Source organism: Bacillus cereus group sp. BfR-BA-01381 (assembly GCF_022663555.1).
Classification (GTDB): Bacteria; Bacillota; Bacilli; order Bacillales; family Bacillaceae_G; genus Bacillus_A; species Bacillus_A pacificus.
Map to the genome: position 1 here is coordinate 1 of NZ_JAKUFR010000001.1, position 57,671 is coordinate 57,671.

The window sequence follows — 57,671 nt, forward strand, 5'->3', positions numbered from 1 at the left end:
TAGGCTTTACTACTTCTTGTACTTTCTCTTCTTCCTTAGGTTTTGCTACTTCTTGTACTTTCTCTTCTTCCTTAGGTTTTGCTACTTCTTGTACTTTTGCTTCTTCCTTAGGTTTTGCTACTTCTTGTACTTTTGCTTCTTCTTGTACTTTTACTACTTCTTGTACTTTTACTACTTCTTGTACTTTTACTACTTCTTGTACTTTTACTACTTCTTGTACTTTCTCTTCTTCCTTAGGTTTAATTGTTTCTTTTGCCTTTGTTACCTTCTGTGTTTTCGCTTCTTCCTTAGCTTTAACCATTTTTTGCACTTTCGCTACTTGCTTCGTTTTCTCGTCAGCCTTTTTTTCAACTGGTGCTGTACTAGATAAGAAAGAAACATTTACATAAGCTGTTTTTCCTTTATACTCAAATTGTAGCCATCCATCTTTTACTTGGTTCGTTGATTCAATTACATCATCTTTTTTCAGTCTGCCAAGAATTTTTGATTCTGTGTTTGCTTCCGTACGAACATTTAATAAATTTGCTGTTACATGGTAAATATCTTTTGTAAACTCCGAGCTTACAAATACTTCTTTACCATTCAACTCAATTTTTGTCCAGCCATCTTCAGTATTGATGACTTTTAATTCTTGCCCATTTTTTACCTTTTCGACTACTTTTGATTCCGTAGTCGGTTTTTCACGTACGTTGAGTACATCTGCTGTTACGATTGTTTCTGCGGTAGCAGTTGTAGTAAATGCTCCCAATCCGAAAACAGTTGCTGTTGCTGCGCCAATTACTTTTTTCATATGAGCCTCCATTATATTTTTTTGAATTCTATCAAATGCTTCCATAAATTCATGGAAGTATTTGCAACAATATATTAGTACCACTTAATATACTGCTATTAAAACTCCTTACTCCAATACTATCAAATTCTTATTTCTAATTCTATATATTATAAGTTTCCTTATTTTCTATAAACGTTTTATGCCCTTCTTCATACTTAATAGTTTTCTTTCAATTACTAAAACATATATAAAACCAACCTATCCTCAATATAGCCAAAAATACATATATGACATGTTACGACTTAGTAATGAGCGTACCAATGAACTTTTAATACATTACAACATTCAGGGAATCTTACATTAGATGGAGCGTGTTTTACTGAAAACAACGGTTATGGTAGTGTAAGTAATAGTATTAAAGACAATCTTTTCTGACGAACAATAAAAATTTTAGTTTGGAGCAATACTATGCCAAAACTATATTGTAATTATTGATCCGAACAACCTCCCCTCGCGCAAAATTTTACTAAATATCGGTTTTACATCCAAGAAAGTTTGTGAGATTGATGGATTATCTGGGTTTTGATTAAATACATATCACTATAAAAAGGCTGTGCTCTATATGACGCACAGCCTTTTTCTTTATTCAAACGATCCTCTTCTTTTCTTCTCTAATAAGACTCTTCCTATATTAAAAATAAATGCGATAAAAAATATAGTTGCGCCCATTAAAAATGCTAAATTATAACTACGAATTACTCCTTGCTGATATTCCTCCTTTACTTGTTTGTAAATTTTTCGCTCTCCATCAGATTTTAAGATGATTTGCTGTTTTTTATTTATCGCTTGCAATACTTCCCCCCTTTCTAAATTTGACAAATCACTTTTTTTAATCATAGTTACTACTTCCCTATTTACCTTCTCTTTTTCAACTAACAATTGATGATTCAGAAACATCACAAGTATCGCAACCCCAACAATACTTCCAACTGTTCTTGAAATATTACAAATACTTGCAGCAACACCTGACTTTTCAATAGGCACACTTAAAACTGCCGTTGTTGTATATGGTGCTAATGTGCACCCAGTTCCAATTCCAACGATTATTAGCCTCCAAATATAATCCCATGTAGTAAAGTTTGAATCTATTTGACTAAATAAATATGACGCTACGATAAATGTTAATAGCCCTATACTACCTATTAATGAACTTCCCCGCTTTGCTGCAAGTGGTGTTACTATTGCTGTAACAAGCATCGAAACAATCGCTAGCGTGCTAATTATTAAACCTGACTGTAATTCAGACATACCTTCTACTTGAACAAAATAAAAAGCAAGTATAAATAAAAAGTTCATTAGTCCCATTCCAACAAAGAATAAAGAAAAATTCGAGATTGAGAACTCTTTATTTGTGAATATTCTTAATGGCAACATTGGATTTTCACTTTTCTTTTCAATGATAAAAAATAATATAAAACCTATGAATGAGAGCATAAAAAGAAGTATTAAGCTTATCGTGCTTAAATGATTTGTATTTACTTGTATGAGTGCATATACGAGTAAGCATAGTGCAGATGCAGAAGTAATCATACCTGCCCAATCTATTTTAGAGCTTGTAGCATGATCATACGATTCCTTAATACAAAGAATCACGAAGATGAAAGATAATATACTCACTGGTATATTAATAAAAAACACCCAACTCCAATTTAATTTGTCAGTTAAAACGCCTCCAAGTGAAGGGCCAATCGCCGCTGCTAATCCCCCAAAAGCTCCCATGACGCCTCCTATCATACCTTGTTTTTCTTTCGGTACTAAATTAAGGCCTAATGGCATAGCAACTGGTACGATAACTGCGGCGGAAACTCCTTGTATTACCCTAAAAGCAACTAATGTATGAAAAGAAGTGGCTATACCGCACATAAATGAACTAATAGAAAAAAACAATAAACCAATAATATACAGTTTCTTGCGACCAAACTGATCCGCCAGGCGTGCTGCAATTAATAAACACGATACAAAGGCAACATTATAACTATTAGCAACCCAAGAAATTGTATCAATTGAAGTATGAAATGTCTTTGTCATTTCTGGTAATGCAATATTCACAATATTCGAATCTAAAATTGCCATAAAAAAACCTGCAATTAAAGCTATTAATGCTAATATATTCCTCATTTCTGCCACCCTTATTCTTTTTATTTATTTAAAATCCCATTCATAAATAAATTTACACATGTCTCTATATACTCTTCTAACTGAATTTCTTCTTCCGATATACTTACATTCATAATGTATAAAAACAGTTGTCCATAAAACATATTCGCTATCAAACAGTAATTACAGGTGGAAATGTGTCCCTTCTCACCAAGTTGCTTTAAATATTGTTCTAAGTGATTCACTAGATGTGAATTCAACTCATGTAGTAATGCTTTCATTTCACTATTTTGTCTTGATTCTATTAACGCAGCCCAAATATAATTTAGCTTTGGTAAATTGGTTTGAATATATGTTTCCGCCACTTTCGTAAGGTCCTTATGTAAATCACCAGTAAATTGCTCTTCTATTTCCTCTAGCAAAGCAACTGGTGTCGTCCGTAAAATAATACTCTCCCTAAAAAGATTTTCCTTATTTTTAAAATTACGAAATATCGTTAATTCGCTTACACCTGCTTTTTCTGCCACTTCACGAATGGTTGTCGCTGTATACCCCTTTTCCCCGAATAATAAAGTAGCAGCTTCCATAACTTTTTCTCGTGCTGTTAATTTCCCCATCTATATTCCTCCATTCAATATGTAAGTAAGTAATTACTAACATATTATCACAAAAGAAAAATGAAAGTAACTAGTTACTTTCATTTTCTGGAATTTCATTACATCTTCAACTACTACTAGGAATATTCCCTCAAATTCTTCTATGGATAAATAACGTTTGCAAAAGCTTTTCACAGCTATTATTAATGTTGACAATCCAGTGCCTACTATAATTATTTTCTTGTAGTTGGGAAAGAAATTGCTAATCGAGCGGGATATTTCAAGTATTTTTATAAGGATAAATGAATCAGTAAACTACATTACTTTACATTGTGATATACCTGTTATCAAAGGGGAAAATAGGATTTGTTGCAATGGATGTGAAAAAATGCATTGTTGCAACAAGTAAATTTACCGAATTTATTATTTTAACAGGGAAGCCCTACTCATCTTAACCAAGTAAAGTTGGGGATATTTCAACCTAAATCTACAATTTGAGTTTTTTATGAAATTCATTGAAAACATACAAACAACCATCGTCTCATAGAAAGATAGCTGTTTGTATTTAACACTATTCATTATCTAGCATTATGAATGCGTTAACCACCCTACTATACAATAGAAAACGCCAAATACACTCCAACAACGAAGAATACGGCAAGTGTCTTAATTATCGTAATACCAAAAATCTCTTTATAAGCTTCCCGGTGCGTTAATCCTGTAACTGCAAGTAAGGTTATAACAGCTCCATTATGAGGGAGAGTATCCATACCTCCCGCCGCCATTGCAATGACACGATGCAGCACATCTAACGGAATGTCAAAGTTCGCTGCCACTTCAATATATTTTTCAGCCATTAAACCTAATGTAATACTCATTCCACCCGAACCCGAGCCCGTCAGCCCGCATAATATATTCGTCATGACTGCTCCGCTAATTAAAGGATTTGCGAAAGTCCCCGTCAAATAATTTTGAATCATGACAAATCCAGGTAAAGCTGCTATAACAGCACCAAATCCATACTCAGCTGCAGTGTTCATGGCAGCTAAGATTGAACCACTTACGCCCACGCTTGTAATAGATTGAAAATGTTCTTTTACCGCTTGAAAATTTAATATTATAGCAGACAGTATTCCAATAAGAAGTGCTATTTCCACTGACCAAATACCTATAACTTGTCCCATATCAATCGTTCCATACTCCTTCAAGCCTATAGATGCAAAATCAAATCCCTTTGTATACCAAACGGGGATGAATACTGTAAAGATTTTATTCATCGCTCCAACCAGTACAAGTGGAAGAAAAGCTACCCAGTAACTAGCTGGAATAACATCGCTAGAAGCAATTGGCGTTTGCACCAGCTGTGCACTTGTTGTGGCAGCAAGTTCAGAAGTAGCACCGTCTTTTCCAAAGTACCCCTCTCCTTTAGCAGCAGCCTTCTTCCTACACCTTTCCAAATACAACATGCCGCATGTAAAGATAAACAATGCTCCGATAATTCCTAATGTAGGAGCTGCATAAATATCTGTTTTAAAGAAAGTAGTTGGAATGACATTTTGGATTTGAGGCGATCCAGGAAGCGAATCCATCGAAAACGTGAATGCGCTAAATGCGATTGTCGCTGGAATGAGTCGTTTCGGAATATTCGCCTCGCGAAATAATTGCGCCGCAAATGGATAAATCGCAAATACCGCCACAAATAAACTAACACCACTGTATGTAAGAATCGCTCCCATTAATACAATGGAAAGAATCGCTCTTTTCACACCAATAAAACGGATAATAATTTTCGCGATTTTTTCTGCTATTCCAGTAATTTCTACAACCTTACCGAAAATCGCTCCAAGCAAAAATACAGGAAAATATAATTTTATAAATCCGACCATCTTCGCCATAAAGACATTAGAAAAGAACGGTAAAACATACGACGGTTCTGTTAAAAACACAGCGAGCAACGCACATAACGGAGCGAATAAAATGACTGAGAATCCTCGGTAAGCTACAAATATAAGCAAGCCAAGCGATAACAATACAATCAATAAATCCATAACCCCAATCCCCCTCAATAATATGGATTTTTTTAACTTTGTATATATTGTTGTAATGCCTGCCTCTGGCAGGCATTACTTTTTGCATATTATAGTCATAGCTTTTTATTTATTATGAAAAAATGGTGTTCGCTTTTCTATAAAGGCCTCTACTCCCTCTCTTACATCAATCGTTTGAAATACATGTCCGAAATTCTCAGCTTCTATTTTTAATCCTTCCTCAAGAGAAGAAGATAACCCTTTATCGATAGATTGTTTCATCAAAGATAAAGCAGGAAGAGAAAATCGAGACATCTTTGCGGCTAATTCCTTCGCCTTATTCAGCGATTCGCCACGCGGAACAACATGATTCACCAAACCAACTCGCCAAGCTACTTCAGCAGTGAGTGCTTCACCAGTAAACATCATTTCCTTCGCACTTGCAGTTCCTATTAACCTCGGCAAACGTTGCGTTCCTCCCGCACCTGGAAATAAACCTAATTTCACTTCCGGAAGCCCAATTTGGGCGTGTTCTTCTATAATCCGCAAATCACATGATAAAGCTAATTCACACCCGCCCCCAAGTGCTAATCCGTTAATAGCAGCTATAACTGGCTTTAGCAATCTTTCTATTTTATTTAATGGATTCTGAAGCCACAATGATTTTCCCTCTGCATATTCGCTCCCTTTCCCAATCCATTCCGGAAATGATTTAATGTCCCCTCCTGCAACGAAGGCCTTTTCTCCCGCGCCAGTTAGAAGTACAACAATTACTTCATCATCCCGTTCGATTTCATCGACTGCTACCGTCAATTGTTCCACCACAGCACCACTCAGTACATTGACAGGAGGATTATCAATGATAATTGTCGCAATTCCATTTTCTTTGGACCATGTAACAACCCGTTTATTTTCCAATCCAATCCCCTCTTTCCAATATGTAATAAGGTAAAATCAGCGCATCAACTTGTTCTTTTAATTACATAGCCAACCTTTTCACGATCCCAAGCACTTCCGATTCCTTCCCCCTTCAGCTTGAACTTTTGAATCCGTTCCGTCGCAGTTTTTGGGAAAGTTTCACTGAATTGAACATATCGCGGTACCATAAAGTAAGCCATACGATCTTGACACCAATCTATAATCTCTTCATAGGACATCGTTTCTCCCTTTTTCACAATCACATATAATTTGACATCCTCTTCCCCCACTTCTGATGGGACACCGATAGCTGCTGATTCAAGTACTTTTGGGTGATTATTCACAACTTTTTCGATTTCCCAAGAAGAGATATTTTCTCCACGTCTTCGTATGCACTGTTTAATTCGATCGCAAAAGTATAAGTAACCTTCCTCATCTAGATAACCGCGATCTCCTGTATGGAACCATCCCTCCTTCATCGCCTCCTTTGTTTTATCAAGCATTTTATAATAACCTTCCATGAATGCTTGTCCTTGTAATGAACGAATAAAAATTTCTCCAATTTCACCAGTCCGCGCTTCATTTCCATCCTCATTTACAATCTTCGTCTCTACGTATGAATATGGTTTTCCTATAGAAGGTGGTTTATTAGCATAGAGTGGATTCGTTACACAAAAACCCGTTGTTTCTGTTAATCCGTAACCTTCCACAATCTGAACGCCAAACCTCTCCTCAAACGGCTTCCAAAATTCCTTAGGTGTAGCAGCACAAGCCGTCACTCTTACTAAATTTTCATTATCGTCTTCCTTTTCTGGCTGCTTGCAGAGAATAGGAATCATAGATCCTAAAGAATTAAAAATTGTTGCGCCATGACTACGAATTTCATCCCAAAATCTAGAAGCACTAAATCGCTTACCAAGAGCAATCGTCGCATTGGAAGAAATGGCCCCAAGTACTGTATGTGCCTGGGCATTTATATGAAATAACGGAAGCGCTGTAAATAAGACATCTTTTGAACTTGCGCCAACCATATAGTTAGCAAATGACTGCGCAGAATTTACATAGGCTAAATGACTTAACATGACCCCTTTAGGTAATCCAGTCGTTCCAGAGGTATAAAGGATACTGTTAATAAAAGTGGAGGAAACAAATTCAGTTGGAAGGTGATGATTATTTGTAAGTAGTACATCTTTCAATTCGATTACTAACCGCTCTTTACCATCGCCCATAATGACTGCGCTTTCATTTTTTCCGTAAGCAACAATTTGAATGTCCCTTTGTATAAATGACAAACAAGAAACAATTTGAGGAACAAATTCCTTATCAACGATGATTAACTTACAATCAGAGTGAGATACAATATACTGCAAACCTTCTCCTTTTAAATGCACATTCAGAGGCACCGCAATTGCTCCCATAAAAGATAAAGCAAACCATACATCCAGATATTCAGGCGTGTTATGAAGCATAATACAAACTTTATCTCCTTTTTGAATACCGAGTTCACAAAATCCCGCTATGGCTCTTGTAATTCGATGATATAGCTCCTCATATGTAACCCTTTGTTCTTCAAATTGTAAATACACTTTACTTGGTGTTTTTTCGATACTTTGCATGATAAAATACGGTAAGCTATGATTTTCCAGCACTGCATTCCATCCCCTTCCTGCTAAAGTCTTTTTTATTTATATAGCAAGAAACATGCCAAAAATCGACTCATTCCCTATTCCCTTATTCCTTCGTAATCACCCTAACATGTCCACCTTTACATGTCGCATTTACGCAACAAATATTAGCAAACATGTCGCATCTATAAGAATACGTCGCAAAATAGAGACAGTATTTATTACTACAAACAAAAAAAGGGCCTGTTTGCCCTTTACTTTCCTTCATGACATTTCATATTTTTCTATTTTTCGATATAAGCTGGCCCGATGAATTCCTAAAAGCCCGGCTGCCTCTTTTATATTTCCAGCAGTTTTATCTAAGGCTCTCGTAATCGCACGTTTTTCAGCGGATTCCACTTCTGCCTGCAGTAAATAACTCATCTCTTGCTTCTCCATGTCCAACGTAAATATTTCATGGTATAACGTTTCTTCCAAGTCTTTTTTCCTTAAATAGATAGGGAGATGATGCACTTGAATAATCATTCCTTCTATAACATTCATCGCTCGTTCTAACACATTCTCTAGCTCCCTAATATTCCCTGGCCAACCATGCTCCATGAATATATCTCTAACTCTCTCATCTAATGAAATAACGTTGCTACCTAGCTCACCATTCAATTTCTTAATTAAAAATTCCGTTATATGTATCATATCTTCTTTTCTCTCTCGTAACGGAGGAATATCAATCTCGAACACATTCAACCTATAATATAAATCCTCCCTGAACTCCCCTCTTTGCACCATTTCATGGAGATTCCGATGTGTCGCCGCAATGAAACGAACATCAACCTTTTGAATTTTCGTGCCGCCAATTCTTTCAATCTCTTTCTCTTGCAATACACGAAGCAACTTTACCTGCATGTCCAAAGACATATCACCAATTTCATCTAAAAATAACGTTCCCTTATCAGCCAATTCAATTTTCCCAGGCTTACCGCCTTTTTTCGCCCCTGTAAAAGCCCCTTCTTCGTATCCAAATAATTCAGCCTCCAAAAGATCCCTTGGAATCGCAGCACAATTCAGGCGAATAAATGTGCCACTAGCACGCGGACTTGCACGATGTACCGCATGCGCAAAAAGCTCCTTTCCTGTACCGCTTTCTCCTCTTATCAAAACAGTAGACCGACTTTTAGAAACCTTTAAAGCCATCGTTTTTACTTCTTTCATTTTCGCACTCTCTCCTATAATACTTTGAAAGGACAGCCTCCCTTCTTGCAGCCGCTGTAATTCAGTTTGATAGTAAGTTATCTTTGATTCCATTTCACTAATTTGATCTCCCAAAGCTTTAAACTGCTGTATATCATGAAACATAATTTTACCAATTGCCCCAATAATCTTACCTTCCTTAACGATAGGTATGCGCGTTGCGATTATATTCCGATTACTTATACGCTGGATATGTCCAATTTCCACCTGCCCTGTCTTTACGATAATATGCATCCTCGTATTCTCAACGACCTCCGTACAATGTTTTCCAATCGCTTCCTTTGGATCATCAATCCCTAAAAATTTTGCATAAGAGCCGCTTAAAAAATTGATAATTCCTTGTTCATTTACCCCTAAAATACATTCCGAAAGTAAATTTAAGGCATTTTCATACCGACTGATAGTATTTTCCAAAGACTGTATACTTTTTTCCTTGTTTGCCAGAATGACAATCGTTCCACCTTCTTTTCCACTTTGATATACACGGGATTCATTCACAATAAATTCTTGGTTGCCAATCTTACACTCGTACTTGTACAAACTTTCACTTTGATTCACTACTAAATTTTTACGATCAGGAATAATCGTTGATATATGCTCACCTATGATTTCATTTTCTTTTTTATGTAACATGCTACAGAATAGTTGGTTGCTGAATGTGATGATTCCATCATGATTTACAACAACAATTCCATTATTCATTACCTGAAGAGCCTGACTAGTTAACTGCAAATTCAATCGTTCGTCCATATGCATTTGGAATCCCCCCTATCAAATGGTCCTCTTTCTCGTATGTATTATATATTCATGTTAAATATTTACTTTCCTTTGATTTTTCCATTTGAAATAATAATTTCTTGAACTAGTAATATAGCTGATTAACTGTTGGTTTCTCGCTTGAAACTAGGAAGAATCTAACAATCCACTATCTTTAACTTCTTTTGGGAAAAGATTATATCGTGGTTTTTTTAAAACTTACAGCATGAAAACATTTAAGGCTTACATTGGATACATAATAAGCTTAATAAATAGAAAAACAGTCAACGGATTCGCTTACGTCAACTGCTTTCATTCCGAATATTAGTGATGAAATCCATAATAATGAGGCCTTCGTTAGCATAAAGTCTCCTTCCCAAGCTTCCAACTAAACCATCTCCCATGCCCTTCTGTTTCTCCAACTGTTTCACGATATTCGTTTCCGTTAATATAATAATCAATATGAAGATCCCGGTCCCACATGTTGTTATATAGGTGGAATACATCACGTTTTGCACCTATTTCTTGGATTTGTTTTTCCAGCTTACGTTTTATTTGTTCAGGTATTTGATTTGCGACATGTGTATGAAAAATGCAGATAACAGCGTCGCTACTTATTCGTTCAATAATAGATGGTAATAGCTCTACACCGTCTCCTTCTATTAATTGAACAGATTTATTTTTTACTAAAGATGCAGCTTGTTCAAACAGTTCAAGCCTTTCTTTATGTTCTGGCCAAATGAGTGCATGTAGCCATAAATAATCTTCATCACTATGTAAATCATTTACATGTAAATCTAGTCCGATTCTTTCTACGACAGGTGGACTTTCTTTTAATAAATGAGGCACATTCTCTCCTCTTATTTCAGAAGTTACATGTACATTCGAATTTATATTTCCGTATGTTTCATCTGTACCGTACGAATAGCTATATTGGTCCCAAAATAGTTGTAATCCAGAACTTGTCCCAATTTCTATTAACGCTAACGGTTTATTCACTTTGCTAAATATGTAACTGAAACTTGGATATAAGTACGCACATCTTCTTACTTCATTCGTTTGAACAAGTTTCGTTTGTAATAAAGTAATGATTTCCTCTCTGTATATTTTACAGAAATCTTTAAAATGAGCAAAAGCTTTATCTAAATTTGTATTCTTATTTTCAACTAAACTACTGTAATACGTTTTTAAAGGATGTTCTTTCCCTGTTAGTAATAAATAATGTACGGCACCTAATAATAAGTTTGGGACTGGTTGACCTACCTGAGCATAGGACGATAGTGTAAGTACTTCCTCATCTTCAGCAATTTTCATTGATAAATATTCATATAAGTCACTTGACCCTTTACATTCCTTTATTGAAAAATTTCGAAATAAGTTTGCGATTTGTTCTTGTGTACGCATGTGTATCCCTCCTTTTAATATTCAGAATAATCATACAATAATTAGAGCAAAAATCCCATAAAAAGGTATCCTTTCTACCCACTTTTGGATATGTAAGCTTTTTCGAGATAATTTCAAACTGTAATTTTTTTCTATTTATCACCTTAAAAGAGCTTGTTAAATAAGATTTTTGGCGAATAAAACGTTAAATAGTTTAAAATTATCAGATAACACTAGATATTTTAGTCTATTAATTATTATAATAGAGTATGAGATGGTTATATAATTGAGACAAAAAAGGTAAATACCTAGGTGGGGCCTAGGCGGTGTTTCTCTTTTACGGCTTAGACATAGAAAACACCTACTCTTTTTTGCCAATATAGGGGATGGAGAGATTATCATGAGCAACATGCAGCAAAAAACAGACGTTATCTTAATTGGTGCAGGAATTATGAGTGCAACGTTGGGCTCATTACTAAAAGAATTAGCACCTGAATGGGAAATTAAAGTTTTTGAAAAACTTGCAAGTGCCGGGGAAGAAAGCTCTAACGAATGGAATAATGCAGGTACAGGGCATTCTGCACTATGCGAACTGAACTATACTTCCGAAAAATCTGACGGATCTATAGATATTAGTAAGGCTGTAAAAGTGAATGAGCAATTCCAGCTTTCAAGACAATTTTGGGCATATCTTGTAAAAAGCAAATTAATTCGTAATCCACAAGATTTCATTATGCCTCTACCTCATATGAGTTTAGTACAAGGTGAAAAAAATGTTCAGTTTCTAAAAAACCGTTTTGAAGCGCTTTCAAAAAATCCACTGTTTCAAGGAATGGAATTTTCCGATGCTCCTGAAACATTAAAAAAATGGCTTCCACTCATTATGGAAGGTCGTACATCTAATGAACCGATGGCTGCAACGAAGATTGACTCTGGAACTGATGTTAACTTCGGTGCATTAACACGTATGCTGTTTGATTACTTAAAAACGAAAGATGTCGAGCTAAACTACAAACATAGTGTCGAAAATATTAAACGCACGAAGAATGGTTTGTGGGAAGTAAAAGTACACGATATGAATAGTGGTAAAATCGAGCATCATACTGCAAAATTCGTCTTTATCGGCGGCGGCGGCGGTAGTCTACCTCTACTACAAAAGACTGGTATTCCTGAATCAAAACATATCGGTGGATTCCCAGTAAGTGGACTATTTATGGTATGTAAAAACCAAAAAGTTGTAGAGCAACATCATGCAAAAGTATACGGTAAAGCTAAAGTTGGCGCTCCGCCAATGTCTGTACCTCACCTTGATACGAGATATATAGACAATAAAAAAGCTTTACTATTTGGACCGTTCGCAGGGTTCTCTCCTAAGTTCTTAAAAACTGGATCAAACCTTGACTTAATCGGTTCTGTAAAACCGAATAACGTCTTAACGATGTTAGCTGCTGGTGTAAAAGAAATGGGATTAACAAAATACTTAATTCAGCAAGTTATGTTATCACATGAAAAACGTATGGAAGAATTACGCGAATTCATTCCGAACGCAAAAAGTGAAGATTGGGATGTTGTAGTTGCTGGTCAACGTGTACAAGTAATTAAAGATACTGACGCTGGCGGTAAAGGAACACTTCAATTCGGTACTGAAGTTGTTAGTGCGGCTGATGGATCAATCGCGGCGTTACTAGGTGCATCACCGGGTGCTTCTACTGCCGTTCATGTTATGCTTGAAGTATTAGAAAAATGTTTCCCAAGCCGAATGGTAGAATGGGAAGGAAAAATAAAAGAAATGATTCCTTCTTACGGCATTTCACTAACTGAAAATCCAAGATTGTTCCAAGACCTTCACACTTCTACAGGTCGTACGCTTGGATTAAATGAAAAAGAAACGGTTCATAATTAATGAAGAAATAAAAACGTCCGATACATTCGGACGTTTTTTCGTTACTAGAAATTATATTTATCAATATTATCCTTTGTAAATACGACTCGTTCTGGTAGTACGATAATTCCGTTCCCTTCTGCCTCATAGTCATATCCTTGAATGGAGTTTGGCTCTACTTTTACTTTTCCAATTCCTTTTACTTCGAAGCTATCCCCCACTTTTAACTTCTTCCCTTTTACAACAATTTCATTTGCTACATACGTTGCGAGTGCACCTTGTTGTTTGACATCCCATAAACCAAATTGCGCTACTGTTCCTCGTTTTACGTAATCACGCATCACGTTTGGTGTAGAGAAGCCAGTTACGACTACTTTTTTATCCATTTTTAAATTTTCAGCTGCTTGTGCCATTGCTGGAAGTGCCGTTGCATCCGGGCAAATGACTGCATTAATATCTGGATACGTTTTTAAAATATTCTCCCCTACCGACAAAGACTTTTGTGCATTATTTTCACCGTACTGCGTCGTTACAATTTCCCAGTTCGGATATTTCTTTTTAATAATTTCTTTCGCTTTCGTTACCCATTGGTTTTGATCCGTTACTGTTGGACTAGAGTAAAAGAAGGCTACTTTTCCTTTATCTCCAATTTGCTTAGAAGTCATTTCAATTAATAAGTTAGCAAGTTGATCCGGTGTTCCTTGGCTTATATAAAAGGAACGGTCTTTCGGATTGACATCAGAATCCCATGTCAACACCGTCATGCCTTTTTTCTTAGCACGTTGCAATGATTGCGATAGACCATCTACTGACGTAGAAGAGACCATAAGTGCATCATAGTTTTGGTTAATGAAATTGTTTATATATTTTACTTGACCCGAAACACTCGCTTCAGATGGTCCATCGTATTTCACTTGTACGCCTAACTTATCTCCCATCTCTTTTGCTCCTTCACCCCCTGATGTAAAGAAGCCAACTCCAGTTAATTTTGGGATAAATGCAAATTTCACATCATCAGCTTTTTTCTTATCTGCGGTTTGACTAGAGCAAGCGATTAAACCGATTAAACAAATGCATACAATGAATACAATCCCTAATTTTCTCTTCATGACATTTCCCCCTTATGCAAGTTCTTTCTTTTCCGCGGTGTGAATTGATGTAATTTGAAATGCCTCATAATAACTGAAAGAATAAGAATAATACCAATAACTACATTAGATTGTTCATTTGTTAAACCCGTCATTTGCAAACCATACTGCATGAGTCCTATAAAAATACTCGCAAGTACAGTACCGATAATACTTCCTTTTCCCCCTGTAATAAGTGTCCCGCCTAACACGACTGCTGTAATGATTGGTAATATTGTTTCACTTCCCATATCAGCACGTGCGGAACCGAAATAGGCAGTTAAGAAAGCGCCTCCTAATCCACCCCCTAATCCGGAAAGTATGTAAGCGATGATGACTACTTTTTTTGTTTTAATCCCGGTGTATTTGGCTGCATTTTCGTTCGCACCTGTTAATTTTACGTGGCGCCCATATATGGTGCGATGAAACAATATCGTGCATAAAATCATTAATATAATTAGTAACCATAATAAATTCGGTATTCCTATAAAACTACCGTTTGCTAGTTGTACAAATGTGTCAGGTAAACCACTTATTCCTTCATACCCAGAAGCACCTGCCCCTCCTGAAATGACGAGTGCAATTCCTCCGTATAAAAACATCGTTCCGAGTGTAACGACGAGTGGTTCGACATCTGTCATTTTTATAATAAGTCCGTTTAAAGTGCCTGCTAGGCAACTAATTATTAGGGCTATTATGACAGCAAACAAAATAGGTATTCCGTTCAGCCAAAGTACACCGATTAAGATCGAAGTGAGACCCATTATGGAGCCGACCGATACATCAATTCCTCCTGTTACTATAACGAAAGTCATTGGTATCGCCGCAATTGCGATAAATAGGAAATCATTTGTACTAAAAAGGAGATTACTAATATTTAAGAAATCACTATTTATAAAACTAAAGAGAATGAATTCTAAAAGAAGTAATACGATTAGAACACCTTCCCATCTGTATACATACTTCATAGATTCATCCTCCTTTCTGCCTTCCACTTTTTCATAACGCTATCTAATATGACGATTAGTAATAATAAGAAACCTGAAATAGCATTATTCCAAAATGCTGGTATTTTTAAAAAGACGAGTGAACTGCTTATCGCCTCTAAAAATATCGCTCCTAATGCAGCTCCAACTATAGAACCCGTTCCTCCTTTTAAATGAACTCCTCCTAGTACAGCAGCTGCGATAACCTGTAGTTCTATCCCAGTTCCTGTTTGATTTGGAACGAATCCGATATTCATAACAAATATGCAACCAGCGAGCGCAGCACTTATGCCTGAAATTATAAACGCGTATATCTTCACTTTATTAACAGGTATACCAATAAGTCTCGCGCCATCTTCATTATCACCTACCGCATAAAAGTATCTTCCAAATGGCACTTTCCTTAAAAAGAAGTATAGTAGTAGTAAAATAATAAGAACAACCCATACAATGATCGGCAAACCAAGTATGATAATCGATGACAGTTGCTTAAAATCGTTTGGTATATCTTCAATCCATTTTCCACCTGTAAAGATTAACATCGCACCTCTAATGACCCCTAACATACCTAATGTCATAATAATGGCAGGTACCCGAAACTTCGCAACACCAATTCCATTTATAAAACCGAGAATAGCACCAAGTAAAATAGCAGCAAGTATGGACAAAGATGCATGATATCCATCCGTTAACAACATTCCGCAAACGGCTGCACTTAACCCCATGCTTGAACCAACTGATACATCTATATTTTTCGTAAATAAGACGAACGATTGGCCAATTGCTAGCATGACTAAAATAACGCTTGATTTTATCAGTAAAGATAACGAGTTAAATTGAATAAAACTAGGGTTTATTATTCCTACAATAGCTATATAAATTAGTAGTAACAGTATGATAGACGTTTCATGCATTTTTAACATGCGTTTCATTCCGCTACACCTCCGTGTGCAAGGCGTGTAACTTCATTCACACTTAGTTGTTCTTTTTCCATATGAGAAACAAATCGCCCATTTCGCATTACATATACACGGTTTACTAATTGCACAATTTCTTCAACATCGGAAGAGATTAATAATATTGCGAGTCCTTCCCTTTTCATTTTTTCTATCGTCTCATACACTTCAAGCCTTGCCTTCGCATCAATTCCACGAGTCGGTTCATCAAGAATAATAATTTTAGGATTACATGCGAGATACTTCGCAAGCACGACCTTCTGCTGATTACCTCCTGATAAAGATGCCAGTTCTTCATTCATATTTTGTATAACAATTCGGAACTGTTCTATAAATGAATTAACTAAAGCGCTTTCTTTTTCTTGATTTATAAAAAAGCGATTATTTTGCTGTAAACTTGCTGCTGCAATATTTTCTTTAACAGAAGCAATTGAGAAGATTCCATTCCTCGCCCTATCCTCTGGCACATAAACCAGTCCCTCTTCTAGCCTTTTATGCAAAGAACACGCATCAATTGATTTTCCCTCTAATAAGATAGACCCTGATTTTATAGTTTTCAATCCAAATATCGCTTCTGCTAATTCAGTCCTGCCAGATCCTATAATGCCAGCAACACCTACAATCTCACCCGCATGTACAGTGAATGATATATTTTTGAATGCGTGGCTCGTTATATCGATCACTTCTAATATTTTTTTCGTCCTTGCTGTCTCTTGAACTACTTCTATTTTCTCTTTCTGTTTATACCCTTTTGGCAATAGCCCCTCCATCAGCATGTCATATGTATAGTCACATACGTCACCTTGGCTTACAATCATTCCATCACGTAGTATTGCTACTTTGTTAGCAATTTCAAAGATTTCTGGAAAGCGATGCGTAATATAAATCATCCCAATTCCTTTTTCTTGTAAACTTTTCATCAACACAAAAAGACTCTTAATTTCGTGAGTTGTTAATGTCGATGTTGGCTCATCTAAAATAAGAATCTCAGCTTCTCGTATTAATCCTCTAACAATTTCTACTAACTGTTGTTGCGCAATCGATAATGATCCTCCTAGTTCATTAAGGTCAATATCCCACCCTAGACTTTTAATCAATTGCTCAATCTGTACTCTTAATTTCTTTTTCTTTTCTGTTAACCCGATACAGATATTTTCTTCAATAGTCATATGCGGAAAAATGAGCGGTTCTTGCGGTATTAAATAAATACCTTTTCGGTGTGCTTCTGACGGATTTGAAAACTGTTGCTTCGTTCCTTTTACATACATTTCTCCATCATCATACGAATATAACCCCGTTAATATTTTCATTAATGTTGATTTCCCGGCGCCATTTCCCCCAACTAAAGCGTATATATCTCCGCGCTCTACTTGTAAGTTCACTTCTTTTAATACAAGTTGATTTGAAAACGCCTTACTCATTTTATTTACTTGTAATAAAGGTATGTTCTCCACTTGATGTCACCTGCCTTTATCCAGAACATTTTTTGAGAAAATGATTATTTGTTCTACTTGTTTTGTAGCATTGTATATTCCTTTTTTCATATCTAGAACACTTTTTTCTACATACTATTCATCGTTTCAACTGGAATAAACAAAATATATGGCACATATGTTTAAGCAGTGGTCAATTGTTGAAAGGGATGAAGAGTATGACTCAGCTGAACTTTGAAGAGAATTTATTAACTAAAGTAGCTTGGTACTATTATAAAGACCAATTAACACAACAGGAGATCGCTTCACTTCTTCATATTTCAAGAAATAAAGTCGTCCGGTTATTAGATAAGGCGCGAAGTGAAGGTATCGTTACATTTCACGTAAAAGGGACTGGTTTACACTGTTTAAGTATTGAGCGTGACTTAATGAAAAAATTCCACTTAAAAGATGCTTTTATTATCCCGACCCCAGTAAACAATTATCACGCTTCTCTCGGAAAAGCTGCTGCACAATATTTAGAAACTCATCTCCAGCAAGGCGATTTACTCGGTATCGGATGGGGAGAAACAATTAGCAAAATGCTAGAAAACATTCATTTTGAGACTTCTATTAATCTTTCAATCGTAACGTTAACAGGCGGAGTAAATCACTATCTCTCGAGAAAACAAAACTATTTACACTACATGCAAGGCGATCTTCACATTATCCCTACGCCGTTTCTAGCATCTACAACCGAAATGGCACAAAGTATTCTATCAGAACCGAGTGTAAAAGATATGCTTCATGTCGCTTCACTTGCACATACAGCAGTTGTCGGTATTGGAGGATTATCTCAAGACGCTACGATTGTAAAAGAAGAAAAATTAACACTACGTGAGATGACATATATTCGTAGTCAAAACGGTGCTGGCGATATTTTAGGACAGTTTTACAATACGAATGGTGATTTATTAAAGCTCCCACATCATAATCAACTAATCGGTACGCCGCTCTCGATTCTGCGCAAAATGAAACATGTTGTTGGTGTTGCTGGAGGTACAGAAAAGATAGACGCAATTTATGGTGCCTTAAAAGGAAAGTTTATTCATACATTAATTACCGATGAGGAAACGGCCCTCTCCTTATTACGAAAGGATGGTGATTGTTAATGTCTCATTTATTAGCTTTTGATGCTGGTACAGGAAGCATTAGAGCTGTTCTTTTTGATTTACTAGGTAATCAAATTGCTGTCAGTCAAAAAGAATGGGTTCATAATACAGATCCTCGTTACCCAGGTTCTATGAATTTTGATGTAATAGAAAACTGGAAGCTAGTACAACAATGCACGAAAGAAGTTTTACAAAGGAGCAATATCTCGCCCTCTTCCATTCAAGCTATTAGCGCTACTAGTATGCGAGAAGGTTTTGTTTTATATGATAAAGATGGGCAAGAAATATGGGCTTGCGCAAATGTTGATGGGCGCGCGTCCGCTGAAGTTAGTGAGCTAAAAGAAATACGGTCACATCTTGAAGAAGATTTATATACTAGATCTGGTCAAACTTTTTCATTAGGCGCTTTACCCCGCCTACTTTGGATTAAAAAACATGAACCAGAAGTCTATAGCAATATTCATTCTTTTACGATGTTAAACGATTGGATTTTATATAAATTAAGCGGCGTACTACAAATCGATCCTTCAAACGGATGTACATCCGGTATTTTTGACCTACAAAATAGAGTATGGGATAACGATATCGCTATCAAGTGTGGTTTAACATTGCCATTTTCACCAACAGTAAATGAAGCTGGTACAGTAATTGGCAACGTTACAAAAGAGTGTGCAGCATTAACTGGATTACGTGAAGGAATTCCTGTCGTAGCCGGGGGCGGAGATGCTCAAATGGCATCGCTCGGAACTGGAGTCGTGAAACCGAATCAAACATTAATATGCGGAGGTAGTTTTTGGCAACAAGAAGTGAATGTTACTGAGCCAATACCAGATCCACAAGCTGCGATTCGTATAAATTGTCACGTCGTACCTAATCTATGGCAATACGAAACGATTGCCTTTTTCCCAGGCCTCGTTATGCGCTGGTTTCGAGACGCTTTTTGCCAAGAGGAAAAGAAACTTGCTGACAAACTCGGTGTAGATGCTTATGAATTACTAGAAGAACAAGCGAAAGACGTACCTGTCGGTTCACATGGCATTATCCCTACTTTTTCAAACGTTATGAACTACATTTCTTGGCGTCATGCCGCACCTTCTTTTTTAAATTTAAGTTTAGATGCTGACAAATGCGGAAAAAAAGAACTGTTCCGTGCTATTGAAGAAAATGCAGCCTTCGTTACACTTGGAAACTTAAAATTAATAGAAAATCTCACAGGGGCATTCCCTTCTGAAGTCGTTTTTGCTGGGGGTGCCGCTAAAGGAAAACTATGGCCACAAATTCTATCAGACGTCCTTGGTATTCCTGTAAAAGTACCTGTTGTAAAAGAAGCAGCTGCTTTAGGAACTGCAATTGCTGCTGGAGTTGGCGCTGGCATATATGCATCTATGGAAGAAACTGCCGAAGAGTTTGTACAGTGGGAGCAAACATTCGAACCAGTTACTGAAAATCACGAACTATATAAAGAGTTCTATGAAACATGGAAAACTGTGTATGACAGTCAGCTCGCTTTAGCTGATAAAGGGCTCACTTCACATATGTGGATTGCGCCTGGTGCACTGTAACAGATTACATAAAGTGAAACTTTAATCAGTGGGGGTTTTTGTTCCTCCCCCACTGATTATTAGCTGAACCAATCAGGCTTTTACGGGCAGTTGATCTCCACCTACCTTCTTTGCTCCAGACAAATTTTGAGATGGGAGTTTTACTGCCCGTTAATACGGGATAAAGGAGTGAAATGTATGTTAAAAGCGAATGAAAATGATTTCTCTTATCGCTTCGGTGATAATGGGCCGAAATATTTAATACAAGGGCCGAATATTGATTTAGGCCTTGTTGTCATTCAGCCTGGGCAAGAGTTTCAAAACCATTATCATACAACGTGCGAAGAGGTCTTCTATGCATTAGAAGGTGAAATAGATTTCTATGTAAATAACGAAAGAGTTCCAATTAAACAAGGGGATGTCCTGCAAGTTCGCCCACATGAATCTCACTATCTTATTAACCATTCTGACAAACCTTTTAAAGCAGTTTTTATTAAGTCACCACATTTACCAAGTAAAGATACGGTACAAACGGAAAATCCAACATTAACGAAGGAGTGATTTCGAATGACTTGGGGATTTAAAAATCGATTAAATACAATTTTACCTGATGGCAGAGCGGTTATGTTAGCGATAGATCACGGCTACTTTTTAGGACCAATTCATGGGCTTGAACAGCCACTTGAAACAGTTAAAAACTTACTTCCTTATACGGATTCTCTCTTTTTGACGCGTGGTGTACTTAGCTCCTGCATTCCTGAAAACTGCAGTACACCGATGGTTATGCGTGTATCTGGCGGGGCTACTGTCGTCGGTAAAGATTTAGCGAATGAGACAATTGTTACACCTGTAAAAGAAGCAGTAAAACAAAACGCGATTGGCGTAGGTGTGTCTGTTTTCGTCGGGTCCGACTATGAGACACAAACGGTTACGAATCTCGCAAACGTAGTTTCAGAAGCTCACGATTATGGTCTGCCAGTACTCGGCATTACCGCCGTTGCGAAAGAACTACAAAAACGTGAAGCTCGCTTTCTAGCACTTGCTTCCCGTGTATGTGTTGAAATGGGTGCTGACATTATTAAAACGTATTACTGCGAAGGGTTCGAAAAAATTACGAGCACATGCCCTGCCCCAGTCGTAATTGCTGGTGGGCCAAAACTGGATTCAATTGAAGACGCATTAAACATTACGTACAATGCACTACAAGAAGGGGCAATCGGCGTAGATATGGGCCGAAACATATGGCAATCTGAACATCCAGCTGCGATGATTCAAGCGATACATGGTATTGTGAAAAATGGATTGAATGTGAAAGAGGCACTCCAATTATACGAAGATGTAAAAAATTAAAACAAACGAGCAAACTATTGCATTTAAAAGAAAAGCCCATATGTTAGATTACTGAGGAATCTAACATATGGGCTTTCTTTTACATTTTTCATTATTTCGAATTTAACCTACAGATCGCGAACATTCCAAACAATCTCACCGCGTTCACCATAAGTACTGTGATGCCGATGAAACCCTAACTTTTCTAATACCCGAAAAGACGCAGTATTCCAAGCGCCTACAGTAGACCAAAGTCTATGGCGCCCCGTAGCAATCGCAGCTTCCAGCACTGCTGATGCTGCCTCTGTCGCATAACCTTTGCGATGAGCACTTTTGAACAATTCGTATGCAATCTCCGGCTCTTCAAGCGTAGAACGACCGATGATTAAGCCACAGTATCCGATGAAATCGCCTTCGTCTCGTCTACGAATTGTGAGAAGAGAAATACCATTTTCAGTTGCATTCTTGCGCATTTCGATAAGAGAGCTACGAACAGATTCAATGGTTGGCATTTCCACTCCACGTTCACCAATTAGTTTTCTAAGCCAGACTGCATCGGATTCCTCCCACATCTTCAGGTCGAGTCGTTCCGTTTTTAGCTGGAACGCCATATCTTTAAATACATCTGTCATAGTGGTAACCTCCTATTTATATCACTGTACTACTTATAATCGTTTCGTACTGTACCATATGGGAAACATGCTTGGTTCTCTAGATTTTCTTGCATTAAGATTGAATTTTAATTAACGAACTATGCAACCAATGAGAAATACCCTTCATTTTGTCGCTAGAAACTCGATAGTTTTCAAATTCATATGTAGCTATTTCCTTTAATTTTTTTAACTCACCGCTTTTATCAAACAAAGTTTTCCCTTCTAGAAATGAGTATAGTTCCATCGGATTGTTTTTAAAGTTTACTTGAATTTGATTAAAATCTGCACTCTTATATTCAACTAAAATATCTTCTCTCATTTCAGAATGAAATTTCTTCTTTTGTCCTTCTTGTAAAAGAATATAAAAATCTAAATCCGAATCAGGATATGCGTCACCTCTTGCGACAGATCCAATTAGCATAAATCCATTTACCTTTTCCGTACACAAGATTTCCGCTACTATGGTTTGCACTAATTTTTTATGTTGTTCATGTTTAAATATTTGTGCTTCTAACATTTGTAACCTCCACACACATTATTAAGGAGTTATTCGTTACCTATATATTTTACTTCTCTTATATCTTTCATCTTCTACATACTTATTCAACAATAGTCAGTTCATATACAATTACATCTTCACTGCTTTTTGTTTTATCTTGAATCGTTACAATATCTCCAGCTTTTATTTTCGAAGCGTTCACTACTTTTACCATCTCTGGCGGAACATATCCTCCATTGTTCTCTTTATTTAGCGGAAACCACTTTACTGATTTACTAGTTGCTTCTAAAATTTTATATTTAATTGTACCATCATATTTTATTTCACCAACAAGATCTTTTACTAATGTAGGTGTATATTTACCCTCTTCTTTTTCCAAAGAAATATGATCACCTATATCTAGGATACCGTTTCTTTTAGGCGCCTTCCATTTTGTTGAGTTTAAATCATTTAAACTTACTTTCACACTGTCTTCTTTATTTGAGCTAGCATCTTTTAGAAATATATCATTATGTTTCTTATCAATAATGATATACTCCTTCTGCTCTACTATTTTTGCACTGCTTTCACGTTTTTCTTCCTCATTCTTAAATACTTCTTTTTTCACATTATTAATACTACACGCTGATAATAATATCGTTGCCAAAGATGTCATTAGTAATATTCTTTTCACTTCATTTACCTCCATTTACAAATAAACATTTATCACATCCATATTTTACTATAAATCAAAAAAGAGGATATTTGTTTATTACTAAACAAATATCCTCTACCTTTACATATATATATTACGACTGTTGATAAGCCGCTTTCGATGATTTCACATAATAAACTGAGTGATCAACGTTAATGATATGATCTGGTTTTGGCTTACCCCGACTCGCTCTATGACCTGCTAAATGTTCTTCACTTGTTTCCCAGTTTTTCCACGCTTCTTCAGATTCCCAGCGGATCATAACGACAACTTCTTCGTCGCCGCGTCTTACTTTTTTCACAAGAACACTTAAATCGATAAAGCCTTCAAATTTTTCAATAATTCCTTCTCCAGTGAAACGTTCTACAACTATATTTGATGTACCTTCTTTTACTGTAAATGTTTTCGTTTCAATAAACATATATCCCACTCCCTCTTTATAATACGAATACTACTATTCTTCTATTATAGTTGATTATGATAATTATTTTCAATTATAAAGTTTGAATTATGCCGTTTTCTCTTCTATCGCCTCATCTAAAAATTTGAAATATGGGAGTAATATTCCGATTAAAGAGGTGACACATATAATTGAACCGATAATAAAGTATAGTGCTCTTACTCCCCACATTTCACTCAATATTCCCCCTACTAACACACCTAACGGCATAGCGGATCGTATGAAAAATAATCGTACTGAAAATACTTGTCCTATCATATTGTTCGGAACTGATTTTTGGCATATCGTCGTATTATAAACATTGAAAAAGGCAATACAAACACCTGCAACTATTTCAATTATTATCGCCATTACAATACTGTGGTTAAAACCTAGCGAAATGTATGTGAGTCCCCCGATAAACAATCCTCCAAGCATAAGTATACGCCTGCTTTTATATGTTACTTTTCCGACTAGTATAGATCCAACTACATAGCCAAGCGGGAATCCGGCCATAAAATAACCAAATTCCGCATATCCCCCTGACAGCTCGTCTTTTATATAAGGAAGATTTGTAACCATCGTTACCCCAACTCCAAATTGCACGAAAGTAAGAAAGACACCGAGCCAAACGATGATTGGTTTTGTAAAAAAATATGTAAAACCGTGAAGAAACTGTCCAAGCCACGTTTTCCGAATAGGTTGCGACGTTCTATTTTCTTTTATATAAAGTAAGAAAGTGCCACTAACAAATAAACAAATGCATACGAAAGATAATGTAAGTTCTGTTCCAATGAAATGAATGACTACTCCACCTAATACTGGCGCAAGAAACATCATAAGTCGAGTCATTCCATCAATGTACGCATTCGCATCTTGAAGTTGTTCTTTCCTTACAATGCTTGGTGTAATGGCTTGACTTGCAGGTGTATAAAGTGGTGTAATAAGTCCCACTACAATTTGAACAACATAAATGTGCCAAACTTCTATACTACCCGAAACTAACATCACCAAAGGTAATAAGAATACGGACGCTCGTATCCATTGTGAAAAAATCATAATCCACTTCCGGCTCCATTTATCAATAAATGGGCCGCTGATTAATTGCAGTATGAGTGATGGGATGAAATATAATAACCACATACTACTTAAAGCCATTTCCGATCCTGTTAACTCATATACTAGAATTGAATTACATAACGTTCCGAAACCCCCGCCTAATTCTGAAATTGCACTACCAATCCACATAAAAAAGAACGAACGATTTTTCAATACATTTTTCAATTTCATACACCAACTTTTCTTTTATATTCCTCCCTTTATGTACATTCTCGTTGTTAATTATCTATTCAAAAACATATCTAATTCCTTCGCTAAAGACTGTACTGCTTTCTTCCTTAATACATATTTCCCATCATGTATATCCACTAACTTCGCTGCACGTAACAATTTCAAATGGTGGTGTACAGTCGATTTACCAAGTTGCAGTCTTTCTGTAATTTCCTGCAATGTTCGTTCTTTTTCGAACAACATTTTTACAATACGTAACCTCGCTTCATCTCCAAGAGCTTTATGTTTTTGAACTAAAAAATAATTCGGTTCATATGGATCTTCAGGATGAATACTTTCGTTTGCAACTGGATAATGGAATACTTTCGTATCTTCAATATCGGCCTCAATATTCCACGGTCTGTACGTCATTTGCGGAATAAGAAGTACGTGATGAACACTTGGCTCTGGCATATAAATAACGCCACCTGTAGCCCACTCGACGAACTCTTCTGGTTTCATCTTTTTATTCATTTCAACCTTTGTTTCATAGTCTCGTTTTAATATAGAACGTATTTCTTCTTCCTCTTTCTGAATAACACTCTCATACCAACCTGTCATTACAGCGATTAAATGAGGTTTCAGCACTTGTACATCAACATTACATATAAAACGAATATATGTAGAGAAAAACTGATGACCTTGTGTCAGCTCCTCTAGTTCATATATTGCAGTTACATTTCCACTTGCTGCTAAATGTCTTTTCTCTTCATACTTCTCCCCTAAAAACGGTAAACATATATATTTCAAATCTACTTCTGAAAGCGAATCGATTTTACCATGAAACTGTGCTAAGTCCTGAAAATCCTCTTCATACAACAACTGAAGCAATGCTTTCCACGTATTATGTTCTTCGACAAATTGTAAGTGCTCTCTCATTTCTTCTGTTAATGATTTCTTAATTTCTTCCCATTCATTTTGACTCTTTTCAAGAGTATCAATTAACCTCTTATGAGTAATTGCTGCAATGCCAAGTGCACATTCGAAAAGTATCGAATATTTCACTCGAACGTTATAAGTTTCCCTCTTTCTACTCGTTATGTGATAAACCTCCATTTTTATCCCCTCCTTGTTTGCTATATATTAAATTCTATTTTTATCGAATTTATCCTTCTATATTTTTAGAATTAATAAATTTCACTTTGAAATACATTCATTCTAAATTAAAAAGAATAGGAGCTTTTTTATATACAAATAATAATCTTCAAGGAGTTGTTGAGATGCATTTCTTATTGAATATGTTAGGGGTTTTCGTTGTCATATTAATCGTTTTCTTATGTTCGCCTAATAAAAAACATATAAAATGGAGACCGATTGTAATTCTCATCATATTGGAGCTTTTTATTACGTGGTTTATGTTAGGCACAAAGCTAGGCAGTATTATTATTAATCAAATAGCGTCATTTTTTAGTTGGCTACTGGCATGTGCGAATGAAGGAATTCGATTTGCATTTCCTTCATCTATGGACAGTCCACACATTGATTTCTTCTTTAGTGCATTACTTCCTATCATCTTTGTTATTACTTTTTTCGATATTCTATCTTATTTTGGAATCTTAACTTGGATTATTGATAAAGTAGGTGCAGTTATTTCAAAGATTTCTCGTTTGCCAAAGTTAGAAAGCTTCTTTTCGATTCAAATGATGTTTTTAGGAAACACCGAAGCACTTGCGGTTGTTCGTGATCAATTATCTGTTTTAAAAGAAAATCGATTATTAACTTTTGGGATTATGAGTATGAGTAGCGTTAGCGGATCCATTCTTGGCGCTTATTTATCAATGGTTCCAGCAACTTATATTTTCAGCGCAATCCCATTAAACTGTATTAACGCCTTAATTTTAGCCAATGTATTAAATCCTGTGGAAGTTTCGAAAGAAGAAGACGTTGTTTACACACCTTCCAAACATGAAAAAAAGGATTTCTTTTCTACTATTTCCAACAGTATGTTAGTCGGGATGAATATGGTTATCGTTATTTTAGCTATGGTAATTGGATATGTAGCTTTAACAGCATGTTTAAATGGGATTTTAGGATTTTTTGTAACAGGTTTAACAATTCAAAAAATCTTCTCCATTATCTTTAGTCCTTTCGCTTTTTTACTCGGTTTATCGGGCAGCGATGCTATGTATGTAGCTGAACTAATGGGGATCAAAATAACGACGAATGAATTTGTTGCAATGATGGATTTAAAATCAAACTTAAAGTCGTTACAACCGCATACAGTTGCGGTTGCAACGACATTTCTAGCTTCTTTTGCTAACTTTAGTACAGTAGGTATGATTTACGGAACTTACAATTCATTATTTGGCGGAGAAAAATCATCAGTCATCGGTAAAAATGTTTGGAAGCTTCTTGTGAGCGGAATGGCTGTTTCCTTATTAAGCGCTATGCTCGTTGGGCTTTTTGTATGGTAAATAATTTTAAAAATAAAAGACACCCAAACGAAAATTGAGTGTCTTTTATTTTTATTTTCGAATTTGTCCATTACCACGAATCACATATTTTGTAGAAGTTAATGAAGGAAGTCCCATTGGGCCCCTTACGTGTAGCTTTTGTGTACTAATGCCAATTTCAGCGCCGAATCCGAATTCAGATCCATCAGTAAAACGAGTTGATGCATTATGATACAGTGCAGCTGCATCAACAGATACGAAAAATTTGCTGACGTTTTCCTCGTTTTCTGAAATAATCGCTTCGGAATGCATAGACCCATACGTATTTATGTGATGAATCGCTTCTTCAATAGAAGAAACTACTTTAACCGCCAGCGTGAGAGATAAAAATTCTGTCCCCCAGTCTTCTTCTGAAGCAAGTACAATTGAAGAATCCAATGCCAATGCTCTCTGATCACCACGTAGCTCCACGCCTCTTTCTTTCAAAGAAGAGAACAGCTCGCTACCATATTGCTGTGCCCACTTCTCATGAAGTACAATCGTTTCAATCGCATTACATACAGATGGTCGCTGCGTTTTTGCATTTATAATAATATCAATTGCCATTTGTTTATCTGCTGTTTCATCAATGAAAATATGACAATTTCCCGCACCTGTTTCAAGTACTGGAACAGACGCTTCTCTCACAACAGTATCGATTAATTGTTTACCACCTCTTGGAATAAGAACGTCTAAATAATCATTCATTGTAAACAACTGCTTTGCGCTATCTCGCGTTGTATCTTCTATAAGCTGTACAGTTTCTTCTGGTAAGCTTGTTTGTTTGAGCGCTCTGTGAATAACAGCAACGATCGCTTTATTAGAATGAATAGCAGAAGAACTACCACGTAATATAACTGTGTTTCCTGTTTTCAAACAAATTGTAGCAGCATCCACTGTTACATTCGGTCTTGCCTCATAAATCATGCCAACAACACCAAGTGGTACACGCATCTCCTGAATAGATAATCCATTTGGCCGTTCCCATTCCCTTACACATTCTCCTACAGGATCACGTAATTCAATTAGCTGCTTAATCCCCTCTGTCATATCAATAATACGATTTGCAGTTAGCATAAGACGATCAAGGAGTGAATCAGAAAATCCTTTTGCCTTACCTTCTTCTATATCCCGTTTGTTTTCCTCTAAAATATAAGCTGTTTCATGTATTAATTGATTTGCAACTGCAGCAAGTGCTTCGTTTTTTTCATTTGTAGATTTTAGTACAAGTTCCCTAGCAACCTCTTTTGCTCGTTTCCCCTTTGCCAACACTTCATTCATTTTTATTTCCTCCTTTTTAAGATTATCTTAAAGTGAAACCCAATGATCCCTATGGATGACTTCATAATTATGCCTTTCGCCTCTTGCTTGAATATGTTGACTTTGCATACCTTTTATCTCTCTTAATTCCTCTGCGCTATATGTGCATTGTCCTTTTCCAATTACGCGCCCTTGTTGCGTCATTACTTCTACAACATCGCCAACTTTGAAAAATCCTGACACATTTGTAACACCAGCAGGAAGAAGACTTTTACCATGCTGAATGATAGCTGTAGTTGCTCCGGCGTCTATTTCAATTTGACCGCTAACAACCGAATGCAAGGCAATCCATTGCTTGTTCATCTTCATTTCTTTTTGAGGGGCATTTCCGACATACGTTCCGTCACCTTTCCCCTTCAAAACATCAACAAATTTCTCTTGTCCACGTCCTGTACCGATAAATACACTTACCCCAAGAGATAGCGCCGTCTTTGCAGCATCAATTTTTGATTTCATACCGCCAGTCCCAAGTTTTGAGCCAGCATCTCCAGCAAGAGAAGCAATTTCTTCTGTAACTTCAGGAAGGAAATAATATTTTTTCGCATCCTCATTTTTTTGAGGATTTTTATCATATAAACCGTTCACATCTGTAAAAATCATAAGCATATCTGCCGAAACAAGTCCGCTTACTAAAGCTGACAGCATATCATTATCACCGAACGTTAACTCCTCTAAAGAGATGGAATCATTTTCATTAATAATTGGAAGAGCAGAACGGTTTAGTAACTCTCCTAACGTAGCGTATGCGTTACTATATTGTTCTTTTCTAGAAAAATCACTTCTCGTCAGCAAAAGTTGTGCAGTAACAATACCATATTTACGGAATTCCTCCGTGTACGCCTGCATTAATAAACTTTGTCCGACAGCTGCTGCAGCCTGTTTCCCTTTAATTGTTACAGGTCTGCTAGGATATCCTAGAGCAGAAAAACCTGCAGCAACGGCCCCAGATGTAATTAACAAAACTTCATGCCCTTCCTCTTTCAATCGAGCCAATGCGGCAACATGATCTGAAAGTTGTTCTTTAGAAATGCCTCCATGACTATCCGCCAGAGAACTACTCCCAATCTTTACAACTATTCGCTGTTTCTTCACTTTTTTATCCCCCAAGTCTAAAATCAAAGTTTTTTATACATTACACTTCTATTCATACAGCTTGCAGCGATTTCTATTCTAATGAGTGCTGCACCTAGCCTATTTAAGAGCAAAATAAAAATGACCGCTTCGCCCTTCATAAAATAAAAAGGACGAAACGGTCATTGTTCCGCGGTACCACCTTAATTGATATACATAGATATCCACTTGGCGCCTATAACGCAGGCGAACGCCTAAACTTTCATTTAAGACTCAGGGATAGGTTCGATATATTCTATACGAGGAATCTTTCAGCCGGTGAATTCCACTCTCTTTCGCAAGAAGACATATGTACTATTTCCCTTCAACGATTTACTGTTTAATTTTTTTATATTATGCGACATAGTTCGATTTGGTGTCAAGAGGTATTTTTAAAAATACATAGAGCTGCAAGTTACTTGTATGGAATTATTTCCCTACTGAATGAAAATACAAATCGATATAAGTTCAACTCATATTTATAAGTATAAACCTTATATTATAGTGTATATATTTACAGAATGTTGAATATAATTAATTTTTATCTTTTCGTATTGCAAAAAGGAATATATTCTCTTAGAATGTTTCTTTATATTGCACAGAGATGTTATTGTTATATTAAGATAACAATTTCGAAATGATATAATTTATTAAAAAAGGAGCAAGATTGAATTATTATGGATAAACAAATTGGATTCATCGGATGCGGAAATATGGGGATGGCTATAATTGGCGGGATGCTAAACAAAAAGATAGTGTCTTCAAATAAAATCATGTGTTCAGATTTAAACACGACGAATTTAGAAAATGCTAGTGAAAAGTACGGAATAACTATAACTACTGACAACAATGAAGTCGCTAAAAATGCTGATATTTTAATTTTATCAATTAAACCAGACTTATACCCATTAGTAATTAACGAAATTAAAGAAGTGATAAAAAACGATGCTATCATCGTTACGATCGCTGCTGGTAAAAGTATTGAAAGTACTGAAAATGCCTTTAATAAAAAATTAAAAGTTGTACGAGTAATGCCTAATACTCCTGCTCTTGTTGGAGAAGGAATGTCTGCATTATGCCCAAATGAAATGGTGACAGAAAAGGATTTAGAAGATGTGCTAAACATTTTCAATAGTTTTGGTCAATCAGAGATCGTAAGTGAAAAGTTAATGGATGTTGTAACATCTGTAAGTGGCTCTTCACCAGCATACGTATATATGATTATAGAAGCGATGGCAGATGCTGCTGTACTAGATGGCATGCCAAGAAATCAAGCATATAAATTCGCTGCTCAAGCAGTATTAGGCTCTGCAAAAATGGTACTAGAAACAGGAATACATCCAGGTGAATTGAAAGATATGGTTTGTTCTCCTGGCGGAACAACGATAGAAGCTGTAGCAACTTTAGAGGAAAAAGGCTTACGAACAGCCATCATTTCAGCTATGCAACGTTGTACCCAAAAGTCTGTTGAACTATCTGGTCAAACGAAAAAGTAAAACTATAACTTCACATGAATGTAATTAGAAATACACTACATGATAAACAGCCAAACTCGAATATACTTGAGTTTGGCCGTTTTAGTTGTTAATTATATTAAAATAACTTCAATCACCCCTTCCCTACTATACTTGTGTAATTTTATTAGAAACAAGTAATTTTTCAATACAAATCGGTAACATGTCTAATAGCGTTTCAAATGCGTAATTTACATCTAGACGTTCTGTCCATTGATGGGCATCTTTTCCTACCGGTCCCATATTTAAAACTGGAACGTCAAATGCTTCTAGTTCCTGAAGTGGAATTGAGTAACCTTTATCCCATAGTGGCATATTGTCTACAAGTGAACTCATTGAATGTAATGGATTTTGTAAGCCCACATAGCTTAAATCTGAAATTCCTCCAAAATAGTTTTGGTTTTCAAATGTAATGTTATGATTGAAGTTTGCATACTTTTCCATTTCTGTAACTACTTCTTTAATTAACGGATTGTTGCGTGAACTTACAGCTGGATAATATGGCGGAGCAAAGAAAAGTACAATCATCGGCGCCTTTTCTTTACATAAAATAGCTAGTTTATCTACTAAATCAATGGTTACCGCACGATCATCTTTCTCTTCTCTATTTTTTATTATACTAGATTGAATATCATCTATTTTCTCTTGCCCATGTTGTTCAATTGCATAAGCGATAAGCTCTTCATACGTTAATACATTCACCTTCATATTAGGCGGTATAAACGGATTATATTTAGAAAAACAATATGCTTGTTTTTCATATTTCTCTTCTATTTTCTCCGCTACTTTCGTTACTTTTTGACGTAACAATGAAACGACATCTGTCATTGATTTTTCTAATAAAAACAAATTAAATAACGTGACGGCACGATGCGGAATTTGTACAGAGTAATCCTCCTTTAAGTCCCTTTGAAGTAAGTTAGTTGGCGGAGGGCTCGCTTCCCCTTCTACAATATCACAAAGGTCTGTATTTAACTCTAATTCTGCTGTTATTAATGAAGCCATATAACTCCCATTTAAGCCTGCAAAAGGTTCACCTACATGTGTCTCTTTTCCGTAGCAAAGAAAACCAGGTAACACTTTACCAATAGAACCAGTGTAAATATACTTATTTTGGTCACCAGGATGTCTTGCAAACATAGGCTCTGAATTTAGTACCGTTTTATACTCTAAATCATGTTCTCTTGCTAACTCTAGTAATCTTGGAACAGCAGCTCTCATCCCTACCGAGTTTACTTCTTCATCTGGTACAGCCAATAAAAGAACATTCCCATCAAACTTTCCTTCGCAAGCTTGCTCAATCATTGCCATTTGTAAAGCTAGACCGCATTTCATGTCCATTGTTCCTCTACCAAACAACCATTCTCCTTGTTCTATATCTTCACGTACATAGTCTGGAAGCTCATCTTTATGAGCATAGAACATAGACGTTAACTTTTTAGGATTGAATGCATCTTCTTTCCACACTCCATAATCTTGTACATCTACAACATCAAAGTGACTTACTAGAATTACGGTATTTTTTGTACGATCGCTTTTCTTTACTAGTGCTGTAACAAAATATCGTCCGTCCCCCGTCGAATTTTTTTGCAAATGGTGCGGATTTTCTTTGAAATACTGTAAATCAGATAATTGTTCCACAACGAAGTCTGGCAATATCACTTCAGCTTCTGTACCTGTAATACTAGGAATTTCAACAAGACTGCTTAATAATTGAATCAATTGTTCTTTTGATTGCCACTTTGACATATATATCCCCCTATTTTTCCGCATTATGAAAATGAATTCCAGTATATGAATAAAAAATGACGACAGTTATCAAAATTATAGTTCTGATGTACTGCCGATTTTTATTGATATTTCATGAGCTGCTTGTTTCACCTTACTAATAAGAAAAGAAAGTCGCTCATCATTAATGCGATGACTAATTAACCCAACACTTAATGCTCCTACTACTTTATGATTAAATCCGATAATTGGTGCAGCTACTGAAGCTGTCCCTTCTGTTTTTTCTCCATAACTGACAGCATATCCTTCGTTTCTTATTTGCTTTATTTGCTCAAGAAGAATTTGCTTTTGTTCTGGTAAAGCAGAAAGTAGCTGCTCAACAATATATTCCATCTCATTTTGTTTCATATTGGCAAGCATCGTTTTATTTGCGGCACCAATCGAAAGAGGAATCTGTTCCCCTAGATTATCAATAACTCGAATTTTTAATGGGCTATCAATTCTTTCAATGATAATAGAATGTGTTCCATTTGGAATGTTCAAATACACACTTTCTTCCACTTCAGAGGCTAATCGCTTCATCACTTCTCTTGCCACAGATCTGTAGTCTACTTTCTCCAATTGGCGTAATCCTATTTCCATCCACATGGGCCCAATTTTGTACTGTTTCGTTTCTGAAATTTGCGTAACTAGCCCATGCTCGATTAGAGAATTAAGTAATCTATGTACTGTACTAACTGGGAGATGTGTTCTGTCCGCTATATCAGAAATGGCCCAATACTCTTTTTCATTAGTAGAATTTAATAACTTTATAATACTTATCGCTCGATCAATGGACTGTACCATAACTCACCTCTACTTCACTTGTAATATGTTAGTACGCTCAATTACCTATCAATTTAACAAAAATCCTAAATGAAATCAATCCATTTATTCAATTTTCTAAAAATAAAAATATGTTGCGAACAATAATTTGAAAGCGTAAACAAAAAAATATTGACTTTTCTTTTTAATTATCTGAAAATTATAACAAGATTTCACATCACGGAATACATTCCACAATACGGAAAAACATCAAGCTTTATTCTATCAACTACGAAAGTGAGGAAAACAATGGCGCAAGTAAATAATACAAACAATGAATTAAAACGTACGATGAAAAGTAGACACTTATTCATGATTGCACTCGGTGGCGTGATTGGAACGGGGTTATTTAACGGATCTGGCTTTATTATAAGTCAGGCTGGACCTGGTGGTTCCGTACTTGCCTTTATTGCTGGTGGATTATTAATGTATTTCGTTATGCTATGTCTTGGTGAGCTCGCTGTAGCCATGCCTGTTTCAGGCTCTTTCCAGGAATATGCCACTAAGTTTATTAATCCTGCAACTGGCTTTACAATCGGATGGTTGTATTGGTTAAGCTGGGCGAATACAACCGGACTTGAATTTACAACTGCCGGCATTACAATGCAGCGCTGGTTTCCTGATATTCCTGTTTGGGTTTGGTGTTTAATATTTGGCGTTACGATTTTCACGATTAATGCACTATCTGCTCGTAGTTATGCAGAAACAGAATTTTGGTTTTCAAGTATAAAAGTATCTGCCATTATCGCTTTTATTATTCTTGGCGGCGCCGCTATGTTCGGTTTTATTGATTTAAAAGGCGACGAACCAGCTCCGCTATTTTCAAATTTCGTAAATCATGGTGGTTTATTCCCAAATGGACTTGCCGCTATTCTTTTAACAATGGTTACAGTCAATTACTCCTTCCAAGGTACAGAACTTGTCGGAATCGCAGCAGGTGAAAGTGAAGATCCAGCAAAAACTTTACCTCGTTCTATTAGAAATATTATATGGCGTACGATGTTTTTCTTCGTCTTAGCAATCTTTGTTCTCGTTGCTTTAATTCCTTGGGAAGAAGCAGGATTAACAAAAAGTCCGTTCGTTGCTGTATTTGATAATATCGGTATTCCATATGCCGCTGATATTATGAACTTTGTTATTCTTACTGCTGTTCTTTCTGTTGCCAATTCAGGATTGTACGCAGCAACTCGCATGCTTTGGTCACTATCAAAAAATGAAATGGCTCCAGCCTTTTTAAAGAAATTGTCATCGCGCGGAATACCTTTAAACGCTTTAATTATGACAATTGCTATTTCTGCTTTTTCTCTTTTAACAAGCGTTGTAGCTGCTGAAACGGTTTACTTATGGCTAATTTCCATCTCTGGAGTTATAACAATCATCGTTTGGATGTCAATTTGTGTTTCTCAATTCTTTTTCCGTAAACATTATGTAGCAGACGGCGGAAAATTAGAAGACTTAAAGTTCAAAACTCCACTTTATCCACTTGTACCAATACTTGGTTTTGGATTGTACGGCATTATATTAATCAGTCTAATCTTTATCCCAGAACAACGACTTGGAATCTATTGCACTGTACCATTTATTATCTTTTGCTACACTTATTATCACTTAAAAGTTAAGAAAAGAATTTCTACTAACACTAATAGTGAGACTAAAATTAGCGAGACGATGTAATACCCTGCTTATATAAAAGACCGCACATGGCTTTCACTTCATGTGCGGTCTTTTATCATTTTAATTCGCTTTAAAATTATATAATGGCTTAATAATATGCTTTATATCTATTGTCTCTTTCGTATTTTCGATAATTTCATTCATTGGCTTGTATACCATTGGCGCCTCATCAATTGTGCTCTCTGCTACCGATGTAGTCCAAACTTCTGTCATCGTATTTTGGAAGTCCTCTAGACTCAATAATTCTTTAGCCTTCTTGCGACTCATGATACGTCCTGCCCCATGCGGACCAGAATAGTTCCAATCTGGATTACCTTTACCAAACGCAATAATTGAACCATCTCTCATATTAATTGGAATAATGACTCGTTCATCTTTCTGAGCTGAAATAGCACCTTTTCGTAGAATCATATTTTCTATGTCTATATAGTTATGTATTGTAGTAAATTGATCGGCTACTTTCCAGTCCATTTTAGTGACAATTTCATCAATCATTGCTTTACGATTTAACGCAGCATACTTTTGAGCAATATTCATGTCATTCATATAATCTTTGAATCCCTGTCCTTCTAAATAAGCTAATTCTTTTCGAATATTAGGCTTCTTTATTCCACGTAAAGTTTCTTGTATTTCTTTTTCTCTCCCCTCTTTCATTAATCTCTTAATAATCTCATCTTTCATTGATGTAACATCAATGAGTTGTTCATATGCGAAGTTCTGATAATACTCTGCTATTTGCTTTCCTAAATTACGAGAACCACTATGAATGACAATATATACATTCCCTTTGTCGTCTTCATTTAGTTCGATGAAATGATTCCCTCCCCCAAGAGTACCTATACTTTTTTGAGCGCGTTGTAATGTAAATGGTGCTCTCACACCATCAAAATCAATCATTTTTGAGAATCGATGTTCTTTATCTCGGATATGAAAACCACTTGGAACAAATTTACGAATTGTTTCGTCTAAATAATCGAAATTAATTTCTTCTTTTTTCTTATCAATTACAACCACTTCCATCCCACACCCAATGTCTACCCCTACAAGATTAGGAACAATTTTATCTTGTATTGTCATTGTTGTTCCAATCGTACACCCTGCTCCCGCATGTGTATCTGGCATAATACGAATTTGACTATCCTTTACAAATTCTTGATTACAAAGATCAATAATCTGCCCAGTCGCAGTTTCATCAACGTTATTTGTAAATACTTTCGCTTCATTGTATTTTCCTTGTAATTTCAACATCTTTCCTGTCCCCTTCCTTTTGAAAGAATTATTTTATTACGTTGTTTCTGTTCTTATCATTACTCTCCTCTACCTTCTGCTTTCCATTATATATGTATGATATCCTTCACAATAATACAAAATAATGATGTTTTATCTTATTTACATAATATGATTATCGTATCCTTGAATTTATACCTACACATGAGTATTCCACGTCCTCAATATCCGTTATATAACAAAAACTCCCCTTAAATCGAAAATGATTAAGGGGAGTTTTATAGACGATGAAATTATAATTCCGATTTCACCCGAACAGAAACATTATTTTTAATTATATTTTTTACATCTTTAAAGCTAACAAAATTGTTACTTTTCTCATCCCAAAGACGGAAACGTAGTGATTGTAAGCTTGTAGCAAGTGTAATTGTTGGTACATTTTTTAACGGAAGCGTATTATTGTGTGCCTCTTCTAGCTTATAATTAGGTACTCTTGGGCTTAAATGGTGAACATGATGGAATCCAATATTACCAGTTAAGAATTGCAAGATTTTTGGAAGTTTATAAAATGAACTTCCTTCTACTGCCGCTTTTACATATTCCCAATCTTTATCCTCTTCAAAATAAGAATCCTCAAAAGTGTGCTGTACGTAAAACAGCCAAATCCCTACTGAACCTGCTATTAAGAATATCGTACCGTGTACGAACAGAAACGATTGCCACCCTATTGCCCAGCAAAGTATTGCTACTACAGCAACGATAATAATATTCGTCAAATACGTATTCATACGTTCTTTCTGTCTTGCACCTTTTCGGTTAAATCTATTTTTAAGCAAGAAAACATAAATCGGACCTAATCCAAACATAACGAATGGATTGCGATATAAACGATATGCTAAACGAAGTCTAAATGGTGCAGCTACATATTCATCGACTGTAAGCGTCCAAATATCTCCTGTACCTCGCTTATCTAAATTACCACTTGTAGCGTGATGAATCGCATGCTCATGCCCCCATTGATCAAATGGGAATAACGTTAACACACCCATACATGTACCTACTATTCTATTTGCACGTCGACTTTTAAAGAATGAATAATGGGTACAATCATGAAAAATTATGAAAATTCGCGTCATAAAACCAGCAGCTAACAAAGATGGAACTAATGCTAACAGATAAGAAACAGACAAACTTTTATAAGCGAGATACCATAAAACAACAAATGGCACGACTGTGTTAATAAGTTGCCACACACTTTTTTTAATTGTTGATTTTTCATACGGAGCAACTTGTTTTTTTAAATTTTTAGTATTTTCTAATGTCATTTTACTAATTCCTTTCCTTTTTGTTGCTAATTCATATTATAGCATACTATTAGTATCAGGTGTTAAAAGTAGATGCAATAAATATTATATACTATAAAAATCTCTTTTTTCTTACTCAATGCTTACAAATTACTTACTCCCCAAATAGCGCTATAATTGGACAAATGGAGCGTTTTATTTATAAAATGAACTTCTACAAACTTTTACACAAGCAGAAAAGAGCTGCCATAAGTCAGTTTCACCGGCTTATGGCAGCTCCTCTTCATTTCATTTTATTTTATCGATAGATCCAAACTGCACCTGCAGACTTGTCTTCAGCTTGACCTACTACTTCAAACTTCAATCCTAGTTTAGGTAACTTACGTCCCGCATCTGGAATAACGCTGTTGATGTATTGCTTAGAATCATCAAATTTTGCAACTCCTGGTAATCCTTTATAGTCAAAGATACCGCGAGTTGGTGAATTTACTTTCCATGCTGGCGTTTGATCAAATGAGAATGCCGCATCGGCAATTTGATAACGTGTACTGCTCTTCACAGTAGGTTGTCCGTTTAATGTTCCTACGATTGCCTCTGGATGAGAATCTACTACTCCAAGGAACCCTTCACCTGGATGAACGCCTACCCAGTTATCTGTAAAGCTTTGATCCGCATACCATACAACCATTCCTGTATTAAATACTGGACCACGTGCATATTGTAATGCAGTATCAGACCCAGCGTAATTACGCCACTCGATATAGTAGTTATGTTTCTTCTGTTCAAATCCGTTAGACACAGTAAATCCTTTTAATGTCATTGCTGGCTGGCCTTCTGCGTCATCAGAGAAAACAACTTTTCCATCTACAGTTAATGCTGCATTGTCTAACGCAAATCCTTTATAAGCTACTGCAATATCTGTTACATACTCAAATTGCAGTTTTACTTTCTTTCCTTTGAATTGATTTAAATCATATGATTTATCAACCCACTTACCATCCGTTGTATCTATACCACCTTTTACATCTTTTTCACCCATTCGATCAATGCGTGTCTTCGTTCCATCTTCTGCAATCGCATATACGTCAAGGAAATCATACTTCGCTTCCAGTTCATAAAATGCCTTATAATCAAACTTAGCATCCTTTGCAGTCGTTAAGTCAAATACTGGTGTCTCAAGTGTTGTATGAATGTCATTTCCTTTCGTGCTGTAATAAAACTTCTTACCAAATGCTGACTCAATATTTTTTATATCTTTGTCTGGCAAGTTAACACGAATGATTCCTGGTCGTTTTGATTTTGTCACACTTTGATCTAAATATGTTGCAGTACCGATTCCCGTGCGAAGTTTATCATAATCTACCTCCACAATATTCGCCCAGTTCCCCTTCATATTTTTTTGGAAAAACTCTTTATTTTGCGGTGAGAAACTTGTTGGCTCTGTACCTGCAATTTTTCCGGCCCAGCTACCGCCGCTCATTATAGACCATGATTCAACTGGTTCACCTTGTCCTGAATACTTTGTATCATATTCATCTGGTAAGCCTAAATCATGACCATACTCATGTGCAAACACACCAACCGCTCCGTCTTCTGGTTCGATTGTATAATCGTATGCAGCCATCTTTCCGCCCCAGTTCGAAACAGAAGATTTTGTACCATCAATCGCATATGGCTTCGACCCTAGTTTTGAACGATGAGACCAAATTGCATCATCTTTCAATTTACCACCGCCAGCTTCTTGACCCACGCCTGCATGTACTACCATTAAATGATCAATAATTCCATCTGGCTCATTTTTATTTCCATCACCATCTTGATCGTATTGATCAAATTGGTCATAATCTGCTAAATTGATACCTTTTGCTACCGCTGCTTTTAATGCTTCTTTCACAAGATCTTTTGGTCCTAAAGGTCCCTTGTTATCATGGCCAGTTCCCGCATCAGCACCGTAATCTGACGCTTTTCCTGGAACAGTAAGCCATTCCGTTACAGTTCCATCAACTGTGTAGCTTCCGCCAGATTGTTCTTCATAATATTGTTTAAATGTATTAATCTTCGATCCATCAAATAACGTAAATGGCTCATCACCAAATAGCATTTTTTGATAATGTTCACGATTAAAGTCCTTAGAATACATATAACCCGGTTCTTGATCAATATTATTATGCTTAAAATCGCTAAATTCTACGAGTAATACAAGTACTTTATCTTTTCGAACAGCCCCATTGTACTCAGCTTGCTTCGCTGGTGTAGTCGGTACTTTTCCATTTAATTTTCCTGGGTTCAAACCTAGACCTTGCCCAGCTACTGATCCTACTTCGGGTTGCTGCGCCTGTTCATTTTCCTTCATTTTTGTATCTTTTACTTTTTTCATAAAATCTGAAGCTTCTTGCGTAAGATTATCTCCTGTCAAGATTTCTTTTCCAGGGTTTTCCCCTTTCTTTTTCTCAACATATTTTTCGACAGCCTTTGATGTCTCAGCTTGTGATGCAGATTGATCGATTACTCCCCGTTGCTTCAGCGCTTCTGCCAAGCGTTCCTCTGGTATTAAATGTTCATCAATTGGTAGAGATGGTGGCGTATCAGCATACGCTGCATGACTTCCAAAAGCAAACGTACTACTTAGCACTGCTGCTGTTGTTAATACCGCTAAAGGTTTTAATTTCTTTTTCTTTTTCTTTTTCAATGTATTTCCTCCCCAGTGTCTGCAAATTATCGATTTTTGCCGATAGCAATATAATATTCGTTATAATACGAATATTCAATCTTTTTAAAGTACTAAAATGTTGAGAAATATTTTTTCTAGGATGAAAAACATAAATAGGTGAATTTACAGGAAGTTCACTCTAGAATTTGTGGTTCTCTTTCCTCTTTTTTTAAGTGAAATCTCATCTACACAAAAATGCCAATTCCTAAGTAGTTGCTAAGGAATTGGCGTTTTTTTAACGAGAATGCTTTATGAATAAACGACTTGCTTCTTCTGGTACATAGAATTTACCATTGCTTTCTACAACAACACTTCCTAATTCATAATCTTTATTCTTAATTCGAATTATATTTTTGTTAACAAATAATTGAGCTGTTACATTATTACGTTTTACTATGAGCACAGGATTTACTGCATTAGTATTATTTACTGTTACAGTTGCACCATTCTGCTTAAAGGCTAATTCACTCTCTACAAATAATTTGTTTGTTACTTCTTCTAAATTAAAGCCCATCGCTTTCGCCATTGTCTTTGCAACGTCCGTGTTTTGAATCAAACCAACTGGCTTTTGAGGACCGTATGAATATAAAAATACATCCTCACCAGTATGCCCTCCTGTTGTGAAGCCTATGTTCGCACGGTTAGCCAATAATGTAGTGAAAATTGGACCTACATCTATTTTCTTTTTAACCACTTTTAACCTTTCTTTTTCATCATAAGTTAAATTGTCCAACCCGTATAATTTAGCTACCTCTTCTACATTGGATATATCAGATTTCAAATTATTGATAGTCCCTTCAAGTGTCATTTTCGCTTTTTTCAACGGATCAATATATGCAGAGACCGGCGTAGTATTATAACCTTTTGTCGTATTCATATTGCCAATAGAAATACCGCTGTTACCATGGTCCGCTACGGCTATTAGCATCGTATTACCATCTTTTTTTGCAAATCTTAATGCTTCTGCAACTGCATTATCAAATGCTAACACATCACTAATCATCCCAATTGGATCATTCACATGTGCAGCCCAATCCGGCTTACTTCCTTCCACAAATAAAAAGAACCCATCTTTATCTTTTGATAACGTTTGAATTGCTTTTTCCGTCATTTGCGAAAGCGTTGGTTGCTCCGGATTTGTTGCTTCACGATCCATATCAAACGCTAAGGCATTATGTGAGAAAGAGCCCCAAATTTTATTAGATTTAGAGTTCAATAATTCATTTTTCGTTTCAACAAAGTCGTATTCTTTGTTTTGAATTACCTTTACTAAATCTTCACCATCTTTTCTTTTTATAGGTAGCAGTGCCGCTTTTCCCCCGCCTAATACGACATCTATATTTTGATACACTTGTTGCTCCGCAATTACGTCAAAATGCTTGCGGTTTACATGGTGAGCAGAGAACCCAGCAGGAGTAGCATGCTGAATTTCAGCTGTAGCAACAATTCCAGTTGCGCGACCAGTACGTTTCGCACCTTCTAAAACATTGGCAACTGGACGTAACTTGTCCTCTTCTTTTATTGATTTTAAGCCAGGTGAACTTACAATAGTAGGTAATACCCCTACATATCCAGAATTCGATTTATTCCCCGTCGCTAAAGCTGTAGCTGCTGGAGCTGAGTCTGTTATAGCTGATTCCGCCGAATATGTACGAACTCCTCCTGTTACAATTTCATCTAATGCAAGTGGTTTCCCTTTATACAAGCGCGCTAATGTAGTTGCTGAAGAACTCGTTCCGTCCATAACCATTATGATTACATTTTTCGGTTGACGTTCTACTTTTTTCACTTTCGCTTCCACCGTATAATCATTCATCATACTTTCAGTACATAACATACTTAGTGTGATCGTTCCTACTAACAGTAACTTCTTCATCTTTAAACCCAATACAAACATGATTGCGCCTCCATTAGTTTCACATTCATTTACATACAAGATTCTGACTGCCTACATATGTTTTATTAGTTCCCAATTTTTCTAAAGCTAACAATAGTAACTTTCTTATTCATTACATGTCGGTATAGTTCATCTATCTTATAAAGAAGATTTTTCATTATTAACTTGTTAAACAATAAATCCCCAATTGAATTAAATAAAAATTTATTGTTTAACAATAAATTTCGTGGTAAATTAATAAGATATTAAATAAATGAGGTGCTTTTTATGAAACAAGGATCAACACTCTTCCTAAAGACAGCTGTGATTCTAATGGGTATCCCTGTTCTTGCTATGTGCATTTTTTTAGTTCCTAAAATAGGGAATTTCGCAGCAGAATTATATCCTGATATTACATATATTAAATATCTTGTATTTATCAACTTATACGCAACAGCAATACCTTATTATTTTGCTTTGTACCAAACATTTAAGCTTTTAAACTATATTGATAAGAACAATGCATTCTCAGAGTTATCTGTTAAAGCTTTAAAAAATATTAAGTACAGCGCACTAGCAATTAGTGTATTATATGTATTAGGTATGCCACTTTTCTATCTTGTGGCAGAGAGAGATGATGCGCCTGGCATTATTATTATTGGAATGATTATGATTTTTGCTTCAATGGTAATCGCGGTCTTTGCTGCCGTTCTCCAAAGACTATTAAAAGATGCGATAGATATAAAATCAGAAAATGATTTAACGGTCTGAGGTGAATAATATGGCAATTATTATTAATATTGATGTAATGTTAGCGAAAAGAAAAATGAGTGTAACAGAGCTTTCGGAGAAGGTTGGAATTACAATGGCTAACCTTTCGATCTTGAAAAACGGAAAAGCAAAAGCAGTTCGGTTTTCAACTTTAGAAGCCATTTGTAAAGCATTAGAATGCCAACCTGGGGATATTTTAGAATATCAACCTGAAGATACCGAATAAAAAGAGTCCTTCTCGTGTGAAGGACTCTTTTTATTTGGTATTACGGAGCAAAACTAACTCGACCAGTCAAAACTAAAATAATCGCGATGATCCAAAATATAAAGAATGATGAGGACAGTATGAATGAAAGAATAGCAATCCCCTTCTTCTCTGTTTTTTTCGTCATTGTAATGATAGAAAGTATGATACCTGCAACTGTCAGGGCAACTGTAATATAATCTCCCACTATATTACCTGCATTCGCTATCCTTGTTGGCGTTATAAAAACGAACAGAAAACATAAAATACCGATGAGTAAACATATGTAGCTTATTATACTGTACTTCTTTTTAGGAACTAGTTCAGTTTTCATACTAACTCACTCCTTCTATATAGCTATAAGTTCATATTAGCACAAATAACCATAATTTGGTTAAATCAAAAAAACAGATACAGCGGGAACTTCCACTGTATCTGTTTTTTATTTAATAACTAAACCTGCTATTTCTTCTTTATCATTATAAGTTATAATGAATGTCCGTTGTTCTTTACTATATTTCGCTACAAGAATAACAGTATATAAGCCATCTTTTTCTTCAATTGATTGTTTTTCAATTTTTTCGAATGTACCAGCTTTCTCTATTATAGGTGTAAGATCTTTCATCTTTTCTTCTGACAATGCAGCTTTCATTTTACTATCAAATTTTTCACGCACGTCTTTATACTTTGCCTCATTTAATAATGATACAATTTCTTCCGCCTTTGGAATAAACTTTTTTGACGTACTTTCATCTACTTTATTACCGGTACATGCCGCGAGCGCGAACGCCACGATAGCACTTATAATAATAAGTAACATTTTTCTCATTTTCATACATCCTTTCTTTTTAAAATGAAACTATAACTAAAAACGAGTAACGCACAAATTGCTATTGAAACTTCTGATATAATGATCCCGCTTTTTCCTGGTACATAAAGTGATATAATGCCCGCTATTGCATTTGCAGCCCCATGGATGAGAATTGCATATACAACATAACGAAATTTTTTTTGGACGACAGCTTGTAATATAATGAAGGAAAGCCCAATATGCAATACCATCGCAAAGATTCGCTCAATACCACCAAGATAATAGCTGTCACCGTTTTGAATGACTGTTTGAGACAATAATAAGGACAAGACCGGGACACCAACTATCAGCACCGCTTCAATACCACCATGCCCTGCTCCAAATAAAAAACCAGACTGCCAATCTCGTTGCTTCATAAAATAACGCATTGCGATAAAACGAGCTATCTCTTCAAAAATTCCAGCTGATATACTAAGCAAAACTGCAAATAGTATGGGCTGCATAACGGAAAACATTTGAAAATCTGTGCTAGTTCCATTTACATAATTCAGTATTGGTATACGAATCAATATTTGTGATACAACAAAAGCCAATACCCCTAACATATATGGAATATAGCGTTTCTTCCAAAAAGCATATAAAAGTGCAATAAGCGGTAAACCAAAGCTAATCATTGTTGTAAAAATAAGACCATTCATCTCGCTTCACCTCTTACTTGAAGTGTATAAAATCGAGTGAAGAAAGTATGTAGTTACTTCTTATTCGGTTTCATTTTCATCATAGATGGTCATTTCATCTCATTTAATATAAATGTTTGCGTGAAATAAGGACTTACATAAGTTGTTTCTAGCGTCGCATTATTTGTTTTATTTATGATACGTTTTAATGAGAATAGCCCGTATCCTCTAGCACCTTCTTTACTTGAATGGTTTTTCTCATAAATTTTTTGCAAATCAATCGCTTCACTCTTTGAACTATTACGCACGATGAAATATTGTCGTGAATCTATTTTAAAGAATGCGATTTGTAATATCTTCTCCTCACTTTGTACTGCTTCTTCAATTGCATTGTCTACTAAAACTGAAATGATGCGAATAAATGAAATAATCGCCATCGAAACACTTTCAATGTTCTCTGGTATATCGAGCATTACTTTTATTTGTTGCTGCTGGGCAGTACCGATTTTCGCTCTTAATACACTTCTTACTTCAGGAATATGTATGCGAGATAATTTTGCGATATCAAGTTCATGATCATTTATTGTTTTTAATGTGGGAGCAATAACATCGTAGTACACTTGCTCAATTTCTTTCACATTTTTTGTACGTATTCCCTCTTCTAACGATAGTAATACATTCATATAATCATGACGGAAACTAGCAAGCTCATCATGCATATTCTCTAATTTCTCCACATAATCTAATAACTCTTTATCTAAACGTTTTTCATGCTCTTCTCGTAACTTTTCTTTCGATAAATGTGAGCTTATTAGTACAATGATTAGTAATAATAAAAAAATAATAATCGCTGAATTATAACTTACTTCACTGTATTGTTGATTTATTTTTGCTAAAAACTCAGTTGACGGCTGAGTTAAAATTAGTTCAATAATAAACCCGACAATTAATAATATGTAAGTTATATAATATAACGGACTACCTACTATATATTGAGCAATTTTTTGAATTCTTTTACGCGCTAATAGAATACCGATAAAAGTAAGTGTCGTTACGGTAAGATGAATTACACTTCCTGTCCATAAATATAAATTGAATGGCGTTAACATAAAGAGTTTCATTCCTAAATCCAAAAGCAACATTTTTACTAACGTTATAATCACCATACTCACTAGTGCAAAATATACATTATGCTTAAGTTTTAGTTCATTTTGCATTAATCCTAAACTTATTAAAAACAACACAATCGTACTATTCAATTCTGGATATCTCGTTACTGTTACGACAATAGCAAGTAAAATAATGAATACCGCACTTAAAGCTATTAACATTCTAACTGACAATCTGTTGTACCGGATTAATTGTATGTATAAAAACGTATGACACATACTAGTAAGCAGTATTGCAAATAAATCATAAATATACATTACATCTCACCCTTTAACATGTTACGTACTTTACTCACTAAACGACGTGATACCGGAATACGTTTCCCGCTTTTTAAAATTATCATTCTTTGATTCGCATCGTAAGAAGACATTTGCTTCGTATTCACGATATAGGATTGATGACATCGAAATAAACGTTCATCTACGAATTCAATTTCCTTTAAAGTTCCATAAAAATAAACGATTCGATCTAACGTCACTAATGCTAACCGGTGCGGTTCATCAGTCATAACATATTCAACTTCATAAAATGGAACCCGCACAGTGGCATTACTATTTTCAACGATAAAGTCATCGGACGGAATACTATGCTTATTTCTTGCTTCATATTGAAGTAAACATTGTTCAAAAACTTTATATCTCTCCTCGTATGGCAACCCTTTATCAATGAAAGTTAAAGCTGATACCATGTATTGATATGAAATAGGTGCAAATTCAGAATGTGTCGTTACAAACACAATAATTCCTTGCGTATCATACTTTCGTATCTCTTGCGCCACTTGTAATCCTTTACGCTCTTCTCTTCTTATCTCTATATCTAAAAAATAGATTGGAACATACCTCGCCTTAGGAATGTTGGTAATAATGTTTTCACTTTTACTAGTTACCTCTATAAAATCAAAAGGCAACATATATTTCTCGCAAATCTCTTCAACTAGTCGCTTCATTTGCTGTGCTTGTATGACATCGTCTTCTAAAATGAAAATACTCATGTAATCACTCGCTTTATTGAAATCTTTTCATCTATAGATTTATCTATAAGTATATAATTCAAATTGTTATACTAATCTCCTTCTAAATTCTTGAAAGGGCTAATTTTCTTTCGTTTTTATAAAGCATAGAAAACACCCTCTACTTTTTGCTTGAAAGTAGAGGGTGTATTTGAATTTTTTATAAAATAACCCCTCTATCAATTACTACCTTAAAAAATTCCGAGTAATGCGATAAAGAATAATCTGCTACATCACAATCCCCTTGAAACATACATGTTGAAATACCTAATTCTTTTGCAGGTAATAAATCTAACTCTCTATCACCAATAGCTAAATCAATATTGTGCTTTTTATGCAAATAATCATAAGATAAAGGGTTCGGTTTTCGGGGGAAACCATCGTCAATTGTAACCATGTCGACGAAGTATTTGTCCCAGCCGTAATATTCTAAAATTTCCATAACCCCCGCCCTATGTTTATGAGTCATAATCACATTTTTATCCGCATATTTCAAAATCTCTTCAACACCTCTAAAAGGTTTCATATCTTTTGGAGTGATTTTCCCCTTCAAAATTTTAATCCTTTCTTCCTGTTCACGTGAAATATTATAATACTGAATTGCATGAGAATATGATATTTTTAGATTTTTGTAAATTTCTTGTTCATCTACACTATCACCCAATATTTCAGATAGCATCATTGTATATGCAGGATACGTATCAAATAACGTACCATCAAAATCCCATAAAATATTCATTATGTCCACCTTCTATTTTCAAATCATTTGATGATTAAATCCGCCCTATCCTTCGGCGATTCCATCTCTAAGTAATAATCCTCTGCTTTCCAATACCTATTTTGAAACTTCGAAAGTTTCTTTTGGGTCTCTTCGCTTTCCCGTAGAAACCGTGTCTCTCTTGGAAAATCCAAGTACACCATATAATGAAAGAAATCTCTCCATTCTTTTCGCTGTAGAAAAACACCTTCAATTACAATTACGCCTACTATGGGAATCTGTACTTTTTTCATTTCACATGAGTCTACCTCATCATTATAGAACGGTAATTTCAGCCTCGTTTCATTATGTAACTTTTGAAAAAACTTTTGCCGAAGCCACTCAATATCCCATTGCAAATAATAATACTCATACCATTCTTCAAATCCGGTATCATAGCGTTTATTACGCTCCACTATATGATCATCAATATGAAAAATATGAAACGGAATGCTTTCCTGTTTCATATTTTCCTTTAAATTTGCAACAAATGTTGTTTTTCCTGAACGACTTAAACCATCTATCCCTAAAATGAATCTATTTTTCCTATGTTTCTTCATAATAGTTATAAGTTCGTTTGTACTCATTATTTCTTCCACTCTTCTTTTAATAAAGAATACAAAATCGTATCATGCGCAACTCCATTTTGAATCATATGTTTTCGAAGTAATCCTTCTTCTTGAAATCCTGCTTTACTTAATAATTTTTGAGAAGCTTTATTTTCTACATATACAACAGCAGCAATTCTTATAAGTTGCAACTTTTCAAACCCGTAAGCTAAAATCGCCTGTAACGCTTCCGATGCGTATCCTTGTCCCCAATATGTATCGTCTAATTCATAACCAATTTCAGCTCGCTTATGATGATGGTTAATTAAATGAAAACCACACGTTCCGATTAATTGGCCCGTCCCCTTTTTCTCTATTCCCCAGCGAAATACACTTCCCTCTTCATAACGATTTTTAAACGTTTGAATCGTTGTTTTCGCTTGCTCAATATTTTCGAAAGAATCCATTCCGAAATAACGTATAACAGATTCTTTTGAAAAATAACGGAACATCGTTTCTGCATCTAACAGCGTTAATTCTCTTAATTGTAAACGTTCTGTTTCTAGTTTCGGAAACCCCATCTCTTTTTCTCCTTCTATTCTAATGAACTGCAAATTTCAATATAATTCCCATCTGGATCAGCAATGTATGCAATTGTTTGTCCCCACGGCTTTACAATTGGTTCAACTAAAATCGTAATACCTTGTTCTCTAAATTGCTCAATCGCTTCTTCTACATTTTCAACAACGAATCCTAATTCAAAATGAGAAGATTGTAACTCACCTTCTGTAAGTGGTAATCCTGTTAATTCTTTCACGTCTTGCCGCGTATTCATTGCTAATATTGTAGATCCCGTATTAAATTCAATATATGTACCGTGCTCTGCTTTTATAGGCAACTGTAAAATATCTTTATAGAATTTTAAACATTCCTCAAACTTTTCTACATATAAAATGATGTACTTCATTTTTAAATTCATTTTACTTCCCCCTTTATATCCATCCCTAAAATTTCGACAAAAGTCTCATAAAAACCTTGTTTCCTATAGTAGCGAGCACAAAAAAAATGAGGCCGATTTCTCGGCCCCCCAGCTTATTGGCATAAAACAGGAGATTTGGTTTGGACATAACCAGTTCGTACTCTTATTATATTTTATTTTTTCTGAATTTTAAATACATTAAACACCTATTTATATTGAGAAAGTTTTTTTGTTTGCATAAAATTAATAAGTTTAAGAAATGCTACAAATGGAGGTGTATACATATGGAACCAATGCTATGTCCAAGTTGTAAAACGAACCGCACTCGCTTTAATATTCTTGAGCAACAAGTAAAACCCGTTAAGTTAAATCCACAAACTGGTCAAGTAGAAGAGGAATACACAAATGAAACGATGAATGCTTTTCATATGGCCTATCAAGGACCTACTTACCGTGTCCAATGTGCTGTATGCGGACTTGTTGAAAATCCTGAACAATTTATTAAACCTGCTCAAAATCAGTCTTTCTAATAAAAACATGATTATCCCTTGTAGAAATAGATTTTTCTATAGGGGATTTTTTCTTTAAATACGGTAATAAAAAACGTATCTCTTCCTTATTATATGTTAAACTTTACACTCTTTTATTAATGTTCATAAAAGGGTTATTTATCAAGTAATATTAATATACAAATAATTTTAACTGGTGATTATTATTGAAAATCATTTCTTTTTCGTTTATGATTTTTTCAGTTTAATTACTTGTGTTGCAAATGGTATTTCTACAACAAAATTATAAAGTTTTTATTATGTAAAAAAGAGTGAACAAATTATGTTTATATAAAGACAAAAGAAGTTGATCCCGGTATCTCCTCTTCTCTCATCAACTTCTTTTAAACTCTACTTTTTATTATAATATTTCACTTTTTAATTTCTTAATTTTCCAAGTGAGTCTTATAAAGAAGTATATCCACATACAACCTGTAAGACCCGTCATAGCTTTCGCCCACATTGGCACTCTTGATTCCATCGGGCTTATAAATAGATTGTACATTGATGGTAATATAGTTGCTAACATAATAACAAAGAATACTAATAACTGATTTAGTTTTTGTATTCTCGTCTCCTTTTCTGAGTAAATATCAGGCAATTCATTTACTTCTTCTACTTCTTTACAAAAATAATTCCAGCTTGTGAAACTTGTTACGCGTTTCCAGCCTGACATTTCGTATATTTCGAAATACTCTTGTTGTTGTTCTTTCGAATCTCTATAAACCAATCTAAAATCAGCTTTGTATATTACATCTTTTGGCTCCGTTTTCTGAAACGTATATATTAAATTATATTTTTGTAATGCCCAACCTTGCTGATGCATCTTTCGTAAAAAAGCTTCTTCTTTTTCTAAATTCCATGCCGTAAAAAACTTAAATACTCTTTTTGCCTCCATCTTCCATTCACTCCCCTAATATACTATTTCCATTCCTTACAGATCTCTGCAATCTGTTATACTCGAGCTCCAACACTTCTCTCCCAAACGGCGTTAACTCATAGCACTTCTTTCTATCTGTAGAAGCCACTTCAACTATTAACTTCTCTTTTAGTAACTTCGTCGTATTCCCGTATAAAGTTCCAGGACCGAGCTTTACTTCTCCATTTGTCATCTCTTCTACCAATTGCATAATTCCATATCCGTGCATTGGTTTCACTAGGGATAACAATATGTAATATGTCGCCTCAGTTAACGGAATATATTTTCTCGCTTTCGTATTCATTATAACCACCTCCGATACATCGCTTTATGATATATCGACTTACGATACATCGTATACCGATATTATATATTCACATTCCAAAATATGCAAGAATATAATTTAATAATTGAATATTTATTTCTTTGAATTGAAAAACCGTATAAATTTTCTGAATAATTTGTTAAAATATAGAAATATCCGTTTATATTTTGAAAGGAATGATACATATGATAAATAAATTGAAAGAAAATATAGGATCAGTTTTTGTAGGTAAAGAAAATGTTATAGATCTATTAATTGTTTCCTTGCTTGCTGACGGTCATGTACTTCTTGAGGATGTACCTGGTACTGGGAAAACGTTACTTGCGAAAACACTTTCAAAAAGTATTGGTGGTAATTTTTCTCGCGTTCAATTTACACCCGATGTACTTCCGAGTGATGTGACAGGTATTGAATACTTCAATCCGAAAACGAGCGAATTCGAGTTAAGACTAGGACCAGTCGTGGCAAATATTTTATTGGCAGATGAAATTAACCGTGCAATGCCAAGAACACAGTCTAGTTTATTAGAAGCGATGGAAGAACGACAAGTGACGCTTGAAAAGCAGTCAACTCCTCTTCCAAAACCGTTCTTTGTTATTGCGACGCAAAATCCAATTGAATCACAAGGAACGTTCCCTCTTCCAGATGCACAGCTTGATCGCTTTTTAATGACAATTTCTATAGGTTATCCAAATCCTGAAGATGAACTACAAATGATGCGACGTTTCCGTAACGACGCACCACTAGAAAGTGTCACATCTGTTATTACTTTAGATGATATTTTAGAGGCACAGAAACGAGTAAAAAAGATTTTCATATCAGAACCGTTAGAACATTACATTATTAAACTTGCTCATGCTACAAGAAATCATGATTATATCGCTAACGGTGTAAGTCCACGTGCCACATTAGCTTTAGTACGTGCTGTTCAAGCTTTAGCCTTTTTACGAGAGAGAGAATATTGCACACCAGAAGATATACAATTGTTAGTTCCTTCTGTTTGGAATCACCGTATCGTCTTATCAATGGAAGGCGCATTACGTACGACAAAAAATGAAATGATGCAAAAGATTTTAAAAGAGGTTGACGTACCAGTGGAGATTGAACAAACATGAATGGACAGCGCGTTGTAACTGTACCTTTATTTTTTCAACTTCATATTATTCAACTATCTGTGCCAGGCGCGATACTATTTACATTTTTTATGCCGCAACGAATCATTATGTTTTTCTTTTTCTTCTACTATTTATTTGCGATTTTCATTTATAAATATGTCGCTTACATAGAGAAAAAGTTTCAAGTAATAAATGAGAAACAAACAACTCGGCTTTTCCCTGATGAATCTGGACAGTTTTTTATTCATTTAAAAAATGGAGCAAATATACCACTCGTTAATGGTGTTTGTTATTTTCATTTAGATCCGTCCCTACTACCGAATAAAGATCAAGGAATTGAACAAATATCAAAAACACTATTCTCTTTTCCATTTTCACAACCTGCTCATTCAGCGCAAAAATGGGATTTATCATTAACCGCTACGAAGCGTGGCGTGTTTCAAATTGAACAATTCGAATGTGTTTTGAAAGATCCTTTTCATTTATTATCTGTACATTTACCTGTATTTGATAAATTAAGAACTGAAATTATTGTGTACCCTTCTCCTAAAGAAGTAGCAGGTTTGCAAGAACTTCAGCAACTTTTAAATGGATCTTATCGAACCAATTTTTCTTTTTACAATGATGAAACATCTATTATCGGTGTGAAACGATATGAACGTGAGTCTTTCCGTTCTATTCATTGGAAAGCATCTGCTAAAATGCAGGAATTACAGGCGAAGCAATATGAACCTGTAAAAAATTATAGTTGGACGATCTGTCTTTCTTTAGCTGCTGATCGCGGGTTTGGTTGGAAAGATAATATAGAAGATCTTATTTCATTTGCAACATACATTTGTCAATACGCTACGAAGCATCAAATACCGTTTGAATTATTTATTAGTATATTAGCTGAAGGTGGTCCTCTGCACTTACCATTAAATGAAGGGCAAACTCATTACGCAAAAGCTTTAGAGGAATTGGCACGTATTTCAGACGATAGCACATTAATTCCGAAACAAGGATTTCTCCATTATACAAATAGAAAAGGAGAACGATCCTCTACAATGATTTACATCGGCTTGCAGAAGAATGACCTCTCTCTTCTATCGCAACCTACGTTTCTCATAAATAACGAAGGGATGGTGGAAAAGCTTGAAAACTTGGCTCTATCACGTTAATGACTTTATTCTGCTGCTCCTCCTTTCGTTATTAACAGAAAGGGACGAACTTGTTGCTGTTGTTATATTTTTAGCAACAGGCTATATTGGTGTATTTCTTATTCATATATTAATGAAGAAAAAAACAACAGGATTTGTCATACTGTTAATAACTCAAATAATCGGTTGTTCTATTTTTCTCCCTTTCTCTCTATTTGGCACAATTATGTTACCGCTTTTCTTCTTTATCGTACATGTAGTTGGACCAGGATACCCAGTTCAAAAATCGTTAGGTGGTATTGTTTGGTTTGGTGTTTCAGCTATATTTTATGCTCCTTTTCCACCACTCGGGAAACTATTACTATTAGTTATACACATTATGATTACATTTTGGTTAACTGGGGCAAATCGTAATCAACAGTTATTACGTTTCGCTTCTATTATTACGATTGGTGTAATGAGTATAGTACTTATTCAAGTGTTTCCTTTCATTCGGCTTGTTTTTTCATTTATCATAGAAGCAGTTGCATTAGGGTTCGGATACGCTATTAATCCATTATTTTCAGCAGCCGCGTTAAAAGAAACAGATGATTTTTGGTCGAATAAAGGAAATCTAAAAGATCCTACAATTAAGGATGGATTGGAGCCACGTCCTTTTGATCCAACTCTTATAAATAGCATAACCATAATAGCCTGTGCAGCCATTGCTATTTATGTCGTTTGGAAAATAATAAAAAAACGAAAACAATTCAGTTTACCAAATATACCTGTCTTTGAATCTACTATCATCACTGATAAAGAAGGCATGAGCCAAAAACGTTTGAAACGAAACAAACCGCCACATAACGAAATTCGAAAAGAGATTTTTAAGCTTGAAAGTAAGTTAACTCCCCCTTTAAATAGAAATCGAGGAGAAACTATTGAGGCATGGTTAGATAGAATAAATAGTGAAGAAGATGTAAATATTCAGAGTCATATTATTATTAATGCTTATAATACAGTGCGTTATTCAAATGAGGAAAACATCGTACTTTTGCAGGAATTTAAGGATGAAATTCATAAGCTTTACATGTATCAGAAGGATTTAAAGAAAAGGAAAAAATAATACAACAAAAAGACTCCTATTTTCATAGGAGTCTTTTTATACTTCTACGTTACTTTTTAAATTGAGGCGTTTTTCCCTGCTTCAATCTCTAATGACTCTTCATGCCACCAAAGTGTTTCTTCAGGGTCTTCTTTAGCGATTTGGTGTGCTTCTTTTTTCGTTTCTACTGTAGGATATGAACCTTTTAGCGCGCGTCCTGATGTTGTAACGAATAGAACACTAAATACGACTAATCCAATGATACTTACACCTGTTAAATAAAATGCCGGTGCTAGCGGGTTACCAGTCGCATGAACTAAGTATGAACATACAAGTGGTGTTGTTCCACCGAATATTGATACAGAAATATTAAATGAGATCGAAAGTGCTCGATAACGTACATCGGTGAAAAAGAGTGATGGTAATAATGACGGTAATGTTCCTTCATACACACTTAGGAAGAAACCTAATATGAAAATACCTGCAAATATAGCGGCAATATGTCCGTTACCAATCAGTAAAAATGCTGGAATTGCAAATACAGTTAAACCAAGTAAGCCGATTTGCACGACGCGTTTATTACCAATTTTATCACTTAATTTACCGAAATAAAGTGCTAGCGGAATCATAAGTGCCATCGTAATTGAAATAATTAATAAGCCCGTTGTTTCTTTGACTTTAAGTACTTGAGTTAGATAAGAAGGAATATACGAAAGAATCATATAATTTGTAATATTAAAGAAGGCGACAATTACTGTGCTTAATAAGAAGTCTTTTTTGTGATATTTCATAATATCCATAAATGAAAATTGTTCATTGTCTTCAGATTCCTCTTGTGCTTTTTCCATCTCTTCAAAGATGGGAGATTCATCTAAATGACGGCGTAAATATAAACCGACCAAGCCAATTGGTGCAGCTATTAAGAAAGGAATACGCCAGCCCCAGCTGAGCATTTGTTCATCTGTTAACAATAACGTCAAAATGGTAACAATTACCGAAGCAGCAATGTAACCTGAGAGTGTTCCAATTTCAAGACCACTACCGAGTATACCACGCTTTTTATCTGGAGAAGATTCTGCGATATAAACCATTGCACCTGAATATTCGCCGCCTGTAGAGAAGCCTTGAATCATTCGGGCAACTAAAAGTAGTATTGGTGCCCATACACCAATTTGTTCATAGGTTGGTAGTAATGCGATGAATAATGTAGAAAGTGCCATTAAAATAATAGTAGTACTTAACACGATTTTTCGGCCGTACTTATCTCCTATTCTACCAAAGAATACACCTCCGATTGGTCGAACGAGAAAGGCTGCAGCAAATGTACCAAATGTAAGTACAAGTTGCAATCCACTATTATCAACACCTGAGAAGAATAATTGACTTAAAATTACCGCTAAATACGCGTATAATCCGAAGTCAAACCACTCCATTGCATTCCCTATACCAGTAGCAACTACTGCTTTCCTGGCTTGTTTAGGATTGACAATATTAACGTCTTGAGGTTCAAAATTTAAATCATTATTTTGTTGCATATAATAAAACAGCTCCTTATTTAATTTAACTTCTTTAAGCACACCTTCTCTTATTGAATAAAATTAATTCGAAGCACTTAAGGAAAATTAACGTCTCCTTATCTGTTATTATTGTTTCACATAATTAATTATTTGTCCAATGAGATGCTCTCTATGTTAAGTAATTTACTATTTTAAAAAGCTGAAGAAGCCGCTAAAATAGCGGCTTCTTCAGCTTTTTATATTTTTTTATATTTTTTTAAATACTTGCTATAGCAGCTATGTTATGAACACAAGAAATAAACTCATAAGTGAATGCGTCAATTTCCTCTTTCGTAATAATATACGGCGGAAGTAATCGAATAATATTCCCTTGTGTTACATCGACTAACATTCCTTTATTCATTAACTCAATCTGTAATTTCTTCACATTTTCATTCGTGTCATTCACACTTATCCCAAACATCATCCCCGCATGACGCACTTCCTGAATATAATAAGAATTTTCTTTCTGAATGTCTTGCAGTTTGTCATTCAAATATAGTGACGTTTCATATGCTTCTTGCATTAACCCATCGTCAAGTAATGTATTTAATACAGTTAAACCTAAAGCCGTTCCCATTGATGAATGAGCAAATGTGGTGCCGTGATCTCCTGGTGCAAATACATCACATAACTTTTCACCTACAATAATTCCACCTAGCGGTATCCCGCCTCCTGCTCCTTTACCAATTTGAATAATATCTGGTGTAATATTGAAATTTTGATAAGCGAATAGTTTTCCTGTTCTCCCCATACCAC

At 35.4% G+C, this 57,671-nt stretch carries 52 protein-coding genes, 2 pseudogenes and 1 other annotated feature (1 of these 55 running past the window's edge); of the genes and pseudogenes, 15 read left to right on the forward strand and 39 right to left on the reverse strand.

Going from position 1 to position 57,671, the window contains the following annotated elements:
• Window positions 1–790, reverse strand: a 790-nt coding sequence (locus MR079_RS00005; protein WP_242293245.1) for an SH3 domain-containing protein, incomplete at its 3' end; no start/stop codon positions are given.
• Between the two features lie 469 nt (window positions 791–1,259).
• On the opposite strand from MR079_RS00005, the pseudogene MR079_RS00010 reads away from it, so the two are divergent.
• Window positions 1,260–1,358, forward strand: a pseudogene (locus tag MR079_RS00010) (GNAT family N-acetyltransferase); the annotation flags it as partial.
• A gap of 56 nt (window positions 1,359–1,414) precedes the next feature.
• On the opposite strand, the gene MR079_RS00015 reads toward MR079_RS00010, so the two are convergent.
• The 7 genes from MR079_RS00015 to MR079_RS00045 all read right to left on the reverse strand — a co-directional run bounded on the left by MR079_RS00015 (window position 1,415) and on the right by MR079_RS00045 (window position 11,503).
• The gene (locus tag MR079_RS00015; RefSeq protein WP_139865932.1) at window positions 1,415–2,950 is read right to left on the reverse strand and encodes an MFS transporter; all 1,536 of its coding nucleotides are present in this window, start codon (window positions 2,948–2,950) and stop codon (window positions 1,415–1,417) included.
• A gap of 20 nt (window positions 2,951–2,970) precedes the next feature.
• Entirely contained in the window at window positions 2,971–3,546 is a 576-nt protein-coding gene (locus MR079_RS00020; RefSeq protein WP_016717794.1) for a TetR/AcrR family transcriptional regulator, read from the reverse strand.
• Window positions 3,547–4,136: 590 nt separating this feature from the next.
• Window positions 4,137–5,573 (reverse strand): GntP family permease, encoded by a 1,437-nt coding sequence (locus tag MR079_RS00025; protein WP_074585915.1) that lies wholly within the window; start codon window positions 5,571–5,573, stop codon window positions 4,137–4,139.
• Between the two features lie 105 nt (window positions 5,574–5,678).
• Complete coding sequence (locus MR079_RS00030) at window positions 5,679–6,470, reverse strand: enoyl-CoA hydratase (RefSeq protein WP_016717796.1); 792 nt, start codon at window positions 6,468–6,470, stop codon at window positions 5,679–5,681.
• 44 nt (window positions 6,471–6,514) lie between these two features.
• Window positions 6,515–8,119, reverse strand: coding sequence for an ATP-dependent acyl-CoA ligase (locus tag MR079_RS00035; protein ID WP_242293246.1), 1,605 nt, complete (start codon window positions 8,117–8,119; stop codon window positions 6,515–6,517).
• Window positions 8,120–8,359: 240 nt separating this feature from the next.
• Window positions 8,360–10,099 (reverse strand): sigma-54-dependent Fis family transcriptional regulator, encoded by a 1,740-nt coding sequence (locus MR079_RS00040; RefSeq protein WP_016717798.1) that lies wholly within the window; start codon window positions 10,097–10,099, stop codon window positions 8,360–8,362.
• 357 nt (window positions 10,100–10,456) lie between these two features.
• Window positions 10,457–11,503, reverse strand: a complete 1,047-nt coding sequence (locus tag MR079_RS00045; RefSeq protein WP_139865935.1) for a DUF2332 domain-containing protein — start codon at window positions 11,501–11,503, stop codon at window positions 10,457–10,459.
• A gap of 379 nt (window positions 11,504–11,882) precedes the next feature.
• Between MR079_RS00045 and MR079_RS00050 the strand changes: the two genes are divergently transcribed.
• On the forward strand, window positions 11,883–13,385 hold the full coding sequence (locus MR079_RS00050) for a malate:quinone oxidoreductase (RefSeq protein ID WP_139865936.1): 1,503 nt from the start codon (window positions 11,883–11,885) through the stop codon (window positions 13,383–13,385).
• 44 nt (window positions 13,386–13,429) lie between these two features.
• On the opposite strand, the gene lsrB is transcribed toward MR079_RS00050, so the two are convergent.
• From lsrB to MR079_RS00070, 4 genes are read right to left on the reverse strand one after another with little or no spacing between them, the layout of a single operon-like run.
• Window positions 13,430–14,473 carry an autoinducer 2 ABC transporter substrate-binding protein LsrB gene (gene lsrB, locus MR079_RS00055; protein WP_000823633.1) on the reverse strand — a complete coding sequence of 348 codons (1,044 nt, stop codon included), beginning with the start codon at window positions 14,471–14,473 and terminating at the stop codon, window positions 13,430–13,432.
• Window positions 14,470–15,459: an ABC transporter permease subunit gene (locus tag MR079_RS00060; RefSeq protein WP_139865937.1), complete on the reverse strand. Its 990-nt coding sequence runs from the start codon at window positions 15,457–15,459 to the stop codon at window positions 14,470–14,472. The genes lsrB and MR079_RS00060 overlap by 4 nt, the downstream gene beginning before the upstream one ends.
• Complete coding sequence (locus MR079_RS00065) at window positions 15,456–16,409, reverse strand: ABC transporter permease subunit (RefSeq protein ID WP_139865938.1); 954 nt, start codon at window positions 16,407–16,409, stop codon at window positions 15,456–15,458. Before MR079_RS00065 ends, MR079_RS00060 begins: the two co-directional genes overlap by 4 nt.
• The gene (locus MR079_RS00070; RefSeq protein WP_242293247.1) at window positions 16,406–17,887 is read right to left on the reverse strand and encodes a sugar ABC transporter ATP-binding protein; all 1,482 of its coding nucleotides are present in this window, start codon (window positions 17,885–17,887) and stop codon (window positions 16,406–16,408) included. The genes MR079_RS00065 and MR079_RS00070 overlap by 4 nt, the downstream gene beginning before the upstream one ends.
• 197 nt (window positions 17,888–18,084) lie before the next feature.
• Here MR079_RS00070 and MR079_RS00075 point away from each other — a divergent pair, with 197 nt between their 5' ends.
• The 4 genes from MR079_RS00075 to lsrF all read left to right on the forward strand — a co-directional run bounded on the left by MR079_RS00075 (window position 18,085) and on the right by lsrF (window position 21,908).
• Window positions 18,085–19,017, forward strand: coding sequence for a sugar-binding transcriptional regulator (locus MR079_RS00075; protein WP_242293248.1), 933 nt, complete (start codon window positions 18,085–18,087; stop codon window positions 19,015–19,017).
• The gene (lsrK, locus tag MR079_RS00080) at window positions 19,017–20,579 is read left to right on the forward strand and encodes an autoinducer-2 kinase (RefSeq protein ID WP_242293249.1); all 1,563 of its coding nucleotides are present in this window, start codon (window positions 19,017–19,019) and stop codon (window positions 20,577–20,579) included. Before MR079_RS00075 ends, lsrK begins: the two co-directional genes overlap by 1 nt.
• 177 nt (window positions 20,580–20,756) lie before the next feature.
• Window positions 20,757–21,119: a cupin domain-containing protein gene (locus MR079_RS00085; RefSeq protein ID WP_000909987.1), complete on the forward strand. Its 363-nt coding sequence runs from the start codon at window positions 20,757–20,759 to the stop codon at window positions 21,117–21,119.
• Between the two features lie 6 nt (window positions 21,120–21,125).
• Window positions 21,126–21,908 carry a 3-hydroxy-5-phosphonooxypentane-2,4-dione thiolase gene (gene lsrF / locus MR079_RS00090; protein WP_070806325.1) on the forward strand — a complete coding sequence of 261 codons (783 nt, stop codon included), beginning with the start codon at window positions 21,126–21,128 and terminating at the stop codon, window positions 21,906–21,908.
• 107 nt (window positions 21,909–22,015) lie between these two features.
• Here the strand turns inward: lsrF and MR079_RS00095 are convergent, their stop codons facing one another.
• From MR079_RS00095 to MR079_RS00120, 6 genes and pseudogenes are all read right to left on the reverse strand, one after another.
• Entirely contained in the window at window positions 22,016–22,519 is a 504-nt protein-coding gene (locus MR079_RS00095; RefSeq protein ID WP_139865942.1) for a GNAT family N-acetyltransferase, read from the reverse strand.
• Between the two features lie 97 nt (window positions 22,520–22,616).
• Window positions 22,617–23,057 (reverse strand): annotated as a pseudogene (locus MR079_RS00100) (nucleotidyltransferase domain-containing protein); the annotation flags it as partial.
• An 82-nt stretch (window positions 23,058–23,139) separates the two neighbouring features.
• On the reverse strand, window positions 23,140–23,727 hold the full coding sequence (locus tag MR079_RS00105) for a hypothetical protein (protein ID WP_103627374.1): 588 nt from the start codon (window positions 23,725–23,727) through the stop codon (window positions 23,140–23,142).
• A 100-nt stretch (window positions 23,728–23,827) separates the two neighbouring features.
• Window positions 23,828–24,154, reverse strand: a complete 327-nt coding sequence (hmoA, locus tag MR079_RS00110) for a heme-degrading monooxygenase HmoA (RefSeq protein WP_139865944.1) — start codon at window positions 24,152–24,154, stop codon at window positions 23,828–23,830.
• 87 nt (window positions 24,155–24,241) lie between these two features.
• Complete coding sequence (locus tag MR079_RS00115) at window positions 24,242–25,462, reverse strand: MFS transporter (protein WP_242293250.1); 1,221 nt, start codon at window positions 25,460–25,462, stop codon at window positions 24,242–24,244.
• A gap of 51 nt (window positions 25,463–25,513) precedes the next feature.
• Entirely contained in the window at window positions 25,514–26,557 is a 1,044-nt protein-coding gene (locus tag MR079_RS00120; protein WP_242293251.1) for an ArsR/SmtB family transcription factor, read from the reverse strand.
• Window positions 26,558–26,721: 164 nt separating this feature from the next.
• Between MR079_RS00120 and MR079_RS00125 the strand changes: the two genes are divergently transcribed.
• The gene (locus tag MR079_RS00125) at window positions 26,722–27,915 is read left to right on the forward strand and encodes a NupC/NupG family nucleoside CNT transporter (protein ID WP_139865947.1); all 1,194 of its coding nucleotides are present in this window, start codon (window positions 26,722–26,724) and stop codon (window positions 27,913–27,915) included.
• A 51-nt stretch (window positions 27,916–27,966) separates the two neighbouring features.
• On the opposite strand, the gene MR079_RS00130 is transcribed toward MR079_RS00125, so the two are convergent.
• Window positions 27,967–29,214, reverse strand: a complete 1,248-nt coding sequence (locus MR079_RS00130) for a glutamate-5-semialdehyde dehydrogenase (protein WP_139865948.1) — start codon at window positions 29,212–29,214, stop codon at window positions 27,967–27,969.
• 27 nt (window positions 29,215–29,241) lie between these two features.
• The gene (proB, locus tag MR079_RS00135) at window positions 29,242–30,345 is read right to left on the reverse strand and encodes a glutamate 5-kinase (RefSeq protein ID WP_000744724.1); all 1,104 of its coding nucleotides are present in this window, start codon (window positions 30,343–30,345) and stop codon (window positions 29,242–29,244) included.
• A gap of 145 nt (window positions 30,346–30,490) precedes the next feature.
• Window positions 30,491–30,701 (reverse strand) — a binding site (T-box leader).
• Window positions 30,702–31,040: 339 nt separating this feature from the next.
• On the opposite strand from proB, the gene proC reads away from it, so the two are divergent.
• A complete protein-coding gene (proC, locus tag MR079_RS00140) occupies window positions 31,041–31,859 on the forward strand; it encodes a pyrroline-5-carboxylate reductase (RefSeq protein ID WP_000360707.1) in 819 nt (272 codons plus the stop codon).
• A gap of 126 nt (window positions 31,860–31,985) precedes the next feature.
• Here proC and MR079_RS00145 read toward each other — a convergent pair whose 3' ends face one another.
• Both MR079_RS00145 and MR079_RS00150 read right to left on the reverse strand, forming a co-directional pair.
• Window positions 31,986–33,626, reverse strand: coding sequence for a M20/M25/M40 family metallo-hydrolase (locus MR079_RS00145; RefSeq protein WP_242293252.1), 1,641 nt, complete (start codon window positions 33,624–33,626; stop codon window positions 31,986–31,988).
• A gap of 75 nt (window positions 33,627–33,701) precedes the next feature.
• Window positions 33,702–34,451 carry an IclR family transcriptional regulator gene (locus MR079_RS00150; protein ID WP_139865950.1) on the reverse strand — a complete coding sequence of 250 codons (750 nt, stop codon included), beginning with the start codon at window positions 34,449–34,451 and terminating at the stop codon, window positions 33,702–33,704.
• 267 nt (window positions 34,452–34,718) lie between these two features.
• Here MR079_RS00150 and MR079_RS00155 point away from each other — a divergent pair, with 267 nt between their 5' ends.
• On the forward strand, window positions 34,719–36,143 hold the full coding sequence (locus tag MR079_RS00155) for an amino acid permease (RefSeq protein WP_138321794.1): 1,425 nt from the start codon (window positions 34,719–34,721) through the stop codon (window positions 36,141–36,143).
• Window positions 36,144–36,203: 60 nt separating this feature from the next.
• Here the strand turns inward: MR079_RS00155 and MR079_RS00160 are convergent, their stop codons facing one another.
• From MR079_RS00160 to MR079_RS00175, 4 genes are all read right to left on the reverse strand, one after another.
• The gene (locus MR079_RS00160; RefSeq protein WP_242293253.1) at window positions 36,204–37,391 is read right to left on the reverse strand and encodes an RtcB family protein; all 1,188 of its coding nucleotides are present in this window, start codon (window positions 37,389–37,391) and stop codon (window positions 36,204–36,206) included.
• A gap of 272 nt (window positions 37,392–37,663) precedes the next feature.
• Complete coding sequence (gene desA, locus MR079_RS00165; protein WP_000171515.1) at window positions 37,664–38,695, reverse strand: Delta(5) desaturase DesA; 1,032 nt, start codon at window positions 38,693–38,695, stop codon at window positions 37,664–37,666.
• Between the two features lie 277 nt (window positions 38,696–38,972).
• On the reverse strand, window positions 38,973–41,363 hold the full coding sequence (locus MR079_RS00170) for an immune inhibitor A domain-containing protein (protein ID WP_242293254.1): 2,391 nt from the start codon (window positions 41,361–41,363) through the stop codon (window positions 38,973–38,975).
• 256 nt (window positions 41,364–41,619) lie between these two features.
• Window positions 41,620–43,281, reverse strand: a complete 1,662-nt coding sequence (locus MR079_RS00175; RefSeq protein WP_242293255.1) for an alkaline phosphatase — start codon at window positions 43,279–43,281, stop codon at window positions 41,620–41,622.
• A 267-nt stretch (window positions 43,282–43,548) separates the two neighbouring features.
• On the opposite strand from MR079_RS00175, the gene MR079_RS00180 reads away from it, so the two are divergent.
• Together MR079_RS00180 and MR079_RS00185 are read left to right on the forward strand one after the other, a co-directional pair.
• A complete protein-coding gene (locus MR079_RS00180) occupies window positions 43,549–44,031 on the forward strand; it encodes a DUF2975 domain-containing protein (protein WP_242293256.1) in 483 nt (160 codons plus the stop codon).
• Between the two features lie 10 nt (window positions 44,032–44,041).
• Window positions 44,042–44,257, forward strand: coding sequence for a helix-turn-helix domain-containing protein (locus tag MR079_RS00185; RefSeq protein WP_000974619.1), 216 nt, complete (start codon window positions 44,042–44,044; stop codon window positions 44,255–44,257).
• A gap of 40 nt (window positions 44,258–44,297) precedes the next feature.
• Here MR079_RS00185 and MR079_RS00190 read toward each other — a convergent pair whose 3' ends face one another.
• The 9 genes from MR079_RS00190 to MR079_RS00230 form a co-directional block, all read right to left on the reverse strand.
• Window positions 44,298–44,609 carry a hypothetical protein gene (locus MR079_RS00190; protein WP_000845972.1) on the reverse strand — a complete coding sequence of 104 codons (312 nt, stop codon included), beginning with the start codon at window positions 44,607–44,609 and terminating at the stop codon, window positions 44,298–44,300.
• A gap of 108 nt (window positions 44,610–44,717) precedes the next feature.
• Complete coding sequence (locus tag MR079_RS00195) at window positions 44,718–45,104, reverse strand: DUF3887 domain-containing protein (RefSeq protein ID WP_242293257.1); 387 nt, start codon at window positions 45,102–45,104, stop codon at window positions 44,718–44,720.
• A 2-nt stretch (window positions 45,105–45,106) separates the two neighbouring features.
• Window positions 45,107–45,784, reverse strand: a complete 678-nt coding sequence (locus MR079_RS00200; RefSeq protein WP_242293258.1) for a YhfC family intramembrane metalloprotease — start codon at window positions 45,782–45,784, stop codon at window positions 45,107–45,109.
• A gap of 89 nt (window positions 45,785–45,873) precedes the next feature.
• Window positions 45,874–47,190, reverse strand: a complete 1,317-nt coding sequence (locus MR079_RS00205; RefSeq protein WP_139865957.1) for a GHKL domain-containing protein — start codon at window positions 47,188–47,190, stop codon at window positions 45,874–45,876.
• The gene (locus MR079_RS00210; RefSeq protein WP_242293259.1) at window positions 47,190–47,924 is read right to left on the reverse strand and encodes a LytR/AlgR family response regulator transcription factor; all 735 of its coding nucleotides are present in this window, start codon (window positions 47,922–47,924) and stop codon (window positions 47,190–47,192) included. Before MR079_RS00210 ends, MR079_RS00205 begins: the two co-directional genes overlap by 1 nt.
• Window positions 47,925–48,102: 178 nt before the next feature.
• Window positions 48,103–48,681 (reverse strand): HAD-IA family hydrolase, encoded by a 579-nt coding sequence (locus MR079_RS00215; RefSeq protein WP_242293260.1) that lies wholly within the window; start codon window positions 48,679–48,681, stop codon window positions 48,103–48,105.
• Between the two features lie 23 nt (window positions 48,682–48,704).
• Window positions 48,705–49,286 (reverse strand): kinase, encoded by a 582-nt coding sequence (locus tag MR079_RS00220; protein WP_139865960.1) that lies wholly within the window; start codon window positions 49,284–49,286, stop codon window positions 48,705–48,707.
• Window positions 49,286–49,828, reverse strand: coding sequence for a GNAT family N-acetyltransferase (locus tag MR079_RS00225; protein ID WP_242293261.1), 543 nt, complete (start codon window positions 49,826–49,828; stop codon window positions 49,286–49,288). The genes MR079_RS00220 and MR079_RS00225 overlap by 1 nt, the downstream gene beginning before the upstream one ends.
• 14 nt (window positions 49,829–49,842) lie before the next feature.
• On the reverse strand, window positions 49,843–50,226 hold the full coding sequence (locus MR079_RS00230; protein ID WP_242293262.1) for a VOC family protein: 384 nt from the start codon (window positions 50,224–50,226) through the stop codon (window positions 49,843–49,845).
• A 284-nt stretch (window positions 50,227–50,510) separates the two neighbouring features.
• Between MR079_RS00230 and MR079_RS00235 the strand changes: the two genes are divergently transcribed.
• The gene (locus MR079_RS00235) at window positions 50,511–50,756 is read left to right on the forward strand and encodes a hypothetical protein (protein WP_000433609.1); all 246 of its coding nucleotides are present in this window, start codon (window positions 50,511–50,513) and stop codon (window positions 50,754–50,756) included.
• Between the two features lie 379 nt (window positions 50,757–51,135).
• On the opposite strand, the gene MR079_RS00240 is transcribed toward MR079_RS00235, so the two are convergent.
• Together MR079_RS00240 and MR079_RS00245 are read right to left on the reverse strand one after the other, a co-directional pair.
• Window positions 51,136–51,672 carry a DUF2812 domain-containing protein gene (locus MR079_RS00240; RefSeq protein ID WP_242293263.1) on the reverse strand — a complete coding sequence of 179 codons (537 nt, stop codon included), beginning with the start codon at window positions 51,670–51,672 and terminating at the stop codon, window positions 51,136–51,138.
• Window positions 51,673–51,679: 7 nt separating this feature from the next.
• The gene (locus MR079_RS00245) at window positions 51,680–51,997 is read right to left on the reverse strand and encodes a PadR family transcriptional regulator (protein ID WP_001092635.1); all 318 of its coding nucleotides are present in this window, start codon (window positions 51,995–51,997) and stop codon (window positions 51,680–51,682) included.
• A 206-nt stretch (window positions 51,998–52,203) separates the two neighbouring features.
• Here MR079_RS00245 and MR079_RS00250 point away from each other — a divergent pair, with 206 nt between their 5' ends.
• Genes MR079_RS00250 through MR079_RS00260 form a run of 3 tightly spaced genes read left to right on the forward strand, consistent with a single transcriptional unit; the run spans window position 52,204 to window position 55,377 of the window.
• Entirely contained in the window at window positions 52,204–53,133 is a 930-nt protein-coding gene (locus MR079_RS00250) for an AAA family ATPase (RefSeq protein ID WP_242293264.1), read from the forward strand.
• Window positions 53,130–54,293: a DUF58 domain-containing protein gene (locus tag MR079_RS00255; RefSeq protein WP_242293265.1), complete on the forward strand. Its 1,164-nt coding sequence runs from the start codon at window positions 53,130–53,132 to the stop codon at window positions 54,291–54,293. The genes MR079_RS00250 and MR079_RS00255 overlap by 4 nt, the downstream gene beginning before the upstream one ends.
• Entirely contained in the window at window positions 54,268–55,377 is a 1,110-nt protein-coding gene (locus MR079_RS00260; RefSeq protein WP_242293266.1) for a DUF4018 domain-containing protein, read from the forward strand. Before MR079_RS00255 ends, MR079_RS00260 begins: the two co-directional genes overlap by 26 nt.
• Window positions 55,378–55,433: 56 nt before the next feature.
• On the opposite strand, the gene MR079_RS00265 is transcribed toward MR079_RS00260, so the two are convergent.
• Together MR079_RS00265 and MR079_RS00270 are read right to left on the reverse strand one after the other, a co-directional pair.
• Window positions 55,434–56,891 (reverse strand): MFS transporter, encoded by a 1,458-nt coding sequence (locus tag MR079_RS00265; protein WP_001186944.1) that lies wholly within the window; start codon window positions 56,889–56,891, stop codon window positions 55,434–55,436.
• A 238-nt stretch (window positions 56,892–57,129) separates the two neighbouring features.
• Window positions 57,130–57,671: the final stretch of an aspartate aminotransferase family protein gene (locus MR079_RS00270; RefSeq protein WP_242293267.1), read on the reverse strand. 676 nt of this gene lie beyond the right edge of the window; the window shows 542 of its 1,218 coding nt (coding positions 677–1,218); its start codon lies beyond the right edge, outside the window; its stop codon occupies window positions 57,130–57,132.

Coding starts and splice junctions, on each gene's coding strand:
- MR079_RS00015 (WP_139865932.1), bottom strand. CDS start 2,950: ATGAGGAATATATTAGCATTAATAGCTTTAATTGCAGGTTTTTTTATG.
- MR079_RS00020 (WP_016717794.1), bottom strand. CDS start 3,546: ATGGGGAAATTAACAGCACGAGAAAAAGTTATGGAAGCTGCTACTTTA.
- MR079_RS00025 (WP_074585915.1), bottom strand. CDS start 5,573: ATGGATTTATTGATTGTATTGTTATCGCTTGGCTTGCTTATATTTGTA.
- MR079_RS00040 (WP_016717798.1), bottom strand. CDS start 10,099: ATGCATATGGACGAACGATTGAATTTGCAGTTAACTAGTCAGGCTCTT.
- MR079_RS00045 (WP_139865935.1), bottom strand. CDS start 11,503: ATGCGTACACAAGAACAAATCGCAAACTTATTTCGAAATTTTTCAATA.
- MR079_RS00050 (WP_139865936.1), top strand. CDS start 11,883: ATGAGCAACATGCAGCAAAAAACAGACGTTATCTTAATTGGTGCAGGA.
- lsrB (WP_000823633.1), bottom strand. CDS start 14,473: ATGAAGAGAAAATTAGGGATTGTATTCATTGTATGCATTTGTTTAATC.
- MR079_RS00060 (WP_139865937.1), bottom strand. CDS start 15,459: ATGAAGTATGTATACAGATGGGAAGGTGTTCTAATCGTATTACTTCTT.
- MR079_RS00065 (WP_139865938.1), bottom strand. CDS start 16,409: ATGAAACGCATGTTAAAAATGCATGAAACGTCTATCATACTGTTACTA.
- MR079_RS00075 (WP_242293248.1), top strand. CDS start 18,085: ATGACTCAGCTGAACTTTGAAGAGAATTTATTAACTAAAGTAGCTTGG.
- lsrK (WP_242293249.1), top strand. CDS start 19,017: ATGTCTCATTTATTAGCTTTTGATGCTGGTACAGGAAGCATTAGAGCT.
- MR079_RS00085 (WP_000909987.1), top strand. CDS start 20,757: ATGTTAAAAGCGAATGAAAATGATTTCTCTTATCGCTTCGGTGATAAT.
- lsrF (WP_070806325.1), top strand. CDS start 21,126: ATGACTTGGGGATTTAAAAATCGATTAAATACAATTTTACCTGATGGC.
- MR079_RS00095 (WP_139865942.1), bottom strand. CDS start 22,519: ATGACAGATGTATTTAAAGATATGGCGTTCCAGCTAAAAACGGAACGA.
- MR079_RS00105 (WP_103627374.1), bottom strand. CDS start 23,727: ATGGAGGTAAATGAAGTGAAAAGAATATTACTAATGACATCTTTGGCA.
- hmoA (WP_139865944.1), bottom strand. CDS start 24,154: ATGTTTATTGAAACGAAAACATTTACAGTAAAAGAAGGTACATCAAAT.
- MR079_RS00115 (WP_242293250.1), bottom strand. CDS start 25,462: ATGAAATTGAAAAATGTATTGAAAAATCGTTCGTTCTTTTTTATGTGG.
- MR079_RS00120 (WP_242293251.1), bottom strand. CDS start 26,557: ATGGAGGTTTATCACATAACGAGTAGAAAGAGGGAAACTTATAACGTT.
- MR079_RS00125 (WP_139865947.1), top strand. CDS start 26,722: ATGCATTTCTTATTGAATATGTTAGGGGTTTTCGTTGTCATATTAATC.
- MR079_RS00130 (WP_139865948.1), bottom strand. CDS start 29,214: ATGAATGAAGTGTTGGCAAAGGGGAAACGAGCAAAAGAGGTTGCTAGG.
- proC (WP_000360707.1), top strand. CDS start 31,041: ATGGATAAACAAATTGGATTCATCGGATGCGGAAATATGGGGATGGCT.
- MR079_RS00145 (WP_242293252.1), bottom strand. CDS start 33,626: ATGTCAAAGTGGCAATCAAAAGAACAATTGATTCAATTATTAAGCAGT.
- MR079_RS00150 (WP_139865950.1), bottom strand. CDS start 34,451: ATGGTACAGTCCATTGATCGAGCGATAAGTATTATAAAGTTATTAAAT.
- MR079_RS00155 (WP_138321794.1), top strand. CDS start 34,719: ATGGCGCAAGTAAATAATACAAACAATGAATTAAAACGTACGATGAAA.
- MR079_RS00160 (WP_242293253.1), bottom strand. CDS start 37,391: ATGTTGAAATTACAAGGAAAATACAATGAAGCGAAAGTATTTACAAAT.
- desA (WP_000171515.1), bottom strand. CDS start 38,695: ATGACATTAGAAAATACTAAAAATTTAAAAAAACAAGTTGCTCCGTAT.
- MR079_RS00175 (WP_242293255.1), bottom strand. CDS start 43,281: ATGTTTGTATTGGGTTTAAAGATGAAGAAGTTACTGTTAGTAGGAACG.
- MR079_RS00180 (WP_242293256.1), top strand. CDS start 43,549: ATGAAACAAGGATCAACACTCTTCCTAAAGACAGCTGTGATTCTAATG.
- MR079_RS00185 (WP_000974619.1), top strand. CDS start 44,042: ATGGCAATTATTATTAATATTGATGTAATGTTAGCGAAAAGAAAAATG.
- MR079_RS00190 (WP_000845972.1), bottom strand. CDS start 44,609: ATGAAAACTGAACTAGTTCCTAAAAAGAAGTACAGTATAATAAGCTAC.
- MR079_RS00195 (WP_242293257.1), bottom strand. CDS start 45,104: ATGAGAAAAATGTTACTTATTATTATAAGTGCTATCGTGGCGTTCGCG.
- MR079_RS00200 (WP_242293258.1), bottom strand. CDS start 45,784: ATGAATGGTCTTATTTTTACAACAATGATTAGCTTTGGTTTACCGCTT.
- MR079_RS00205 (WP_139865957.1), bottom strand. CDS start 47,190: ATGTATATTTATGATTTATTTGCAATACTGCTTACTAGTATGTGTCAT.
- MR079_RS00210 (WP_242293259.1), bottom strand. CDS start 47,924: ATGAGTATTTTCATTTTAGAAGACGATGTCATACAAGCACAGCAAATG.
- MR079_RS00215 (WP_242293260.1), bottom strand. CDS start 48,681: ATGAATATTTTATGGGATTTTGATGGTACGTTATTTGATACGTATCCT.
- MR079_RS00220 (WP_139865960.1), bottom strand. CDS start 49,286: ATGAGTACAAACGAACTTATAACTATTATGAAGAAACATAGGAAAAAT.
- MR079_RS00225 (WP_242293261.1), bottom strand. CDS start 49,828: ATGGGGTTTCCGAAACTAGAAACAGAACGTTTACAATTAAGAGAATTA.
- MR079_RS00230 (WP_242293262.1), bottom strand. CDS start 50,226: ATGAATTTAAAAATGAAGTACATCATTTTATATGTAGAAAAGTTTGAG.
- MR079_RS00235 (WP_000433609.1), top strand. CDS start 50,511: ATGGAACCAATGCTATGTCCAAGTTGTAAAACGAACCGCACTCGCTTT.
- MR079_RS00240 (WP_242293263.1), bottom strand. CDS start 51,672: ATGGAGGCAAAAAGAGTATTTAAGTTTTTTACGGCATGGAATTTAGAA.
- MR079_RS00245 (WP_001092635.1), bottom strand. CDS start 51,997: ATGAATACGAAAGCGAGAAAATATATTCCGTTAACTGAGGCGACATAT.
- MR079_RS00250 (WP_242293264.1), top strand. CDS start 52,204: ATGATAAATAAATTGAAAGAAAATATAGGATCAGTTTTTGTAGGTAAA.
- MR079_RS00255 (WP_242293265.1), top strand. CDS start 53,130: ATGAATGGACAGCGCGTTGTAACTGTACCTTTATTTTTTCAACTTCAT.
- MR079_RS00265 (WP_001186944.1), bottom strand. CDS start 56,891: ATGCAACAAAATAATGATTTAAATTTTGAACCTCAAGACGTTAATATT.